Source organism: Pseudomonas karstica, from assembly GCF_009707515.1.
GTDB lineage: Bacteria > Pseudomonadota > Gammaproteobacteria > Pseudomonadales > Pseudomonadaceae > Aquipseudomonas > Aquipseudomonas karstica.
In genome coordinates this window covers 1-56850 of record NZ_WLYI01000027.1, presented here as the reverse complement: position 1 = coordinate 56850, position 56850 = coordinate 1, and the positions used below count along the sequence as shown (strand labels likewise).

The following is a 56850-nucleotide window of genomic DNA, read 5'->3' as shown; positions in this document are numbered from 1 at the left end:
TCGGCCAGGCGCGAAATAAGCTTGTCCTGCGGGATGTGCAGCGCGCCGACAATGTGACCGACGGCAAAATCCTTGGCCGGGCGGATATCGACGACAACGGCCTGGTCCTTGTTGACCAGGGCGGTCAGCTCGGCGGTACTGAGGCTGCGGCCACCGCGGCTCATCTCATGAACGATCAGCAGCGCCAGCAGTACGACGAAGGCGCCGACGAGCAAATAGTGGGAAGTGGCAAATGCAATCAGGTGATCAACCATCAGGAGGTTCCAGGGCGTTAAAATGGCGGTAAGTATACACAGCCGTCATGGCCGGCCAACCCCCGTAAAGCGGTGACGTCATCGGAACTTCGCTTTAAACTGCCACTCCCTTTTCAATCCCCTTCTTCAATTACCGCCGCGAGAGGATCTATGACTACCACGCCTAAACCTTTGGTCCTGATAATTCTCGATGGCTTTGGACACAGTGAAAGCCAGCACGACAACGCCGTGTACTCGGCCAACAAGCCCGTACTGGACCGCCTGAGCGCTACCGTGCCCAACGGCCTGATCTCGGGTTCTGGCATGGACGTGGGCCTGCCGGACGGCCAGATGGGCAACTCGGAAGTCGGCCATATGAACCTGGGCGCCGGACGAGTGGTATACCAGGACTTCACTCGCGTGACCAAATCCATCCGCGACGGGGAGTTCTTCGAGAATCCGACCATCTGTGCTGCGGTGGATAAAGCCGTGGCCGCCGGCAAGGCCGTGCATTTTATGGGCCTGCTGTCCGATGGCGGCGTGCATAGCCATCAGGACCATCTGGTCGCCATGGCCGAACTGGCCAGCAAGCGCGGCGCTGAAAAGATCTACCTGCACGCCTTTCTCGACGGCCGCGATACCCCACCGAAAAGTGCGCAATCGTCCATCGAACTACTGGATGCCACCTTCGCCGCATTGGGCAAGGGCCGCATCGCCAGCCTGGTGGGCCGCTACTTCGCCATGGATCGTGACAACCGCTGGGATCGCGTTTCCCAGGCCTACAACCTGATCGTCGATGGCAACGCCCAATTCAATGCAGCCACTGCCCAGGAAGGCCTCGACGCCGCGTATGCCCGTGGCGAGAGTGATGAATTCGTCAAAGCCACCACCATTGGCGAGCCGGTGAAAGTGCAAGACGGCGACGCCGTAGTGTTCATGAACTTCCGCGCCGACCGTGCCCGTGAACTGAGCCGCGTGTTTGTCGAAGACGATTTCAAAGAGTTTGAGCGCGCTCGCCAGCCAAAAGTCAGCTACGTGGGCCTGACCCAATACGCCGCCAGCATCCCGGCCCCCGCCGCCTTTGCCCCGGGCAGCCTGGAAAACGTGCTGGGTGATTACCTGGCAAAAAACAGCAAGACACAACTGCGCATCGCCGAAACCGAAAAATACGCCCACGTGACCTTCTTCTTTTCCGGCGGTCGTGAAGAACCCTTCCCGGGCGAAGAGCGGATCCTCATCCCGTCGCCCAAAGTCGCCACCTACGACTTGCAGCCGGAAATGAGCGCACCGCAAGTCACCGACAAGATCGTCGACGCCATCGAGCACCAACGTTACGACGTGATTGTGGTCAACTACGCCAACGGTGACATGGTCGGCCACAGCGGCAACCTGGCAGCTGCGGTCAAAGCCGTGGAATGCCTGGACCTGTGCGTGGGCCGCATCGTCGACGCCCTGGAAAAAGTCGGCGGCGAAGCGCTGATCACCGCCGACCACGGCAACTGCGAGCAAATGTCCGACGAATCCACCGGCCAGGCCCACACCGCCCACACCACCGAGCCAGTGCCGTTCATCTATGTCGGCAAGCGCGACCTGAAAGTACGCGAAGGTGGCGTACTGGCAGACGTGGCCCCGACCATGTTGAAGCTGATGGGGTTGGAGAAGCCTGCCGAGATGACTGGCACTTCGATATTGGTTTAACGGCAAAATCGACCAATTAAATCGCCATAAATGGCTTTTTATGACGAACGCCTCAAAGCAGTTGGCTTTGAGGCGTTTTTTTTGCAGCGCTTGGCGGGCATACTAGGCCGTCCCTTTCCCTGGTGTCGCCCGCCTCTATGCTTCGCGCCTTGATTACCCTCGCTATTGTCTGCCTGCTTCAACCGGCGTTTGCCGATGAGCGCGCACAAACCCAACAACAGTTGGACGCTACGCGTCAGGACATTACCGAGCTGAAGAAACTGCTCGGCAAACTCCAGGAAGAGAAATCCGGAGTACAAAAAGACCTGCGCGGTACAGAAACCGAGATGGGCAAGCTGGAGAAACAGGTCCAGGAGCTACAAAAAGAACTAAAGAAGAGCGAGTCGGAACTGGAGCGACTCGACGCTGAGAAAAAAAAACTCCAGAGCGCACGCGTTGAACAGCAACGCCTGATCGCGATCCAGGCTCGGGCCGCCTACCAGAACGGGCGCCAGGAATACCTCAAGCTGCTGCTCAACCAGCAGAACCCGGAAAGATTCGCCCGTACCCTCACTTATTACGACTACCTGAGCAAAGCCCGCCTGGAGCAGTTGAAAAGCTTCAACGAGACCCTGCGCCAGTTGGCCAACGTCGAGCAGGAAATATCTCAGCAACAGGCGCAGTTGCTGGAACAAAAAAGCAGCCTCGACACTCAGCGCAGTGAACTGGACAAGGTCCGCAAGGAGCGTCAGCAGGCGCTGGCCACGCTCAATAAAGACGTGAAAGCCCGCGACACCAAGCTCAAGGCCCGCCAGCAGGACCAGGCCGACCTGGCCAAGGTGCTGAAAACCATCGAGGAAACCCTGGCCCGCCAAGCCCGCGAGGCCGAACAAGCGCGACAAAAAGCGCTGATCGCCCAACAGGAAGCACAAAAGAAGCGCCAGAGTGAAACCGATGCCCCGCGCACACCAGCGCCTGGCCCACTGGTTTCCAGCGCTGGCGTGTCCTACGGTGGGCCTTTCGCTTCGTCCCGAGGCAAACTTCCATGGCCTGTTGATGGTCGATTGCTTGCACGCTTTGGTCAAACCCGTGGCGACGACACCCGCGCCAAGTGGGATGGCGTGATGATCAGCGCCGCCGCCGGCAGCCAGGTACATGCTGTTCATGGTGGCCGCGTGGTGTTTGCCGATTGGTTGCGAGGCGCCGGTTTGCTGGTGATTCTTGACCACGGCAATGGCTACTTGAGCCTTTACGGCCACAATCAGACGTTGCTCAAAGCGGCAGGTGATGTTGTAAAAGCCGGTGAATCCATCTCCACTGTCGGTAACAGTGGCGGCCAGGGCTCCCCGGCGCTGTACTTCGCTATTCGTCAGCAGGGTCGCCCGAGCGATCCCGCCAAATGGTGTCGCACCCAAGGATAAGGGGCGCATCTAACTAGGAGTTCGTTCGACATGCTGCATTTGTCCCGCCTCACTTCGCTGGCCCTGACGATCGCCCTGGTGATCGGCGCGCCTTTGGCATTTGCCGACCAGACCGCCCCGCCAGCCGTTGCAGCGACCACCAAGGCGCCACTGCCCCTGGACGAGTTGCGTACCTTTGCCGAGGTCATGGACCGGATCAAGGCCGCTTATGTCGAACCTGTGGACGACAAGGCCCTGCTGGAAAATGCCATCAAGGGCATGCTCAGCAACCTCGACCCGCACTCTGCCTACCTCGGGCCTGAAGATTTCGCCGAGCTGCAGGAAAGCACCAGCGGCGAATTTGGTGGCCTGGGCATTGAAGTGGGCAGCGAAGACGGCATGATCAAAGTGGTCTCGCCAATCGACGACACCCCCGCGTCCAAAGCCGGGATCCAGGCCGGCGACCTGATCGTCAAGATCAACGGCCAGCCGACCCGTGGCCAGACCATGACCGAAGCCGTGGACAAGATGCGCGGCAAGGTCGGCCAGAAAATCACCCTGACCCTGGTGCGCGACGGCGGCGCCCCGTTTGACGTGACCCTGACGCGGGCCACCATTACGGTCAAGAGCGTGAAGAGCCAGTTGCTCGAATCAGGTTACGGCTACATCCGTATTACCCAGTTCCAGGTCAAGACCGGTGAAGAAGTGGCCAAGGCCCTGGCCAAGCTGCGCAAGGACAATGGCAAGAAACTCAACGGTATCGTCCTCGACCTGCGTAACAACCCGGGCGGCGTACTGCAGTCGGCAGTAGAGGTCGTGGACCACTTCATCACCAAGGGCCTGATCGTCTACACCAAGGGCCGTATTGCCAACTCTGAGCTGCGCTTCTCCGCCACCGGCAACGACCTTAGCGAAAATGTGCCACTGGCCGTGCTGATCAACGGCGGCAGTGCCTCGGCCTCGGAAATCGTTGCCGGCGCCCTGCAGGACCAAAAACGCGGCGTGCTGATGGGCACCACCAGCTTTGGCAAAGGCTCGGTGCAAACCGTGCTGCCGCTCAACAACGAGCGAGCGCTGAAGATCACCACGGCGCTGTATTACACGCCCAATGGCCGCTCGATCCAGGCCCAAGGCATCGTGCCGGATATTGAAGTGCGCCAGGCCAAGATTACCAACGAAGCGGACAACGAGTACTTCAAGGAAGCAGACCTGCAAGGCCACCTGGGCAATGGCAATGGCGGCGCCGACCAGCCCACCGGCAGCAGCAAAAAAGCCAAGCCGATGCCTCAGGACGACGATTACCAGTTGGCCCAGGCGCTGAGCCTGCTCAAGGGCCTGAGCATTACGCGTAACCGTTGATATGCATTATGGACTGATCATCACGTTGCTATGCTGTCTGGCCGGGGTTGCCCAAGGCGCCCCGATCAGCGGCGAGTCCACGCCCCACAAGGCCTACCTGAGCTTGATCATCGACGACCTCGGCCAGAACCTGCCCCGTGATCGTCGCGTGCTGGCCTTGCCCGGCCCGGTCACCACGGCGATCATGCCCGACACCCCGCATGCTGCCGAGTTTGCCCGCGAGGCTCATCGCGCCGGCAAAATTGTCATCCTGCACATGCCCATGGACCCTGCCACTGGCCCGTTTGCCTGGCATCCCGAGCTGTCCATCGAAGAACTTGGCAAACGCCTGGACGCAGCCTTCAAGGCCGTGCCCTACGCCAGTGGCACCAACAACCACATGGGCAGTCGCATGACCGCACAGCCTGAAGCCATGGCCTGGCTGATGGGCGAATTGCAACGGCGCCACAAGTTCTTCCTCGACAGCCGCACCAGCGCCAAGACCGTGGCCGCTGCCCAAGCGCAGAAAATCGGCCTGGCCAGCGTTTCGCGGGATGTATTTCTCGATGACGAACGCAACGAGGCGGCCATCACCCAGCAACTGCAGACCGCCATCAAGCTGGCCCACAAACAGGGTTCGGCGGTGATGATCGGCCACCCCTATCCACAGACCCTGGCAGTGCTGGAGCGCGAGTTGCCCAAACTCAAGGCCCAGGGCGTCGAGTGGATCAATATCAAGTTGATGATCAGTGTGCGCAGTAACCAAGCCATGGCGGGGCATGGCAAAGACGGTAAATACCGCTAGCGCTTCGTTGCGTTAATAGCTACACCTGCGCCGACCCTGAACGGTTACCGAGCCCCATGGCAAGCCCAGGCCGTGCCATGGGGCCCAGTGACGTTTAGCGTACGACGATGCCGCGCGCGGCCATGTAGGCCTTGGCCTCGGGAACGGTGTATTCGCCGAAATGGAAAATGCTCGCAGCCAGTACCGCACTGGCATGGCCTTCGATCACACCATCGGCAAGATGCTGCAGGTTGCCGACACCACCGGAAGCGATCACGGGAATGCCCAGGGCATCGCTGATGGCACGGGTCACACCCAGGTCGAAGCCGTTTTTCATGCCGTCCTGGTCCATGCTGGTCAGCAGGATTTCCCCGGCACCCAGGCTTTCCATCTTCATCGCCCACTCCACCGCGTCCAGCCCGGTAGGCTTGCGCCCGCCGTGGGTGAAAATCTCCCAGCGCGGGGTTTCGCCCGGCCCGGAAACCTTCTTGGCATCGATGGCAACGACGATGCATTGTGAACCGAAATGCTGCGCGGCTTCGCCAACGAACTCTGGATTGAACACCGCGGCGGTGTTAATCGAGACCTTGTCGGCCCCTGCATTGAGCAGGTTGCGAATATCTTGCACGGTGCGCACGCCACCGCCGACGGTCAGTGGGATAAACACCTGGCTGGCCATGCGCTCGACGGTATGCAGCGTGGTGTCACGACCATCAACGCTGGCGGTGATGTCTAGAAAGGTAATCTCATCAGCACCTTGCTCGTCGTAACGACGGGCGATTTCCACCGGGTCGCCGGCGTCACGGATGTTCTCGAACTTGACGCCCTTGACCACGCGACCATTGTCGACATCCAGGCAAGGGATGATGCGCTTGGCTAACGCCATGGACTTATCTCCGATAAGAATTGCAAGCTACAAGCTACACGCTGCAAGTAGAAGCAGATCGGCTTCTACTTGCAGCTTACGGCTTAGAACTTGGAGCTGGCCGCGTAGCCATCACAGAAAGCTTGAGCCTCTGCCACATCCAGAGTGCCTTCATAAATCGCACGACCTGTGATAGCACCGATGATCCCCGGGGCCTTGGCGTCCAGCAGCGACTTGATATCGCCCAAGTTGTGGATACCACCGGAAGCGATCACGGGAATTTTTGTTGCAGCAGCCAGCGCAGCGGTGAACGGTACGTTGCAGCCCTGCATCATGCCGTCTTTGGCGATGTCGGTGTAAACGATGGCGGATACGCCGTCAGCTTCGAATTGCCTGGCCAGGTCGATCACTTGCACGGTGCTGATTTCAGCCCAACCGTCAGTGGCGACGAAACCGTCCTTGGCGTCCAGGCCAACGATGACCTTGCCCGGGAACGCACGGCAAGCTTCAGCCACGAACGCCGGATCTTTCACGGCCTTGGTGCCAATGATCACGTAGCTCACGCCCGCTTTCACGTAGTGCTCGATGGTTTCCAGGGAGCGAATCCCACCGCCGATCTGGATCGGCAGGTTCGGATAGCGCTTGGCGATCGCAGTGACCACTTCACCGTTTACTGGCTGACCTTCGAACGCACCGTTCAAGTCCACCAGGTGCAGGCGACGGCAGCCGCCTTCCACCCACTTGGCGGCCATGCTCACCGGGTCATCGGAGAACACCGTGGAGTCTTCCATGCGGCCCTGGCGCAGACGTACGCAAGCGCCGTCCTTGAGATCGATAGCGGGAATAATGAGCATGCTTTTCCTTCGTCAAAGAGCTGCAAGCTGCGAGCGATAAGCTGCAAGCAAGCACGCGTTTCAATTCTTGCAGCTTTAAGCGTGGAGCTTGCAGCTGCTTCAATTCTTTTCAAGCGCCCACAAATCACTTTCGATGCTTTCGAACCTTTCTTTAAGGTGCGCCTGCACATCGAAAATCGCCCGGTTGTAATAGTGCGGAGCAATTTCGGTGGTGAACAGCTCGAGGATCTCAGCCACCTCGAACGAGCCCAGCTTGAGCTCGAAGCGATCCTCCATGAATCGCTTGATCTTGTCGGTCGCCTCACTCTCCTGCTGGGGAGTGAGGGTCAAGATCGGCGGCTTGACCTTCCTGGCCATTACCAGCGCCCGTCCCAGGCGGCGAAGTTCTGCAGCAATTGCAGGCCATGGGTATGGCTCTTCTCCGGATGGAACTGCACGGCAAAGCGCGAACCATCAGCCAGGGCCGCGGCGAAGTCGACGCCGTAATGCCCACCACCCACCACCTGGCCCGGATTACCGGCGGCGATGTAATAGCTGTGGACGAAGTAGAAACGCGCCAGGTCCGGGACCTCGTGCCACAGTGGGTGATCCACGGTCTGACGAACTTCGTTCCAGCCCATGTGCGGGACTTTCAGGTGCTCGCCGTCTTCATGCAGGTCCTTGCCGAAGAATTTCACCTGGCCAGGGAACAGGCCGATGCAGTCGACGCCGCCGTTCTCTTCACTGTTGTCGAGCAAGGCTTGCATGCCCACGCAGATACCGAGAAACGGCCGGTCCTGGCTGACTTCGCGCACCAGGCTGTCGAAGCCCAGGCGGCGAATCTCGGCCATGCAGTCGCGAATCGCGCCTACCCCCGGGAATACCACCCGGTCGGCTTCTCGAATCACATCGGCATCGCTGGTGATCAATACCTTGCCGGCACCTACGTGCTCAAGGGCCTTGGCCACCGAGTGCAGGTTACCCATGCCGTAGTCGATAACCGCGACCGTCTGCATTACAGGACGCCCTTGGTCGACGGCATTTGCCCAGCCATACGCTCGTCCAGCTCCACGGCCATGCGCAGGGCGCGACCGAAGGCCTTGAAGACGGTCTCGATCTGGTGGTGGGTGTTGGTGCCGCGCAGGTTGTCGATGTGCAGGCTGACGTTGGCGTGGTTGACGAAGCCCTGGAAAAATTCCTGGAACAGGTCAACGTCAAAACCGCCCACGGTGGCACGGGTATACGGCACGTGCATCTGCAGGCCAGGACGGCCGGAGAAGTCGATGACCACCCGCGACAGCGCTTCATCCAGCGGCACATAGGCGTGGCCGTAACGACGGATGCCTTTTTTATCGCCGATGGCCTTGGCAAAAGCCTGGCCGAGGGTGATACCGACATCCTCCACGGTGTGGTGGTCGTCGATATGCAGGTCGCCCTTGCTGACGATATCCAGGTCGATCAGCCCATGACGGGCAATTTGGTCCAGCATGTGCTCAAGAAAAGGTACACCGATATCAAATCGGGCCTTTCCGGTGCCATCCAGGTTGATCGAGGCTTTGATCTGGGTTTCCAGGGTATCGCGCTCGACAGACGCCTTACGTTCGGCCATCACCAGCTCCGCAAAATCATTGGGCGAAAAAGGCAGCCATTATAGGGGCGCGGGCGCTAAACAGAAACATCGGAGGGGATAAGACTGATGGAGCGTCGGAAATAGACATGTGCGTACATGTGGAAGCAAGCGGGCTTTTGATTGATGATCGCTCCCACGCAAAGCATGGGAACGATCAGCTATAGCGGTGTTAGTGGAACAGTACCGCCGTCTTCTGCAGGGTCACCCACACACCCCACGCCAACGGAATACCCACCGCCAACCAGGCCGCAATGGCCATCGGCACGGTGCTTGGGTTGGCTTTCCACTCCAGCACGGTGGTCGCATCAGCACCTTTGTCATGACCCAGCGCCTGTTCGGCCGCCAGTTCCTCGTCGGTCATGAAGTACTTGTCGGCAACCGGTCGTACCAGCAGGTTGCAGATAAAGCCCAGCACCAGCAGCCCCGCGAGGATGTACAAGGTGATGTCGTAAGCAGCAGCGCGTTCCACGCCAATGCTCAACTGATACTCACGCAGGTAGTTCACCAACACCGGGCCCAACACACCAGCCGCCGCCCATGCCGTCAGCAGACGACCATGGATCGCACCGACCATTTGCGTGCCGAACAGGTCCGCCAGGTAGGCCGGGACCGTCGAAAAACCACCGCCGTACATCGACAGAATGACGCAGAACGCCGCCACGAACAGCGCCACGCTGCCCAGATGCCCAAGGTTCGGGATCAGCGCATACAGGGCAAAGCCCAGGGCGAAAAACACGAAGTAGGTGTTTTTGCGGCCAAGGTAATCCGAGAACGAAGCCCAGAAGAACCGGCCACCAATGTTGAACAGGCTCAGCAGGCCGGTGAAGCCGGCCGCGATGGCCGCGATGGAAGCCAGTTGGCCAGCATCCAGTTGACCGAACGGCACATCAACGCCCAGCAACTTGCCACCAAACACTTCCTGCAGCAGTGGCGAGGCCATGCCGAGGATGCCAATACCGGCGGATACGTTCAGGCACAGCACCAACCACACCAGGCGGAACTGTGGAGTTTTCCAGGCCACGTTAACGTGCACGTGACGGTGAGTGATCATCGCGCTGCTGGCTTTTTTCACCGGCGCAGACCAGCCTTCAGGCTTCCAGCCGGTCGGCGGAACGCGGTAGGACAAAGCGCCGCCGATCATGAATACGAAGTAGATCGCGGCCATCACCAGGAAGCTCTGCCACACGCCAACACTGGTAGGCGAAGCAAAGTGCCCCATCAGCGCCGCCGCCAGGGGAGCCCCGACCATCGCGCCGCCACCAAAGCCCATGATTGCCATGCCAGTGGCCATGCCGCGCTTGTCCGGGAACCACTTGATCAAGGTTGAGACCGGTGAGATGTAGCCCAGGCCCAGACCGATGCCACCAATGACCCCGGAGCCGATCCACATCAGCCATATCTGGTGGGTATAAATCCCCAACGCAGAGATCAACAGGCCGCCACACCAGCACAATGCCGAAACAACGCCCGCCTTACGTGGCCCGGCATGTTCCAGCCAGCCACCCCAGATCGCTGCCGAGCAGCCCAGGAAGATGAAGAACAGGGTGTAGATCCAGCCCAGCATGGAGATGGGCCAGTCGCATTGGGACGAAAAGACTTGAGCGATAAAGCTCATGTCCGGCGCGCAAGCCACGGGAGTGGTAATGCCCAGGGCCTTGGACAGTGGCAGCCAGAATACCGAGAAGCCATAAGCCATGCCGATGCACAGGTGGATGGCCAGGGCGGCCGGTGGTACCAGCCAACGGTTGAAGCCAGGTTTGGCGATGATGCGCTCCTTGGACAGGAACGCAGGCTGTGCGGCAGTGATACCTGCCGCAGTGCTAGTGGTCATTGGTGTTTCCCCCAGTTATTAGTATGCGTCCGTCAGGCACTCTTCCCCTCGGCCTTTGCACGCAAGGCGTGGCCGTTTTGTTGAGTAAAGCTCCCTGTAAGCGCGACGTTTAGTCGCAGAAGGCGGACGAACGCGCAGAGATTAGCATCTGTGGGTGACAGAAAAACCAAACTGACATCACCTTTTTCAGTGATATCTGTTTTGTTTGACTCCATGTAACGATCCATAAACAGCCGCACGCCTGCGGGCGTTATACTCTTTGGCTAATTTTTGAAATCGACATACAAGGACTCGCCCATGAAAGCGTTCGGCAAAATCCTGGGTCTGGTGCTCCTCGGGCTGTTGCTGATCATTGTGGCTCTAGGCTTTGCCCTGACCCATCTCTTCGATCCCAACGACTATAAAGACGAGATCCGCCAGATAGCCCGCGACAAGGCCCACATCGAGCTGACGCTCAATGGCGACATCGGCTGGAGCCTGTTCCCCTGGCTGGGCCTGGAATTGCACGAAGCCAGCGTCGCGACCCTGGCCAACCCGACCCAACCGTTCGCCGACCTGCAAATGCTCGGCCTGTCGGTGCGCGTGTTGCCCCTGTTGCGCCGCGAAGTGCAGATGAGCGACGTACGTGTCGAAGGCCTGAACCTGCGCCTGAACCGTGACAAGCAAGGCCACGGCAACTGGGAAGACATCGGCAAGGCTACTCCGCTCGCCTCTGCCACTGATGCCCCGGCCACACCCGATGCCGCGCCAGCTGCGCAGAAGCCCTCGCAGCCAATCCGCCTGGACATCGACAGCCTGACGGTCAACAACGCTCGCATCGAATACCACGACGAACAGACCGGCAAGCAGTTCAGCGCCGAAAGCATCCAGTTGAGCACCGGAGCCGTGCATGAAGGCACGAGCATCCCGGTCAAGCTGACAGCCTTTTTCGGCAGCAACCAGCCGGTCATGCGGGTCAAGAGTGAGCTCAGCGGTGAACTGCGCTTTGATCGCGCGCTCAAGCGCTATCAGTTTGAAGACATGAAGTTTTCCGGTGAAGCCACCGGCGAGCCGCTGCAAGACAAGACCTTGAGCTTCGCGACCCAAGGCCAGTTGTTGGTAGACATGTCGGCCAATATTGCCGAATGGACCAGCCTGAAACTCTCGGCCAACCAACTGCGGGCCTTGGGCGAACTGAAGGTCAACGACCTGGACAAGACACCGCAGATCAGCGGCGCCCTGTCGATCGCCCAGTTCGACCTGGCCAAGTTCCTCGATAGCGTCGGCCACACCCTGCCGGCCATGGCCCCAGGCAGCCTGAGCAAGGTCGAACTGGTCAGCCGCCTCAAGGGCACGCCTACCAGCCTGGCCCTGGAAGACCTCAACCTGAAACTCGACGCCAGCACCTTCACCGGTCGCATCGCCGTGGACGATTTCGCCAAGCAATCCTTGCGCCTCCAGCTCAAGGCAGACACCTTCAACGCCGACAACTACCTGCCAGCCAAGTCCGAGGCGGCCAACAGTGCCGCCGCCGCCCGCCAGGCCGAAGTCCAGAGTAGCGAAGCCGGCGCCATGGCCACAGGTGGCAACTCACCGCTGCCCGACGCTCCGACCAAAGGCGCCTGGAGCACCGACAAACTGTTGCCGCTGACTCGCCTGCGCACCCTGGACGTGGATGCTGACCTTGCATTCGGCCAACTGACCCTGAGCCAGCTGCCGATCCAGAACGCAGCACTCAAAGCCTCCGGCCTGGGCGGCCAGCTCAAGCTCGACACCCTGAGCGGTGGCCTCTACAACGGCACCTTCCAAGCCAACGGCAACCTCGACGTACGCCAGGATGTACCGGTGCTTGCCCTGCAAACCCACATCAAGCAAGTGCCGGTGGAGCAGATCCTGCAAGCCCAAGGGAAAAAACCGCCGATCAAGGGCCAAGTCACCCTCGACAGCAACCTGAGCGGCCGTGGCAACAGCCAGAAAGCCTTGATCGACAGCCTCAACGGCACCGCCAGCTTCGTGATCACCAACGGCGTGTTGCTCAATGCCAATATCGAACAGCAGTTGTGCACCGGCATCGCCTTGCTCAACCGCAAAACCCTCAGCAGCGAACCACGGGGCAAGGACACACCTTTCCAGGAGCTCAAGGGCAACCTGACCTTCCGTAACGGCGTGGCCAGCAATCCGGACCTGAAAGTGCGCATTCCCGGCCTGACCGTCAACGGCAACGGTGACGTCGACCTGCGCGTGCTGGGCATGGACTACCGTGTAGGCATCATCGTCGAAGGCGACAAGCGTGATATGCCGGACCCTGCTTGCCAGGTGGGTTCGAACTTCCGGGGCATCGAAGTCCCCCTGCGCTGCCGCGGCCCGCTGGAGTTGGGCGCCAAGGCTTGCCGCCTGGACAAGGACGGCCTGAGCCAGGTCGCCATCAAGGCGGCCGGCAACAAGCTCGGCGAGAAACTTGAAGAGAAGCTCGACAAGGTAAACCCCAAGCTCAAAGACGCCCTGAAAGGCTTGTTCAATCGATGAGAAACGAGCAATTTTCAACGGCGGTGCTGGATTGGTATGACCATCACGGTCGCCACGACCTGCCCTGGCAACAGGGCATCACACCTTACCGGGTATGGGTCTCGGAAATCATGTTGCAGCAGACCCAGGTCAGCACCGTGCTGAATTACTTCGACCGCTTCATGGCATCGCTGCCAACGGTCGAAGCGTTGGCAGCGGCGCCGGAAGACGAAGTACTGCACCTGTGGACCGGGCTGGGTTACTACACCCGGGCACGCAACCTGCAAAAGACCGCAAAAATCGTCGTCGCGCAATACGCTGGCGAGTTTCCTCGCGACGTCGAAAAACTCACTGACTTGCCGGGTATCGGCCTGTCCACCGCCGGTGCCATTGCCAGCCTGAGCATGGGCTTGCGGGCACCGATCCTCGATGGCAACGTCAAGCGGGTGCTGGCGCGCTTTACGGCGCAAGAGGGTTATCCGGGCGAGCCCAAGGTTGCCAAGCAGTTGTGGGCCACCGCAGAGCGCTTCACACCCCAGTCCCGCGTCAATGCCTACACCCAGGCCATGATGGACATGGGCGCCACCCTTTGTACCCGCAGCAAGCCCAGTTGCCTGCTGTGCCCGCTGGAAAAAGACTGCGAAGCCCACATGCTGGGCCTGGAGACCCGCTACCCGATACCCAAGCCACGCAAAACCGTGCCGCAAAAGCGTACGCTGATGCCACTGCTGGCCAACGGAGAGGGCGCGATCCTGCTTTACCGTCGCCCTTCCACGGGCCTGTGGGGCGGCCTCTGGAGCTTGCCGGAACTGGATGACCTGGGCGACCTGGAACACCTGGCGCTCCAGCACTCGCTGGAACTGGGCAAGCATCAGGAGCTGCCGAGCCTGATTCACACCTTCAGCCACTTCCAACTGGCTATCGAACCCTGGCTGGTCCAGGTCCAGGAGTCGGCCCATCACGTGGCCGAGGCCGACTGGCTCTGGTATAACCTCGCCACCCCGCCGCGCCTGGGCCTCGCCGCCCCGGTGAAAAAACTGCTGAAGCGCGCGGCTGACGTATTGAACGCAGGAGTTTCGTCATGACCCGCATCGTAATGTGCCGCAAGTACAAAGAAGAACTGCCAGGCCTGGAGCGCCCTCCTTATCCTGGCGCCAAGGGCCAGGACGTGTATGACAACGTTTCCGCCCAGGCCTGGGGCGATTGGCAGAAACACCAGACCCTGCTGATCAACGAAAAACGCCTGAACATGATGAACGCCGAAGACCGCAAATACCTTCAAGGCGAGATGGACAAGTTTTTTTCCGGCGAGGATTATGCCAAGGCCGACGGCTACGTGCCGCCTGCCGAATAATTGATCAAAATCGGGGGTTGGAACGTAAGCGACGGTAATAGTTAAATATTTTTTGAAAACTTGCTTGACGACCCCCTGAAAAACCCGTTTAATGCGCCCCGTTGCCCAGATAGCTCAGTCGGTAGAGCAGGGGATTGAAAATCCCCGTGTCGGCGGTTCGATTCCGTCTCTGGGCACCACTAATACCGAAAAACCCCAAGCGAAGATAATTCCTTGGGGTTTTTTATTGCCTGGAATTTGACGATGAAAGGCAAAGCAAACGCGCCTCTCCTGAACATTCTTGATCTATCCTGAGAAACGTAGTGGCCGCCACACAGCTTCTTCGGCGCCAGGAACGAGGATCCCCGCATGACGACCTCAACCCCCCCACTGCCCGAGATCGTCTCGGCGCAAGAATGGGATACCGCCCTCAGCCAACTGCTGATCAAAGAAAAAGCCCTGACCCGCGCGCAGGACGCTCTCAACGCCGAGCGTCGCCGGTTGCCGATGGTCGAGATCAAGAATGACTACCGCTTCGACGGCAACACCGGCCAGGTGAGTCTGTTGGATCTGTTCGAAGGTCGTCGTCAACTCATCGTCTACCACTTCATGTTCGCGCCGGATTGGTCCCAAGGTTGCTCTGGATGCTCCTGGGTTGTGGAGGCAATGCCTCACCTCGCTCACTTGCATGCACGCAATACATCGCTGGTGCTGGTGTCCAGGGCACCTTTGAAGCAGCTTGAAGCCTATAAGAAACGCATGGGTTGGGACCTGCCCTGGTATTCATCTTTGGGCAGCGACTTCAATGCCGACTTCGGCGCGACCACCCGCCAAGGCGAAAAGCACGGCGTCAGTGTCCTGCTACGCGACGGCGACAACCTCTACCGCACGTACTTCACCGGCGCCCGTGGCGTTGAACATCTGGGTAGCCACTGGACTTACCTGGACCTGACACCCTGGGGACGCCAGGAAACCTGGGAGGACTCACCGAAAGGCTGGCCGCAGACCGAGCCCTACAGCTGGCTGCGTCGACACGATGAATACGGCGACTGATCACTCTTCACCAGGAGAACCAGCAACGCATTGTCATTGAGCTGCCTACCTGCCTACGGGCCTCACCCATGCAGGGATCAGGCGAATGTAGGCCAACTCCCCTACCAGCTCGACCAACGTCTGGGTAATGACCACCGCAGCGGCCAGCCCGCGAACACCTTCCGGCAGCGCCAGGGCCAAGGGCAGCACCACCAGCGAGTTGCGTGTCGAAGCGCTGAACGTGACCGCCCGAGCTGCCGTGGCTGGCAATTTGAACAGCCGGGAAGCCAGCGCCCCCATCAACGGCGCCAATAACAGGAAGCCGATATACACCGGAATCACCGGCGCCAGCAGCTCGATATCGCGCACCACCGAGATGATTTGCGAGCCGATCACCACCAGCAATACCAGCGCCATGGCCGGGACTGGCAACCAGGCCCAGGCGTCATTCCATCGACTGATGACTGTTGATCGGTGCGACAAGGCTGTTGTCAGCACCGCCAGGATCATCGGCGCGACAATCAGCAACATAAAGGCCTCGACAAAAGGCCCCACCGAAACGACCACCCCCGATTGCGCCCCCAACATGAACCCCAGGTACACCGGTAGCAGCGCCAACTGCAGCAGCAGCAGAACCGGCGTTGCCGCCAGCATCAACCGCGAATCGCCCTTGCCGATGTGGGTAAACACCACTACATAGTCGATACACGGTGTCAGCAACACCAGCAAGGCGCCCACCAGAATGGCCGGGTGATCCACCAGCCCGCGGGTCAGCAACCACACCAGTAGCGGGATCAGAATGAAGTTGGCCAGCAGCAGCGCCGCCATGAAGCGCTTGTTACTCACGCCTTGGCGCAGATCCAGAAACGGGATTTGCAGAAACATGGCGTACATCAGTACGGCAATGGCGGGCGTGACCAGGGCTCCCAGGCCTTGAGCCAGTGAAGGCACCAGCAGGCCAAGGGCGACGGCCAGCAGTACCGTCACGAAGTACACCGGGATCTGGTTTTGCTCGAGTGTGTCGCGGGTCATGACCGGACTCTTGATGGATCGAAAGGCCATAAGCCTATGCATCTGCGAGGCCAAGGTCGAGCAGCGGAAAATTCTCCAAGCCTTTAGTGGGTGAAATTTGTTAGCGTCGACCTCCTATAAAACTGCGCACGGGCCTCTGAGCCCCAACGAAAGCGCAAGAACCGAGCCCCGCCCATGAACCTACCCACCCGGCCTCAACCCGAGGCCTTCAGCGAGCCCGCCGCCGACGGCTACCCGATTGGCGGCTTCACCTGGCGACATATACGCACCGATATCGAGCGCCCGGTGGTGATCATCAATGCCGCCACCTCAGTGCGCTGCCGTCACTATTCACGCTTTGCCGATTACCTGTTTGCCAATGGTTTCGACGTCATCACCTACGACTACCGTGGGATCGGTGAATCGCGTAGCGGCTCGCTGCGCGGGTTCAAGGCCTCGTGGTCGGATTGGGGCGTGCTGGATTTCGAGGCGATACTGCAGCGGGCGCAACGGGAGTTTGCCGGGCAGCCGATTGATGTCGTGGGGCACAGCTTTGGCGGTTGCGCGGCGGGATTGGGGAAATCCGGCGCGGTAATTCGTCGACTGGTCACCGTGGGCGCGCAGTTTGCGTACTGGCGTGACTACGAGGCGAGCGGGCGCTGGCGGATGCTTGGCAAGTGGCATGTGGTTATGCCGTTGGTGACCGCAGTGTGTGGATACTTTCCGGGCAAACGCATGGGTTGGCTGGAAGATACACCGACGGGCGTGGTTCGGGACTGGATGATGCCAACGCCGACTTACGAGACGCGACCCAGCGGGCGGGCCTTGGGTGAATTGCCATTCGCTCGGGTAAAGGCACAGGTCCTGGCAATCAGCATTACCGATGATCCGTTCGGCACGGTGCCGGCCATCGAGCGTTTGCTGAACTATTTCAAGGCCAGTGAAAGAACACACCTACGCATCGCACCCGAAGATATAGGCGAAAAAGAAGTCGGGCATTTTGCGTTTTTTCGCAGGCAGTATCAGGACCGATTGTGGCCGATTGCACTTTATTGGCTCCAAAATGGCGAGCTGGGCGCTGATACGCCAGGTCAACAGATCATGCGGTAAAAGAGCCACCGAAAGGCTCTGCATTTCCTACTGTCGCGCGCGCAAGAGGAACTTCACGCAGTGACGCTGCGCACGATGGAAGCTGATCTATCACACAAACCCTTGGGATTTTCCAAGAGCTGCGCTTCAATAGCCCATCCAGATCCTGAACCAAGGACGAAAGCCCCATGGCCTCGCCGAACAAGCAACAAAAACGTGCCCACCGGGCAAAAGCCAAGGCCAAGCAGAATCGCACCCAGCGGGCAGTTGCGCCAAAAAAGGATGCCTTTGAGGGCGATGACAGCCGTATCGATCTTGAGTCGGTGGATTTAACCGAACTGTTTGTAGAGATGCGCAACGCTGGAGAAACCAGCCAACAGGCGCTGTGCTCAGTGTTCCTGGCACACCCGCTGCTGGCGCTGGTGTTGGAGCAGGAAGGCGAAGAAGAAGCGACGGATTTTATCCTGGCGGCGCTGATTGAGTATCGGCAGTGGTCCACGGATACCGATGATGAAGCAGCGGCATTGGCGTGGATTGAATCGCCGGAATTTCAGGCCGATTACGTGGCGGCGTCCCAGGCGCTGGCCAGCTCACAAGACTGACACCAAACAAAATGTGTGCGGGCTTTCCCGTTGTAGCCGCTGCCGAGGTACGAGGCTGCGATGCGTGTCCGCAGGACCGCCCTTGGGGCTGTTACGCAGCCCATCACAGCCCCACTCCTTGGCAGCGTCTACAACCCCTTCAGCTCATCAATTGAGCACTGCAGCACCGACCTTCTGGCCCTTGCGCCGGCTCGCCACAATCAACCCCGCCACAACCACCAGCAAACTCAGAACCCCAGTGGCGATAATCTCCACCCGATGTGCTTCCTGGAACAGCATGATGGTCAGCGTGCCGACGATAAACACGATCACCGCATAGGTCAGGCCCGGGAATAGCCACATCTTGAAGTCAATCTTCTCCCCGGCCGTCGCACGTTTCTGCCGCATCCGCAGCTGCGATACCGCAATCACCAGGTACACCAGCAGCGCGATAGCACCGGAACTGGCCAGCAGGAACTCAAACACCGCCGCCGGGGCCATGTAGTTGGCAAATACCGCCAGGAATGCCGCGCCGGTGGACAGCAACACGGCCCAGTAAGGCGTGCCGCTCTTGTTGGTGCGCTTGGCCACGGCCGGCGCATCACCACGACGCCCCAGGGAGAACAGCATGCGCGAGGCGGTGTACAGCGCCGAGTTCAGGCAACTGGTCACGGCAACCAGCACCACCAGGTCAACAACCAGCTTGGCATTTGGAATGCCCATGCGGTCCAGCACGGTTTGGTAGGAACCTACAGCCGCCAGGCTCGGATCATTCCAGGGCACCAGCGCGACAACGATGAAGATCGACAGCAGGTAGAACAAGCCAATCCGCCAGATCACCGAGTTGGTCGCCTTGGTGATTTGCTGGCTCGGGTTCTTCGATTCAGCAGCCGCAATGGTGACAATCTCGGTGCCCATGAAGGAAAACATGGTGGTCAGAATCGCCGCCAACACCGCGCCCATGCCGTTGGGCAGGAAGCCTTGGGTGTCGAACAGGTGCGACACGCCGCTGACCTGGCTACCCGGCAGGAAACCGAAAATCGCCAGCAGCCCGAGAATCACAAAACCGATGATCGCCACCACTTTGATCAGGGCAAACCAGAACTCGAACTCGCCGTAGTTCTTCACGCTGCACAGATTGGTGGCGGTCAGCAGCAAAGTGATGATCAGGGTAAACGCCCAGATGGCCACGTCAGGGAACCAGGCATGAAGGATGGTCGCAGCGGCATTGGCCTCCAAGGGAATGACCAATACCCAGAACCACCAGTACAACCAGCCGATGGTGAAACCGGCCCAGTGACCGATTGCCCGGTCGGCATAGGTGGAAAACGAACCGGTATCCGGTGACGCCACGGCCATCTCGGCCAGCATGCGCATCACCAACACCACCAGCGTACCGGCAGCCGCGTAGGCCAGCAGTACCGCCGGGCCTGCCGCGGCAATCGCGTGGCCGGAGCCAACAAACAGGCCGGCGCCGATGACGCCGGCAATCGACAGCATGGTGACGTGACGCGGTTTGAGCCCCTGTTCGAGGTCATTGGAGCTTTGCATACTACTCATTGACACACCTTTGCGAGGATTTACGAATGCGGTCCGCTCGGTCTACACACCTTCTCGTGAAAATAATCCAACAGAGCGTTCTTTATTTTTTACGCAAGAATTACGCCAAAATGTTACAAGCCCGCGGTTAACGCCGTCTCCAGAGGTTCGCCTCACGCTTCGCAAGTCATTGAGATTAATGGCAATTCGCCAGATCGTTACCCGGTGACTCACTTTTCAAAAGAATGAGCGCACCAAAAACACACACACAAAGTACGGGATGCCTCATAAAAGAGCCGATGTGAACCGTTTGCCCGGTTAACCCTTCCAACACCCGGCCAAAGCTGGCACCATCGCGCCCTTTTTTAGCTGAAGCCCACGGAATTTCAGGTTAAAACGGATGTTCGGTTGTTGATGGCGCGACACGCTGCTGTATCGATGCGACAACCTGCCACATGCCACCTGATTACCCCCCGTACCGCTGTTGGCTGTCATCCAGACGCTATGCTAGCTTGGCGCCTCGCCAGGAAGGCGAGCCAACAGCAGGAGCGCAATGAACACAATGAGGACCGCACATGGCTGAGGCCACGCCCGCGCTTGAAATCCGCAACTTGCATAAACGCTACGGTGAGCTGGAGGTACTTAAAGGTATCTCGCTGACCGCCCGCGACGGCGATGTGATCTCGATCCTGGGTTCCTCCGGTTCCGGCAAGTCCACGTTCCTGCGCTGCATCAACCTGCTGGAAAACCCACACCAGGGTCAGATCCTGGTAGCCGGCGAAGAACTCAAGCTCAAAGCCGCGAAAAACGGCGAGTTGATGGCCGCTGATGGTAAGCAGATCAATCGCCTGCGCAGCGAAATCGGTTTTGTGTTTCAAAATTTTAACCTGTGGCCGCACATGAGCATCCTCGACAACATCATCGAGGCACCGCGCCGGGTGCTTGGCCAAAGCAAGGCCGAGGCCATCGAAGTGGCCGAAGCCCTGCTGGCCAAGGTCGGCATCAGCGACAAGCGCCACGCCTACCCGGCGCAATTGTCCGGCGGCCAACAACAACGCGCCGCAATTGCCCGTACCCTGGCGATGCAGCCCAAAGTCATTCTGTTCGATGAGCCCACCTCGGCCCTTGACCCGGAAATGGTTCAGGAAGTACTTAATGTGATCCGCGCACTGGCCGAAGAAGGCCGCACCATGCTGCTGGTCACCCATGAAATGGGCTTTGCCCGTCAGGTGTCCAGTGAAGTGGTGTTCCTCCACCAAGGCCTGGTCGAAGAGCAAGGATCGCCACAGCAGGTGTTTGAAAACCCGCTTTCGGCGCGCTGCAAACAATTCATGTCCAGCAACCGCTAACGGAGCAACATGCATGCAGAACTATAAAAAAATCCTTCTGGCTGCCGCCGTCACCATGGCGTTCAGCGCCACGGCCATGGCCGAGACATTGAAAATGGGGATCGAGGCAGCCTACCCACCCTTCAACAATAAAGACGCCAGCGGCAACGTAGTGGGTTTTGACAAGGACATCGGCGACGCCCTGTGCACCAAGATGAAAGTCGAGAAGTGCGAAGTGTACGTTTCAGACTGGGACGGCATCATTCCGGCCCTGAACGCCAAGAAGTTCGACTTCCTCGTCTCCTCGCTCTCCATCACCGATGAACGCAAGCAGGCCGTCGACTTCACCGACCCGTACTACTCCAACAAGCTGCAGTTCATCGCACCTAAAGCCACGACCGACTTCAAGACCGACAAGGCTTACCTCAAAGGCAAAGTCATCGGCTCCCAGCGAGCGACCCTGGCCGGCACCTGGCTGGATGACCGCAACGTGGAAGACGACTATGGCGTGGATATCAAGCTCTACGACACCCAGGAAAACGCCTACCTCGACCTGACCTCCGGCCGCGTTGACGCCATCCTGGCGGACAAGTACGTGCAATACGAGTGGCTCAAGAGCGATGCCGGCAAAGCCTACGAATTCAAAGGCGAGCCTGTGGTAGAGAGCGACAAGATCGGTATCGCGGTACGTAAAGGCGACCCGCTTCGCGAGCGTCTGAACAAGGCACTGGCTGAAATCAAGGCCGACGGCACCTACAAGAAGATCAACGACAAGTACTTCCCTTTCAGCATCGAATGATCCTGAATTGCCTGTCCGGCGCACTCACTTGAGTGCGCCGGTCTTGAGCCTTGCCTTGCGAAACGACTAAACCATGAATTTCGATCTCTACGGATTCGGCCCCGCACTCGCTGCCGGCGCGCTGATGACCGTCAAACTCGCCCTCGCGGCCCTGTGCCTGGGGCTGGTGTTGGGCCTTGCCGGCGCCTTGGCCAAGACGTCCCCGTACAAGCTGCTGCAATGGCTTGGCGGCACCTATTCGACTCTGGTTCGCGGTATTCCGGAACTGCTGTGGGTACTGTTGATTTACTTCGGCACGGTCAACCTGATGCGTGCCCTCGGGGAGTGGTTCGGCAACCCCGACCTGTCTCTCAGCGCCTTCGCCGCCGGGGTTATCGCCCTGGGCCTGTGCTTTGGCGCCTATGCCACGGAAGTATTTCGCGGCGCGATCCTGGCCATCCCCAAGGGCCATCGTGAAGCGGGTGTTGCACTGGGCTTGTCGAAGTTTCGTATCTTCACCCGGTTGATCATGCCGCAAATGTGGCGCATCGCCCTGCCGGGCCTGGGCAACCTGTTCATGATCCTGATGAAGGACACCGCCCTGGTCTCGGTGATCGGCCTGGAAGAAATCATGCGCCATGCGCAAATCGGCGTGACCGTCACCAAGCAACCCTTCACCTTCTTCATGGTTGCAGCCTTCATGTACCTGGGCCTGACCGTCTTGGCCATGACCGGCATGTACTTCCTGGAAAAACGCGCCGCTCGCGGCTTTGCGAGGAGCACGCAATGAATGGGGACTACAGCTGGCTGTCGCATTTCGACCTCGGCCTGAACTGGGCCGTGATCATCAAGTGGCTGCCGAGACTTGCCCAGGGCGCCACCCTGACCCTGGAACTGGTAGCCATTGCAGTCATCGCCGGCCTGGTGCTGGCGATTCCGCTGGGCATCGCGCGCTCCTCGCGCCTGTGGTACGTACGCACCCTGCCCTACTGCTACATCTTCTTCTTCCGGGGTACACCGCTGCTGGTGCAGCTGTTTCTGGTCTACTACGGCCTGGCGCAGTTCGATGCCGTGCGCGAAAGCGCCCTGTGGCCCTACCTGCGGGACCCGTTCTGGTGCGCCACCGCCACCATGACCCTGCACACTGCCGCTTACATTGCCGAAATCCTGCGGGGCGCGATCCAGGCCATTCCGCCTGGCGAAATCGAAGCGGCACGGGCCCTGGGCATGTCCAAACCCAAGACACTGTTCTACATCATCCTGCCGCGTGCAACGCGGATCGGCCTGCCGGCCTACAGCAACGAAGTGATCCTGATGCTCAAGGCCAGCGCCCTGGCCAGCACCGTGACCTTGCTGGAGCTGACCGGCATGGCCAGAACCATCATTGCCCGAACCTACCTGCCAGTGGAGATCTTCTTCGCCGCCGGGATGTTCTACCTGCTGATGGCTTATGTACTGGTGCGCGGCTTCAAGCTGCTGGAACGCTGGTTACGGGTCGATGCCTGCCAGGGGCGCTGAACACTTGGCGGGTGAGCACCTGCTCGCCCGCTTCCAGGCGCTGGATGCATTCCTGACCGAACACCAGGGGCTGTGGCGACCACGGCCCTTTACGCATCTGCAATTGCCGTGGGAAGCACACCATCCCGACATGGCCCAGTGGTTACGTCAGCGCTCGCTGGCTGATGCAGAAAGCAGTCATAACCAGCCCCACGCGCTATCGGCGCCAGCGCCTTTCCCTCAACTGGCCGAGCAAGCCGTTCGCCTCAGTGCTGTGGATAAGTTACCGACCCAGCCCCTTCATGCCGCCCGCCATCGCTTGAACGTCGACGTGCCGGGCCGTAAATGGCAGCAGATCGAAGCCTTCGGCAGCGCCCTGCAATTTACCGAAACACCCAGCCATTGGCTGGACTGGTGCTCCGGCAAGGGCCACCTCGGCCGCCGCCTGTTGCAACCGGGGCAACAGCTGACCTGCCTGGAATACGACCCGGCCCTCATCGCCTCGGGCCAGGCCCTGAGCGACCACCACCGATTGACGGTCACTCACCGCCAGCAGAATGTAATGGCGGCCGATGCCGCCTTGCAGCTCAGCCGCGACCACTCCCCCGTCGCCCTGCATGCCTGCGGCGACCTGCATGTGCGCCTGATGCAACTGGCCAGTGCAGCCGGCTGCAAGCAATTGGCGGTAGCGCCCTGCTGCTATAACCGCATCAACACCGACCACTACCAGACGCTGTCAGCGGCGGCCGGGGCTTCTGCCTTGTGTTTGTCGGTGGAGGATCTCGGCCTGCCCCTGAGCGAAACAGTCACCGCCGGCACCCGTGTACGCCATCAGCGGGATACATCCATGGCCAGGCGCCTGGGGTTTGATCTGCTGCAACGGCAACTGCGCGGGCGCGATGAATACTTGCCGACGCCATCGCTGCCCAATCGCTGGCTGGGCCAACCCTTCGCTGACTACTGCCAGGAACTGGCAGCGCTCAAAGGGTTATCCCCAGGCGAACAGGATTGGCAGGCACTGGAAACCCAAGGCTGGAAGCGCCTGGCCGAAGTGCGGAACCTGGAACTGCTGCGAGGCCTGTTCCGGCGCCCGCTGGAAATGTGGCTGGTGTTGGACCGAGCACTGTTTCTTGCGGAAAAAGGCTACAAGGTGCAACTGGGCAGCTTCTGCGAAACACAGCTGACCCCGCGCAACTTGATGGTGCTGGCCGAGCGCGATTAGAGGGCAGGCTGTCGTGCCCGCGCCCTGTGGATAACTCTGTTGATGGATTCTTTGGCAAGGCCGTAAAAACAAGCGCTACAGGGTAAAAGGCCCGCTGTACATTTTTTGTTCATAAAATAAAACGCACGAAAAACAGGCAGTTGCAGCGCAATGAGAACGGCTCCACAAAATGGCTATTTCATGACATGCGTGACCAACGGATTGTGCATAAGCATCCGTCGCCAAGAGCATAAGCCGGTCTATTCGGGCCCTCTCGACAAGCCAATCAGCGAAAACAACAGGCGGCCATGGCGGTAGTTTTGAAAGCTTCCGAACCCACCGTGGAAACCACCTGCACTCGGCCCGAAAGCGCTTGGACGCGGCATCTGCAGCCCATGCAGTGGCAGGGGCGATGAGCTTGGGAGATATCGAAATCTGGGGGCTGGCAGGAAAAAAGCCGGGGCTACGAAAAATAGTCAGAATTCAGGGGTTTACAGAAGCTTTCCAATCGCTATAATCGTCGCCCTAACACGCCGGTATAGCTCAGTTGGTAGAGCAACTGACTTGTAATCAGTAGGTCCCGGGTTCGACTCCTGGTGCCGGCACCATACAAAACAAAGCCCTCGCAGAAATGCGGGGGCTTTGTTGTTTCTGGAACGTTCACTTTTCGTCCACACACTGGAGCCCGTGGGAGCGAGCCTGCGCGCGATGAAACCGTCATACCCACCGACAATCTGCCGTTCAAAACCAAGGGCTTCCTTTCCCAAAACACCACGAACGGAGCAGCCTCAACCAAACAGCATCCTTTGCCAATGATCCTCACCCACAATGGCAATCGAAGCGCCCGCCTCCCGCAACTCCACGGCCTTTATGATCTTCGTACCATAAGTACTGTGCCGCCACTGCTCATTACCCACGCTACCTACCACCAGGTAATGCACCTTCTTACTCACGCCGCCCCCAATCAATCCACCCCGTTCTTCGACCAACGCCTGACACTCCTTACGTGGCCCAAAGGCCATGACTCCCGTAAACACAAACATCCGGCCATCCCACATCAAATCAGGGGCTGGTGAGTTGAACGGAAGATCAGTAGGAGCAACAGCGCCGATGACCTTCGGCCTCTCAATGTTCACTCCAGAAAAACCACGCAGCATGTTAAGTAGCTCTAGGGACTCATCCTTGTCTAGAGCATCGTCCTGAAGCATGCATGCCAAACGCGAATACAACAGATTGATCACTGGGTCATTCAGATGCGCGAGATTATTTTCCAACCATTGCTTTAGAAAAACCGCTTCGGTGGCATTCACAACACCGTCCGCCGTAATCCCAGCGGCCAACCCCACCAAGGCATCGGCGGCGCGTCGATCGATACGAGCGCGGTGGAAGAATTTGCTGTTCTCGAACTCGTTGTGTAGGTCCATTACGGGTTTTCCTTGAGATGAGTGTTGGCTCGATACTGAAGCATTACCGGGTTAGCAAATGTTGTATTCAAACCTAGCACCACTACGCGCAGACACCCCATTTTTGATAAGAAAATAAATCCGTCCCCTTTTTCTTACGTCGGTCAGCAAGGGCAGATGTCAGGAAAAATGGGCACGCTAAACATGTTAAGTAAGTGCCATTCAAATCCGTCCCCTTTTTCGCCTCAACTAGCCTGCATATTTCCGACAACGGCCAATTGCTTTAAAGCCACAGACCTATTGAGGCTCTAGCATTATCCATGCGAACGGCGCTGTTCGAATCATCATGTTCGCCAGCAGAAAAAGCCGCCCCTTCAATATGGTAGACCCTCGGTTCCTCCGAAAAATATTCCTCCAAGCCCATCATGAACATTCGATGGTCTTCACTCTCTTCGAAGCCCGGCGTGTGATCTTCGAGTGATTGCCACCTTACTATCAGGTTGAACATCTCTGGGCTTTCGATCCCTTTCGCGAGTAGGTGGCCGCCGTAACCTTTTGCGCGGGTGAGCAAAGGAGCGACCTCGGCAAATGCAAGTCTGAACATTTCAATGCGTTCTTTGTGGACGGGGAGCAGAGCGATTTCATAAATCATGGCGTTCCTCTGATATGACTTAAACGGTTAAAAGTACGCACCTACGAGATGAGCGATGGTTCGACTGCAATCGCGATTTTTCCTTGAATGCCGTTGTTGGAGCTCTCCAACCGGGCATGGGCGAGCGCAAGGTCGGCAAGCGAATAGACAGCGCCAACGTGCGGCCGAAGCTGGCCGCGCGCTACCAATGCGCTCAGTTCATCAAGCTTGCCGCGGTTCTGTCTTGTGAAAACGAAGTGATAACTCGCGTTTTTTCCCCAGGCCTGAACGACGTTTTGTGGCTGTGCAATGTCCACAATCGTGACCACGCGGCCAAGTTGTGCGAGCACGTCGGGGCTACGCGACAGTGTGTTGCCGCCGATGGTGTCGAACACGACATCGACTCCGCGGCCACCCGTTTCTCGGATGATGGCGTCGACGTAATCCTCCTTTTCGTAGTCGATGACCACATCGGCACCTAAACTTCGTGCGAACTCGGAGTTTGCCTCACGCACGGTCGTGTACACCCTTGCACCCATGGCTTTTGCCAGCTGGATCGCCACATGACCGACTCCCCCCGCGCCGCCGTGTATGAGGATGCTTTCCCCCACTCTGAGCGCTGCACGCACGACCAGTGCTTCCCACGCCGTCCCGCCAACCAGGGTCAGACTTGCCGCCTCAAGATGGCTCAGTGATGGCGGTTTCTTCCCGATAATGCTTTCGGCCGCTACGTGGTACTCGGCATAACTTCCTGGCCCGTCAAATATTTGCGGGGTGTACCAGACTTCGTCCCCCGGAGCGAAGGTCGTCACACCCGGCCCAACCTCTTCGACAACGCCCGATACGTCGTGTCCGGTAATGGCCGGCAGTTGCACCAAGTCGGGATAATCGCCACGTCGAACCTGATAATCCAAGGGGTTGATGGAGGTTGCGTGTACCCGCACCAGGACTTGTCCCGCACGCGGCACTGGCTTGGGCACGTCGCAGAGTTCGAACGATTCCGGGCCGCCAAATGATTTAAGCATCATCGCTTTCATTAAAACTCCTCGCATCTATAAAAAGGGATATCGAGATATCTCAATATGATGCAGTAAAAAATTACAAACTTTTCCCTATGATCTCGGCAAGCGCACTGATGGTTGCTTCATTGCGCTTGTAGTAGGTCCACTGGCCGATGCGCCTGACTTCGACCAAGCCCACTCGTTGCAGAGTTGCAAGATAGCCAGACACCGTTGACTGCGACAGCCCGATACCTTCTTGAATACTACTGACGCAGACCCCCACCGTAAGAACGTCACCTTCATCCTGCGGAGGGAAATTCTTTACGGGGTCCTTCAAGCCCTTCAAGATTTCAAGGCGTGTAGGATTTGAGAGGGCTTTGAATATTTCAAGTAATTCCATGAGCAGAGGATATCGAGATTTACAGATATGTCAATGCGAGAGCCAACAGAGGACCAAATACGCATGGTAGTGATTTTCCCCCGGGGGCTTTATGGCGATAGGTTGAAGGCGCCGGCCGCCGATCCGACTGACCGCTTCTGGCCGATTCTGTTGAAAAAGTCGGCCATGGTTTCCACGGTAGAAAAGTATGCGTTTGAGGTTGAAATCTGTACTTTAATCGGCGGATTCGGGGCTCAGATTTCGCGTAGCGACGCGCAATAAAGACGTTTTCAGCGGTCAGTATTGGGGCAGTCTGGACGAACCGACTTTTTCAACAGAATCGGCCGTCTGCTGCCTGTCGCCACGGCAGCTTTTGGCGGATTCCTACCTATTCTCGACGGAGGGGATGATCAACAACGTTAGAATTCGGGAGGTTTACCATTCCGTATGCGGCTCTGAATTACTTGCAGACCGACAACGTGCTGACATCTAAAAAATCCCGAATTCGATTCCACCGAACGCCATAACCAGCTGATTTATTTATAGTTACTAGTTGGGGTACGCCAAATTTTCCACCAAATTCCAGAGCCGCAGAAAACCTAGCCCCGCCAACAGCTACCGTTCGTCTGGTGCCGCACCACATTCAAAGCCCCACAATGCAGGGCTTTATCGTTTCTGGGTTTTATGAAAAGTGGGAAAAAGGACTGGAGCCCTCCTACCCAGCAAGATACTCACTCAACGCATTCCCCAGTGCCCCAAACGTTCGAGCAATACGACCAACGTTGCGCAGGTCGTTGTGCATGGCAATCCACACGTCGACCTCGAAGCTGAAGCTGTCCGGCAGAATGTGGATCAGGCCATGGGCCGCGGCGATGGTCGCGGGGCACAAGCCGAAGCCCAGCCCGGCCTTGAGCGCGGCGAGTTGGGCAAGGTGGTTGTCGGTAGCAATCACGAAGCGCTGGCCTGCTTCACACAGTCCCACTTCGACGAGCCGGCGCAGGTCGGCAGAACGCCGGTCGGGGCCAATCAATGGGCCTCGTCGCAAGGCTTCGAGGCTCGTGGGTTTACCGTAGCGGTCAATACATTCGGCGCTGGCATATATACCGACACGCAAGGCACCGGCGCGTCGCACAACGATGCCGGCTTCGCTCGGGCGCAGCAGGCGCACGGCGATATCCGATTCCTGGCGGGAGATATCCTCCAACGAATCATTGATGCTCAGCTCCAGGTTCAACCCCGGGTGGCTGTGGTGGAACCCACGTAGTAACTCGGGCAATACCTCGACTCCCAGCAAGTCGCTGCTGGCCAGCCTGACCGTGCCCTGGGCCACGTCCGTGTCGGCGCTGGCCATGCGGTTGAATGCCTCGGCAGCGATAGCCATTGACTCGGCATGGTGCGTCAGCCCCCGTGCCGAAGCGGTGGGCGTCAGGCCTGTGGGGGTACGGGTGAACAAGCTTACGCCCAGGCTGGCCTCAAGGTTTTCCAGTCGCCGACGCGCCGTGGCCTGGGCGATACCCAACAGCCGCGCCGCACCGGACAGGCTGCCGCTACGCAGCACTGCGAGAAATACCCGCTGGCTTTCCCATTCCAGGCCGCTCATACATTCTTTACCAACGGTTGCTTCATTTGCTGCCTTCTACCCAGGGCGAGGAACGTGGATTATGCGCCTCACCTATCGTTGCAGTGAGCCATTATCAGGAGTGACACCATGGGCTTTACAGGTCAGTGCCGGTGCGGACTAGTCCGTCTGCAGTTGCAAGTCGATACCCCCGCGCCCCTATACGCATGCCATTGCCTGAACTGCCAGCGCTGGAGCGGCAGTGCGTTCGCCCTGCACATGCTGTGTGTCGCGCAGGCGGTGGAGGTGTCTGGAGGCATGAGCACTTACAGCTATGAGCATGAGGGGCAGACTTCAACCCAGTATGCCTGCGGTAGCTGTTTCACCAGGTTGTTCAACGAAACCACTGCTGCCCCGGGCATGCGGGTGGTGCGCGCGGGCGTGCTTGAGGGCGCCGGGCAATTGGCACCCATGGCGCATATCTGGGTTAAGTGCAAACAGCCGTGGTTTGTCCTGCCAGAAGGGGTTGCCCAGTGGCCGGAAAGCCCAACACCTGAAGCCTTTATGAGTGCCCTGAATGGTTGAAGGCTAGCGAGTGAAGTAGGCCGAACGCCTCGACAAGCGCAGCCCGCCGCGCAAGCCTGGCATCGACCACCATGTCATGAGCAATTCGCCTACAAGGTAGGCACCGCTTACAGCCTTCAAACCGTTGTATGGGGCAGGTGGGTCGATCAAGCCAACGACCCACTTATTTTCTCCAACAACGCCCACGGTTTCTCCCCAAACGTTTCGCGCCACTGGGAGTAGTAGCCCGCATCACGCAGCTTCTGGCGGAAAGCCTCGGGGGCGACGTTACTCAAGATCAGTCCCTTGCTGGTCAGCACCTCGATGACGTCCAACTGCATCGTTCGCAGATCGGCGCGCATGTTCACCCCGGCCTCGTTGATATGCTTCGTCACAAGGGCCTGCACCGGCTCGGGCAGCGCGGCAAACTTCGATTGATTGCCAAGAATCCAGAAGCCATCCCACATGTGGTTGGTCATCGAGCAATATTTCTGCACTTCATACAACTTGGCGGAAGCGAGCAATGTCAGCGGGTTTTCCTGACCTTCAACAATACGGGTCTGCAAAGCGGAATAAACCTCGGAGAAGTTGATGCTCGCCGGTGCGGCCTCGAAGCTGCGGAACATCGACATGATGATCGGGCTTGGCGGGACCCGTAGTTTCATGCCCATCAAGTCAGCGGGTGTCGCAATTGGCCGGCTACTGGTGGTCGTGACTCGAAAGCCGTTGTCCCAGATTTTTTCGAAGGCAAATAACACCTCGCTCTTGGCAATCTCGGTGCGGATATGCGCGCCCAGTTCGCCGTCCATCGCCGCCCATACCTGGTCGTAATCCTTGAACGCGAAACCCACTGCGCTGATCTGTGCGGAAGGTATCAGGGTGCCCAAAATGACCGGTGGGCCTGCATAGAAGTCGATGGCCCCGGAACGCGCCTGGGCGAGCATGTCGGTGTCGCCGCCCAATTGGCTGCTGGGAAAGACTTGCAGCGCGACACTGCCTTGGGACTCCTCGGCAATACGCTTGGCGGCCTCGCGGGCACGGACATTCATGGGGTGGTTCAGGGGCAAGTTGTTGGCGAACTTCAGCCGAAACTCTGCAGCACGACTGTTTTCGCTGTACAGGCCCGATCCGGCGGCCAGCAAGGCGGCTGAGGCAAGGGACAGGGTTTGGACAAATCGACGACGTGAGATGCCGGTCATGATGACTCTCCACTTGATATTTTTATGGATAAAAGAGTGCATTGACAGCATAGCGATAGATTTGTAGTCTGTATACAGAACACGAAAACAGGGAAGCATCATGCAAAAGCTCAATACCCCGGCGCACCTGATCGAACAAGTCTACGACGCCATTCTGGACGCCATTTGCGAGGGGACGCTGCAGCCTAATGAGCGCGTGACGCAGGAAGGCCTGGCTGCACAACTGGGGGTTTCACGCCAGCCGATCCTTCAGGCTTTCCAGATCCTCAAGCGCGAAGGCTTTATTGAAGACCACGGCCGCAAAGGGGTGATCGTCACGCCACTCGACCCGCAAAAGCTGGTGCAGCTGTATCAAGTGCGCGCCGCCCTGGACGCACTCGCGGCACGCAGCGCCGCACGACTTGTCCGGCAAAACACTGCAGAAAAACTCAAGCTCATCGCCGACAAACTGGTCAGTCAGGGCCGGGCAGCTGCCACTGCCAATGACACTAGCGCGCTGGTGCGCCTCGACATGGCATTCCACCAGTTCATCTATGAAATGTCCGGCAACCCGGTGATCGCCCAGACCACCGCCCTGCACTGGCACCACATCCGCCGGACCATGAGTTCGATTCTTCAGAACGACGTACGCACGTTCGAGGGCGTATGGGATGAACACGAAGCCATCCTTGGTGCCATTTTCGATGGCAATGAAGAACTGGCCGGGCGGCTTGCCCAACAGCACGCCGAAACGGCTGCAGAACATCTGGCGCGGATTCTGGAGGGCTCGGAACACGCGACAAAACTAAAGCAGGCCTGACCTGCGGACTTACCCCTGGAGGCATTCATGAAGCTGACACAAGAACAAATCAAGGCTTATGACGAAGAAGGCTACATCCTGCTGCCGAGCCTGTTTTCACAACAGGAAGCAGCACTGATGAAATCCCGTCTTCCAGCGCTGTACCAGATGAACCGTGACGAAGTGGTCAAGGAAAAAAGTGGCGCGGTACGCACCGTGTTCGCCGCTCATACCTTCGACGAAGTCTTCGCCCGGGTGGCCAGCCATCCACGCTTGATCGATCCGGCGCGGCAATTGCTGAACAGCGAGGTGTACATGCACCAGTTCAAGATCAATGCCAAAGCTGCGTTCAATGGCGATATCTGGCAATGGCACCAGGATTTCGGCACCTGGCACCAGGATGATGGCATGCCCGAGGCTCGGGCAATGAACGTGGCGATATTCCTCGACGACGTCAACGAGTTCAACGGGCCGCTGATGTTCATTCCCCGCTCACACAAGGAAGGCCGCCTGGATGCCAGCCACGACTTGACCACGACAAGCTATCCCTTGTGGACCCTGGACAATGCCAAGGTGTCGGATTTGGTTGAGCAGGGAGGGATCGTCGCGCCCAAAGGCGTCGCCGGTACGGTGTTGATTTTCCAGAGCACGCTGGTGCATGCGTCGTCGCCGAACCTGTCGCCATGGGACCGCAACACACTGTACGTCACCACCAACTCGGTAGAGAACGCGATCCGCAAATTCCAGCGCCCGGACTACATCGCTCATCGCGACTTCACACCGATCCAGACCCTCGACGACACCTGTCTCGACGAGTTTCAACGAGCCGTCGCCTGAGCCCCGCTGCCCGCCGAGCCGTGTTCGGCGGGCAGCCATCGCCATAAAAAGGACAACCACGATGAACGATTCCATGCGCGATAAAGTTGTAATCGTCACGGGCGCTGGCGCCATCGCCGAGGGCTGGAGTAATGGTCGGGCGGCGGCGGTGTTGTATGCACGCGAAGGCGCCAGGCTACTGGCGGTGGACCGTGACCTGCAATCGGCCGAAGCCACTTGCGCCATTATTCGCGAAGAAGGCGGCACCTGCGAAGTATTCACCGGCGATGTTTCCAACTCAGCCGACATGCGCCGTATGGTCGAGGCTGCGCAGGATCATTTCGGTCGCCTGGACGTGCTGCACAACAACGTTGGTATCGCCGAAACCGGCGGCCCGGTGGAGGCCAGCGAAGAGAGCTGGAACCGCTTGTTGGCCGTCAACCAGACCAGCCTGTTTCTGACTTGCAAGTACGCCCTGCCGGTGATGGAGGCACAGAAACGCGGCGCCATCGTCAACATCGCCTCGATTGCCGCAACCCATTGGCTGGGCTTCCCCTATGTCGGCTATTCAGCGACCAAGGCGGCGATGATTGCCTTCACCCAGAACATTGCGGTTCAGTACGCGCCACTGGGCATCCGCGCCAACTGCGTGTCGCCCGGGTTCATGAACACACCGATGGTCAGCGCATCGCTGACCAAGGCCTACGGCGGTGAGGTTCAAGCCATGCTCGACACCCGTCACGCGCAATGCCCCATGGGTTTTATGGGCGATGCCTGGGACGTGGCTCACGCCGCGCTATTTTTGGCCTCCGATGCCGCGCGTTACATCACCGGTACCAACCTGGTGGTTGATGGCGGCCTGACCCTGCGCTGCGCCTGAATCCGGACGCGCCAGCTTTTTCTCTTCGCTATCTGCCGTGGCTCACCGCGGCGGTAAGGACACGTGCGGCGATGCTCGCCATCTTCAATGTTGCCTTTCCAGTATTCAGTCTGATTTTTGTCGGCTTCTTCTGCCGCCGACGCGGCATCCTTGGGCCCAATGCGTCCACCGAGCTCAACCGCTTTGTCATTTATCTCGGGTTGCCAGCCCTGCTGTTTGAGTCGATGTCTCGACTGGCCTCGGTGCAGGCACTCAACCTGCGTTTCGTCGCCGCTTTCGCCCTGGGCATGGCTGTAGTGTTCCTGGTGACTTTGTGGCTGCGGCTGCGCAAGAAGGCGCACTTCATCGACGCCACTATCGATGCGTTGGGCGCCGCCTATCCCAACTCCGGGTTCCTGGGCATTCCGCTGTGCCTGCTGACGTTCGGTGAGGCGGGTATCGCGCCAGCCGTGATCGGTACCTTGATGACCGCCTGCCTGCTGTTCGCCCTGGCGATTGTGATGATCGAGATGTTTCGCCAGAGCGAAAAACATTTGGGCCGAACGCTGGCCAAGGTCGGCGGTTCGCTGCTGCGCAACCCGATCATGGTGGCGCCGGTACTGGGTTGCCTGGTGGCGTGGAGCGGTGTGGTGCTGCCCACCGGCGTGCAGCAGTTGTTCCAGTTTCTCGGCGCAGCAGCGGGCCCCTGCGCACTGGTCTCCATTGGTTTATTCCTGGCCGCCACCCACTCACACAAGGTCAACGGCCAGACCCTGGGCATGCTGGTCACAATGAAGTTATTGGTACAGCCAGCGGTGACTGGGGCCTTGGTGTTCTGGGTGTTCGAATTGCCGCCAATGTGGGCCTGGGCGGCTCTGCTGCTAAGCGCATTACCGGTGGGCAACGGGCCCTTTATGCTGGCGGAATTGTTTGGCCGGGAGGCGAACACCATGTCGCGCACAATCCTGATTTCGACATTATGTTCGTTGCTAACGGTGTCAGTGATCCTGGCGTGGATACCGCATCAATAAAGTACCTCGCTACAGGGTTTCGATGATCCTGCAGCGGGCGCGCCCTACCCTCGGTAACCGCTTAATCGCGCATGTACCCACCGTCCACGTCCATGATTTCCCCGGTCACGAAACTCGCCGCATCCGATGCCAGGAAACAAACAGCAGCGGCGATATCTCGTGGTGTCCCAGCACGTCCCAACGGCATGTCCACCAACACCCGAGCCCGCGCCTCGGCACTCAGGGTGCTGGTCATTTCAGTATCGGTCAGCGCCGGCGATACCGCATTGGCGGTGATGTTGAACGGCCCGGCTTCCCGCGCCAGCCCTTTGGTCAAGGCAATCACACCGCCTTTGGCGGCGGCATAACAGCTGTTGCCCAGCAGGCCACCACCGCGTTTCCCAGCGACCGAGGCGATATTGATAATCCGCCCCGAGCGGCGGGCCATCATGCCGGGCAGTACCGCCTTGGCGCAGTAGAAAACACTGTTCAGGTCGATCGCCATGACACGCTTCCATTCGGCCGCGCTCACCTCTAATAGCGGTGCGGTCGACACGATGCCGGCGTTGTTGACCAGAATATCGATGCTCCCCAGCGCACGCCCGACCTGGCTCACCATCGCATCCACCTGTTGCTCATCGGCAACATCCACTCCCAGGCCAATGGCATGGATACCCAACTCGCCCAACTGTGCCGCCGCGCGTTCGGCGGCGTCATGGTCGAGATCACAGATAGCGACCCGTGCACCGCATTGCCCCAGGGCGACGGCGATGGCGTAGCCGATCCCGCGGGCAGCACCGGTGACGAGCGCGTTACGGCCCTCGAGGGAAAAACTGATCGGCGCAAAATTGGCAGAGGCACTCATTATTGTTATCCCTTGATCTGGACGCAGGTCGGCCTTCCCGATAAACGGGAAACGGCCGGTTTTTCAATGAAAATCAGACGTTGGAAACAGTCAGGAAGGGGCGTAGCGGCCCAGCGCCAACTGGTTCTTGAGCGGCGCAATGTCCAGCCGCCGCAGTACGCGATACAGCGATGGCCGACAGATGCCCAGCGCACGGGCAGCGGCGGTCATGTTCCAGCGGCAATCGATGAGCACACCCAGTACGTCCTCGCGCTCATCCACAGGTGCCGTGGCGGGTTTGCCCTGGCGAATCGGCGTGACGTTCTGCACGTTTGTGCGGGCTGGCTGCAAAGGCTGACCACCTGCTTGTGCGAGGAAATCAGCGGGCAGGTCACAGCGCTGGATTCGCGCACCTTCCTTCACCGCACAGGCATAACGGATGACCGCCCGCATCTGCCGCAGATTGCCCGGCCACGAGTGTCCTAGCAGCAAGGGCCAGGCATCGGCAGCGATCACCTGGCGTGGATCGCAACCGGGCAATTCGGTGGCGACCATGCTGCACACCAATTCGGCACGGTCAGTGCGTTCACGCAGCGCCGGCAATTGCACTACGCCGGTGGCAATGCGGTAGAACAGATCTTCGCGAAAGCTGCCGTTTTCCACCAGATGCGTGAGGGATTGGTGGGTCGCACAGATCAGCGCGAAGTTCACCGGCACGCTGCGCTCGGCACCTAGCGGGGTGATCTCACGCTCGGCGATCACGCGTAACAGGCGGGTTTGCTGCTCGAATGGCATGTCGCCGATTTCATCGAGGAACAAGGTGCCGCCATCGGCCTGCGCCACTTTGCCCTTCTTGCCAGTGGGCAGGGCACCGGAAAACGCACCGCGGGAATAGCCGAACAGCTCGCTTTCGATCAGGGTTTCGGGGATGGATGCGCAATTGAGGGCGACCAAGGGTGCACCATGGCGCTGACTGTGCTCGTGCAGCGCACGAGCCAACACCTCTTTGCCCGTGCCCGTCTCACCCTGGATGAGTACGGCGATGCCGCGCTCCATCAAGCGCAACGCGCGGCGAAACGCCTGGCGCACTTGCGGGTCAGTGTCGTGGGCAATATCGCATTCTGGGTAAACGGAGGTTGCGTGGGCTCGAGCAAACGAAGGGTGTTCGTGTACGGAAGGCATCAGCGTCACCTTTTATTATTGTATAGCTCGTGACTATGTCGACTCACCGCACTTGTGATGCAGCCGTCGATATGGCGTTGAATGACAATAAACCAGGCGTACTTATATTTTCCAATCCATAATAAATCATCTATTGATACCTTTGAGAGCATCATGATCGAGCTCCGCCATTTGCAATATTTCCGCACACTGGCAGAAACACTGCACTTCGGTCGTGCCGCTGAGCGCTTGCATATCTCCCAGCCGCCGCTGTCGCGACAGATCGCATTGTTGGAGGAAGAGCTGGGGGTCAAGCTGTTCGATCGTTCACGCCGACGGGTAGAGCTGACCGAGGCCGGGCAGCGCTTTTACCTGGATACCGGCACCGTATTTGCCGCGTTCGAGCAGGCCAAGCGCAACGCCCTGGCTGCAGCGCGGGGGGCGGCGGGCGAACTCTCGGTGGGTTTCATGATGTCGACGGCTTACAGCGTGACCCCGGCGATTACCCGGCGCTACGCTGCGCAGTTTCCGCAGGTGAGCCTCAAGCTGACCGAGACCTTGCCGCTGGACCTGGCCCAGGACATCAGCAGCGGCAGCAAGGACGTGGCAATCATGTACCGCCCACAGGACTGCTCCGGGCTCGAAACCGTGACCCTCTTTCGAGAAGAAATGACCGTGGTGCTGCCACCGGGTCATCGGTTGCTCGCACAATCGGTGATCGACCCACGCGAACTGGCCGGGGAAACCTTCATCATCGTGCCACGGCGGATCGCTCCGGCGCTGCACGACATAATCTTCAACTACTGCCTGCAGCACGGTGTGACCCCGAACATCGGACTGGAAATCAACATGCAGCAAACCATCGTCAACCTGGTGGGCGAAGGCTTGGGGATTGCGATCGTGCCGCGCTCGATGTGCAACATGCGCCTGGCCACCACCACGTTTAAACCGTTACGCGATGCGCCAGTTATCGAAGTGGTGGCGGTGTGGAAGGAAGACAATCACAACCCCTGCATCGCGACGTTCATCGAGAGTGCACAACAGGCCAGCGCGCAAGCCTCTCGCGAGCAACAAACGGCCTGAAGGGGCATTTGATCATGGCGTAACCCCCAGCGCCCGCTACTCGCATCAATCCTGCCAAAGCACCTCGCCAAGAACACTCATCTGAAGCGACAGGTGTCTCCCATAGTGTCTCCCTCTGATTCCCAGGTGACATCTGCCTGGGCATCGTGTGTTTCCCGAAAACGCCCGCGCCATAAGGCCTGCGTCCTCCTCGCCAATCCTTGGCACCGCTCTTGCTATCGCCCTTGTAAACAACATTCACGCAAGGACCCCCTTATGCGATCGCCCGTTATTACTGGCTGGTATCACTCGCCATTCGGCAAATTCGACCAACTCGACCCAGAACTGATGATGGCCGAGGCTGCCCTTGGCGCCTTGACGCATGCCGACATCGCGCCGGAACAGATCGATTCCGTCCACGTTGGCCACTTCAACGCCGGCTTTTTGTATCAGGACTTTCCTTCGGCCCTGCTGGCCAACCATATTCCGCAATTGCGCTTCACACCCTCGGTTCGCGTGGAAAATGCCTGTTCCACCGGCTCCGCCGCGATCCACTCGGCGCTGCAAGCCGTGCTCAGCGGCCAGAGTAAGCACGCGCTGGTGGTGGGCTTCGAGAAGATGAATACCCTGCCCACCGTCGAAGTCGGCAAGATCCTGCTCAAGTGCTGCTACGCCAAGGAAGAAGCCGACATCGAGGGGGGCTTTGCCGGGGTGTTCGGCAATATTGCACAAAGCTATTTCGAGCGTTACGGCGACCAATCCGATGCGCTGGCGATGATTGCCGCAAAGAACCACGCCAACGGAGTCCTGAACCCGTACGCCCATATGCGACGGGATTTCGGTTATGACTTCTGCCGTAATCCATCAGAAAAAAATCCTTTCGTGGCCGGGCCACTGAAGCGTACCGATTGCTCGCTGATCACCGATGGATCGGCCGCCCTGGTGATCAGTCGCGCCGACCTGATGGGCGATCGCCGTCATGCCGTGCGCTTGCGTGCCGCCGTGCAGGTCAACGATTACATGCCGCTGTCCAAGCGCGACCCAACGTACTTCGAAGGCGCCGCCCGCGCCTGGCAACAGGCCCTGCAGACCGCCGAGCTGAGCCTGGCCGATCTGTCGCTGGTCGAGACCCACGACTGCTTCACCATCGCCGAGTTGCTGGAATACGAAGCCATGGGCCTGGCCGAACGTGGCCAGGGCGCACGCGTCATCGCCGACGGCATCAGCCGCAAGGACGGCCGCCTGCCGATCAACCCTTCGGGCGGCCTCAAGTCCAAGGGCCACCCCATCGGTGCCACCGGTGTGTCGATGCACGTGATGGCGGCCATGCAGCTCACCGGCCAGGCCGGCGACATGCAACTGCCCAAGGCTGATCGCGCCGGGGTGTTCAACATGGGCGGCGCAGCAGTAACCAACTACGTGAGCATCCTGGAGGCCGTGCAATGATGGGCATCGACAACGTCATGAACCTGGGGGAGATGCTCAACCAGATTGCACGTCGCTATCCGGATGCACCGGGCTTCATTCGCAGCGGTCGGGAACACTCCTGGAAAGAAATTTCCATGCGGGTCGACAGCGTCGCTGCAGCCTTGCGTGAACGCGGCATCCGTAAAGGTGACAAGCTGTTGGTGCATTCGCGCAACAATTTGCCGCTGTTCGAAAGTGCCTGGGTCGCGTTCCGCCTCGGCGCCGTGTGGGTCCCGACCAACGTGCGTATCACCCCGACGGAGGCGGCCTACCTGGGCAGCTCCAGCGGCGCGGTGGCGATGCTGTATGACGAAGGCCTCGATCATTACGTCGACGCCGTGCGCGAGGCATCGCCGAGCCTGCAAACGGTCATCGCCATCAGTCAGCCCCGCAAAGGTGAACTGAGCTACGACCAATTGCTCGATGAGGGCCGCGCGCTGCACAACGCCTTCCGCCCGGCCGAAGTGACGTATCACGACCCGCTATGGTTTTTCTACACCTCGGGCACCACCGGCCAGCCCAAGGCCGGGGTGCTGACCCACGGCCAGATGGCGTTTGTGATCACCAACCATATAGCCGACCTGATGCCTGGCTTGAGCCAGCATTCGCGATCGCTGGTGCTCGCCCCGCTGTCCCATGGTGCCGGTATCCATGCCTTGGTCAATGTCGCCCGGGGCGCCGCCTGCATCCTGCCGGCCAGCGACAAACTGGACTGCGACGAAGCCTGGCGCCTGGTGCAGGAGTACCGCGTGGACAACCTGTTCACCGTGCCGACCATCGTCAAGATGCTCACCGAAAGCGACGCCGTCGACCGCTACGACCACAGCAGCCTGCGCCACTTGATTTACGCTGGCGCGCCGATGTATCGCGCCGACCAGCGCCATGCCCTGAACAAGCTGGGCAAGGTCCTGGTGCAGTATTACGGCCTGGGCGAAGTGACCGGCAACATCACCGTGCTGCCCGCCGATTGCCACGAAAGCGAGGACTCGCCGAACGCCAAGGTCGGCAGCTGCGGCTACCCTCGGACCGGCATGCAAGTGGCGATTCTCGATGACGCCGGCAACCAACTGGATACCGGTATCGACGGTGAAATCTGCGTGCGCGGGCCGGCGGTATTCAGCGGCTACTACAACAACCCCAAGGCCAACGAAAGCTGTTTCAAGTTCGGCTGGTTCCACACCGGCGACCTCGGCCACCTGGACGAGCACGGTTACCTGTTCATCACCGGCCGGGCTTCGGACATGTACATTTCCGGGGGCTCCAACGTGTATCCACGGGAGATCGAAGAGGTCCTGCTCAGCCATCCGGCGGTGACCGAAGCTGCCGTGCTGGGCATGCCCGACGCAAAATGGGGTGAGTCCGGTTATGCCGTGATCGTCACCACCGCCGAGGTCAGCGACGAACAACTGCTGGCGTACCTGGAGCCGCGTATCGCCCGCTACAAATGGCCCAAGCGTTTTGTGCGCTGGGACGAGATGCCCAAGTCGGGCTACGGCAAGATCGTCAAGAAACAGATCCGCGCGCTGCTCGAAGAACGCCAGGAGGTGGCCTGATGACTCCTCATTTCGCCGAGCGTGCCGGCGTGCGCACGTTTATTCACCAAGGCCCGCCCCTGTCACCGCGACGGTTGGACCTGGAAGTGCCCTATAGCGAAGAACTGCGCATCGTCCTGCCGTTGGCGAGTAACGTCGCGGCAGGCGTGCTCAAGGCGCTGGAAGGTCGACGCTACGGCAGCGCGGTGGGCCGCATTCTGTGTGGCGGCGCCGCACACCTGAGCTATCACCGCATGATCGTCACCGACAAGCTCGAACGCCCTTATGACTACGGCCAGCCCGTAGCTCTGGACGGCTACATCACGTTTATCAGCGGCGCCATCACCGTGGGCCGCGATGCCCAAGGCGCGCCGTTGTTGCACTGCCATGCCGGCTTTCTGGACCGTGATGGCGAGCAGCACGGCGGGCACCTGGTGCTGGACAAACTGATTGTCGGCAGCGAGCCCCTGGTGATTCGCCTGTGCCTGTTCGAGCAGGTTGCCTACCAGGTCCTGCCTGACGCGGAAACCCACTTCAACCTGCTGCATCCCGTTCTCCAGGAGGTGTCATGAACGCCGCCGTAACCGAAGAGTCCCTGGTCCAGGGCGGCCGACTGGGCCGCCTGGTGATCGCCCGTCTCAAGCCCAACGAAGACATCATCGACAGCGCCGAAGCCCTGTGCCGAGACCACGGCATCCATTTGGCCGTGGTTCGCGGTGGATTGGGCAGCCTGGTTGATGGCCAGCTCAGCTATCTGGGTCGCCAGGGCATGATCCAGATCCATGTCGAAGGCCCGGGGGTCGAAATCCTCAGCGTCAGCGGCGAAGTTCTCAACGGTGCCAGTCGCCTGCAGGCCGTGGTTGCCGATGCCGATGGCAAGCTTTACGCCGGCCGCCTGGAGCGCGGCAAAAACCTCACCTTCATCACGGTCGAGTTGACGCTGCAGGAGTGGCTGCCCGACTGACCTCTTCACCCACCACCCCCATAACAAGAAAATCGAAGCCATGTGCAAAGAGCTGTCTCGCAGCCCCGCGCCCCTGGACTTTCGATCGTATTGCCTCGCCCATCAGGAAAACAACAATGAAAAAAATTCCTTTCGTTCAACTGTCGTTGCTCGCCACCACAGGGGTCGCCCTGTCACCGATGGCGCACGCTGACTTCGTCAAGGACAGCAAGGCCACCCTGGGTTTTCGCAACTACTACTTCAACAACGACTACCGCGACCGTGCCGGTCCCGCCGGGCAAAGCAAGACAGCCGAATGGGCGCAGGGATTCTTCCTCGATTACAAATCCGGCTTTACCGATGGCACCGTCGGCGTTGGTGTGGACGCACTCGGCCTGCTGGGGGTGCGCCTGGACGGCGGCAAAGGCAACCACCGCGCCAGCTCGATGATTCCTGATGACAGCGATGGCAGCGCCGTGGACCAATGGGGCCGCCTGGGGCTGACCGGCAAGATGCGTTTTTCCCAGACCGAGGCCCGCTACGGGACGCTCCAACCCAAGCTACCGATCCTGGTGGCCAACGATGGTCGCGTCCTGCCGCAGACCTTCGAAGGCGGCATGATCACCTCCAAGGACGTGGAGAACCTGACCCTGGTCGGCGGGCGCCTGGAACACGCTACTGGCCGGGGCTCGACCAACCGCTCCGGGCTCGCAGTCGCCGGCGGCACCCAGCAAAGCAATGAATTCCTGTTTGCCGGTGCCGACTACAAACTGAGCAAACAACTCACGCTGCAGTACTACGTGGCCCAGTTGGAAGACTATTACGTGCAGCACTTCGGCGGCCTGGTGCATGTGCTGCCATTGGGTGACGGCCAGTCGCTGACCACCGACCTGCGTTATTTCAAAACCGACGCCGATGGCCGTAACGACTCTGCCTCAGGCCGTGCCGCGGGCTATCAGGTGAGTGGCCTGGGCGATACCCTCGGCAAGATCGACAACGACACCTGGAGCGCGATGTTTACCTATGCGCTTGGAGGCAACTCTTTCCTGCTCGGCTACCAGAGCGTGTCCGATAGCGGCAACTTCGTGCAGCTCAACCAGGGCAACACCAACGAAGGTGCGGCAGGCAGCAGCATTTACCTGTTCACCGACCGCCTGGTCACCAGCTTCACCCGGGCAGGCGAGCGCACGGTATTCGGTCAATACGGCTACAACTTCGCCGCACTAGGTGTGCCAGGGCTGGTGGCATCTGTCACCTACCTCAAGGGCACCAACATCCGCATGGCTACCGGTGGAGACGAGAAAGAATGGGAACGCGACATCGCGCTGGATTACGTGGTGCAAAGCGGCACCTTCAAGGGCGTCGGGTTCAGCTGGCGTAACGGCACATTGCGCAGCGGCTTGCCCAGCGAATATGCCCAGGACCAGAACCGCGTAGCGCTCAGTTATACCCTGGCACTGTTCTGATCGAGAGGGGGTCTGATCAAGAGGGGTTCTGATCAAGGGGCTCAGTTGTCTAGAGTCCCTTGCTCCCATGGTTGATCAACGTTAAACCACAAGCGGCGTGCTCTGGATAGTCACGCCGTTTTTTGGTCTGGGCGGTTCAGGCCTCACCCTGCCAATGCCGACATTTGGAGGTCTTTCCTACGCCGGGATTGAAGCTGTTGCATGGGTCCAACTGCTGATAGAACGCCTTCAATTCGGCCTTCGCCGGGTACAGGTGACCAACGTTATGCTCGGCCGGATACTCGGCCCCTCGATCATCCAGCAGCGCCCACATTTCATGCTCCACCGCCAAGCAATCGCGGCCCTTGCGCACGATGTAGTCCTGGTGAAAGACGTGACAGAAAAAGTGCCCGTAATACAGCTTCAGGATCAGTTGCTGCTCGAGGGCATCCGGCAGTTTTTCGAACCACTCCCGATCATTGCGCGCCAGGGCGATATCCAGTGCGACAATATCCTCGACCGTATCATCATGGATCGCCCGATACCGCACCGCAGCCCCGGCCGCCGCGAACCGATGCAGGAACGCCTTGCTGCCCTCCTCGGCCGTACAACGGAAAAAATCCCCCTCGCGCCCTTCAAACAATTCGCCCAGATACGCCTCGGTCGACGCCACCGACGTGGCCGACACCTTGAGCATCAAGTAATGCTCATAACGCTGGCGGTAGTCGGCCATCCGCTTGGGCAAGTGCTCAGGAAAGCAGCGTGCGACCAGTTGCAACACACGGTCTGAGAGGTGCGAACGCAGCCAGGTAAACCGGCCGAGAACGTTGTCCACCCGGCTTTTCAGGGCGAACATTTTCGGTAAGCGCTGGGTGCCCAGGTGATGGATCATCAGGAAGGTATCTTTGCCGTACTGCGCCGCCACGTCATAGGCGCCACGGTGCATGTACTCGCCGGCAATCGGTAGCTCGGCGAAGTGTTCGAGCATGTGGCGGCGGATGCAAGTCAGGTCGGCGGTGTCATTGCTGCCTATGTAGAACACTGCGGTGTCGCGCTCGGCAACGAACGTGTCCAGGCGCACCGCGAATACCGCCAGCTTGCCGGCGCTGCCACTGGCTTCGTGCAGGCGCTGCGTGTCGGCATTGAACCGGGCTGGCGTGGCCGCATCGACATCACGTACATGTGCTGCGTAATCGTGATCGGAGCCGCGTCCGGCGTCGGCCTGGACGTCGCTTTCGCGGTAACAGCCAGCGTCCAGGTTGCCGAGGATCTGCTCCGGCGTGTCGCCCAGGTGAACCCCCAAATGGTTCACCAAGTGCAGTTCGCCCTGGGCGTCGAGCTGTGCATACAGCGACATTTCGGTGTAGGCCGGCCCGCGTCGGATCAACGAACCACCGGAGTTATTGCAGACACCACCAAACACCGAGGCACCAATGCATGAAGAGCCAATGACCGAATGCGGTTCGCGGCCCAGGGGCTTGAGCACTTTTTCCAGCTGATCCAGGGTCGAGCCGGGAAAGCAGATCACCTGCCGTCCCTGCTCGATCAGTTGCACGGTACGCATGCGCAAGGTGCTGACGATCACCACCTCGCGATCGTAGCCGCCGTCCGGCGTTGAGCCACCGGTCAGGCCGGTATTGGCCGCCTGCATGATGACGATCATGTCGGCGGCCACACACGCTTTGATCACCTGCCATTGCTCGAGCAGCGAGCCAGGGCGCACCACCGCGACGGCACTGCCCTTGCCAAATCGAAAGCCCTGGCGAAAGCGCACGGTGTCGCAGGCTTCGGTCAGCACATGGTGCTCACCGACGATGGTTTTAAGGTTGGCGATGAGTTCGGGTACAAGAGGTTGATGCAGAGGGGCGGCAATGGCGTTCATCGGTATTTCCGCAGGTAGAGGCGCGATCGGGGAAGGGCCGTGGTCACCCGGCGGCGAAGGTCTCGCCCCGGGTGACATACATGACAGGTTGGATGGCTTTGCGCAGGACACTCACACGAGAGGTTCGTTTGAGCGATGACGTTGCGCTCGCTCAGATTTCCAGGATGCCCGACGCCATGAATCCACCATCCACCGGAATCACATGGCCGCTGATATATGACGAATCGTCGGAAGCCAGAAAGGCCACTGCACCTGCCATTTCCGCGGGTGTTCCATAACGCCGCATCGGCACGGCCCTGGCGTAGGAATCCCGGGTCGCGGCCGAGTGCAGCATTTGGGTCAAGGGTGTGTCCACCGGGCCGGGCGCTATGCCGTTTACGGTAATGCCGTATTCGGCAAGCTCGACCGCCATCTGCCGAGTCAACCCGATGATCGCCGCCTTGGATGTGCCATAAGCCGTACGGCCCATGCTCGCACGCATACCGCTGATGGAGGCAACGTTAATGATCCGCCCCCAACCATTGGCGCTCATCAGGCGCGCCGCGTGTTGGCCGCAGAGCAGCGAGCCCGTCAGGTTGATGTTCAGCACGCGCTGCCAGTCGCCGAGGTCGCAGTCCAGAAATGCCTGGGTCTTGGCAATGCCGGCATTGTTGACCAGCACATCACAGCGGCCAAAGCGCTCTTGCAGATAGGCAAATGCTGCCGCGATGGAGCCTGCGTCGCCAACGTCGATTTCCAGCGCCAGTGCTTCAATGCCTTGGGCATTGAGCCCGGCGACCATTTCTTCGGCGGCCGCCAGGTTGATGTCGGCCACCACCACGGTATGCCCATCGTGCCCCAGGCGTTCGGCGATCGCTGCGCCGATGCCCATGGCGGCTCCGGTGACCAGGGCCACACGCCCCAGGCCCGAGGCGACCGGAGCTGGCTTGTTCGCTAATTGGCTCATGACAAATGCTCTCTTAAAGGAAACCGATGGAGATCCATGGGAAACAGGCGACGATAACCAGCGCCACGATCAGTGCGCCGAGGTAGCCCCAGACGCGGCGAATAACGTGGTCGGACGAGACCTTGCTGATCGCGCAGGCAGCATAGAAGCCGACACCCAGTGGCGGTGCAAACAGGCCGATGCCCATCGCCAGGATCACCACCATGGCGTAGTGCACCGGGTGAATGCCGAGCATCTCGGCCAGCGGGAACATCAACGGGCCGAACAGCACGATCGCCGGGATACCTTCCAGCACGCTACCCAGAACCACGAAGGTGACGATGGTCACGACCATGAAGCCAATGGCGCCACCGGGAATTTCACTGATCAAGTCCACCAACGACGCCGAGAAACCCGACTGCGTCAATGCCCATGCCATGGCCGAGGCCATGCCAATGATCAACAGGATGGCACCGGACAACGCCGCCGCCTCGAGCATCATTGGGTACACCCGTTTGAACTCGATGTGGCGCATGAACAGGTGCATCACCAGCCCGACCATCACCACGTAAGCCACACCGATCGTAGAGACCTCGGTGGCCGTGGCGGCGCCTTCAAGCACCGCCACCCGAATCAGCAAGGGCAGCGCCAGGGCCGGCAAGGCGATCATGAACGTGCGCGCGATCACCGACAGCGGCGCACGCTTGACATCCGGCATGGCTTCTTTGCGCGAACGCCACCAGCACACCAGCGCGATGACCACGGTGGCGACCACTGCCGGCATCAAACCGCCAATGAACAACGCCGTAATGGACACACTGCAGACCGCGCCGATGGTAATCAGCACCAGGCTCGGCGGAATGGTCTCGGTCATCGCGCCGGTTGCCGCCAGCAAGGCCGCCAGCTCTTCGGGTTCGGAGCCGCGTTTTTTCATTTCCGGGAACAGCGCCGGAGCCACTGCCGCCATATCGGCGACCTTGGAACCGGAGATCCCCGACACCAGAAACATCGCGCCCAGCAAGACGTACTGCAGGCCTCCGCGCACATGGCCGAGCAAGGAGGCCATGAAGTCGATCAGGGTGCGCGCCATGCCAGACAACTGCAGCACCACGCCGAGCATCACGAACAGCGGTACCGCCAGCAGCACCATGTGCGACATGCCCTCATCCATGCGGCTGACCACAATCGACAACGGCGCATGGGTGGCCAGCGCCAGGTAGGCAATGGTTGCAGTGCCAAAGGCGAACGCGATAGGAATGCCACCAAACACACAGGCACCCAGCAGCACCAGAAAGAACACGATCAGGTTGTAGTTACCCAGGCCCGCCAGCAGGGGCTGGCTTAACCACAATACAGCGGCCACGACCGCCACCACGACGATTCCAGCCATGAACTGGCGCACCGTGGAAAACCGCGCCATGCGCGACACAGCCGCCAGCAGCATCAACACCGCACCGACCGGCAAGGCCGCCGCACGCAAGCCGTCGGGGATACCCAACGCTGGGGTGGTGATCCACATCTGCTCATGGGAATGCTGCATGGCTGGCGCGATGATCATCACCACGAACAGGCACACCACCAGCGCCGACAGGGTTTCGCAGAACCCGCGCCAGGCCTCCGGCAGCTTGTTGACCAGCGCGGACATGCGCATGTGTTCCCCGCGATCGAGTGCCAGCACCGCACCGAACATGGCCATCCAGATGAACAGGGAAGACGCCAGTTCATCGGTCCAGATCAGCGGGTTGTGCATCACATAACGAGAAATAACCCCCGCCAGCAACACGCAGGTTTCGATCACCATCAAGGCAACAGTGATCGCTCCGACTACACGCATCACCCATGTATTCAGACAAACAAGCGCCCGGGCCGGCAGGCGCATGGAAGACGTGGAGGCCAGTGCCGCTGGCGCGCCCATCATGCGAGTTTCCCGGCGTATTTCTCGAGGATTGCCCAAGCCGCGTCACCAAACTTCTCGTGCCAATCGCCATAGTAATTGGCGCTTTGCAGCCGCTGACGGAAGGGTTCTGGGGGCGATTCCACCAGTTCAAGGCCTTTCTCCTTGAGCGTGTCGCGGATGGTGCCCTGCAACGTGGCCAGGTCATCACGCTGAGCAACCACTGCAGCGTTGATGTGTTTGCTGACCACCGCCTGCATGTCTTGGGGCAGGCGATTGAATGACGCGCTGTTACCCAACATCCAGAAGCCATCCCAGACGTGGTTGGTCAGGGAGCAGTATTTCTGTACTTCGTAGAGTTTCGCCGAAGAGACCAGGGTGAGTGGGTTCTCCTGGCCTTCGACGATACGGGTCTGGAGTGCCGAATACACTTCAGAAAAGTTGATGCTGGTCGGCGCGGCTTCAAAGGCGCGGAAGATGGACATAATGATCGGGCTCGGAGGCACTCGCAGCTTCATGCTCTTCAGGTCATCGGGCGTGACGATCGGACGGGTGCTGGTAGTGGTCACACGAAAACCGTTGTCCCAGATTTTGTCGAACGCAAACAGTGTTTCGGTCTTGGCAATCTCGGCGCGCACATGAGCGCCCAAGTCACCGTCCATGGCGCTCCACACCTGCTCATAATCTTTGAAGGCAAACCCGACCGCGCTGATCTGCACCGACGGCACCAGCGTTCCGAGGATCACTGGCGACAGGGCGAACATGTCGACGGCACCAGAGCGAACCTGCGCCAGGGTATCGGTATCGCTGCCGAGTTGGCTGCTAGGGAAAATCTGAATCTGTACCGCACCGTCGGTTTCTTCACGAATAGCCTTGGCCATCTCCCGGGCACGCACGTTCATCGAATGGGTGATGGGCATGTTGTTGGCAAACTTCAACTTGAACTCGGCGGCCTGACTCTTGCCGCTGTATAGACCGAGCCCGGCGGCCGCGACAGCAGCAGAGGCGAGTGAGGCCGTTTTGAGAAAGTTGCGGCGAGTAAAGTCGCTCATTGGGTTCTCCTGAATTTATTGTTTTTATTGATCAATGGCCTTGGGGCCAGCGACTGGATGCAAGTGATAAAGCAATTCAGGTGCCATTCGCTGAAAAAAGCATTGGCCATGCTGAAGAGGTTGATAATTTTTTAACTAACCTTCTGTATTTAATACAAAAATAGTATTTTTTCTAAATGTATCAGCTTCTTGTTTTTTGGATTTAGACTTGCTGATGTAACAGGTGTCTCCCATCAGACTGTCGCCCTCTCTCTCACAAGCGACACTTGTACGTTCCTACAGCTTTGCGCCGCTGGGTCAAGCCGGGCCCTGACCTGTACAACCATCTCGCACATCAACGAAAGCAATGTGGCCCTTAGCCACATTTATGATTGACACCCCCTCCCCGGTCCTTTAAAACCCACGCACTCGCATGTATGCCTGTCGGCTTAGGCGCCAGCTTTCCTGCGCCCACAGAGCCCCGTTTTCCTTGATTGAGACATGGATGTTGAATAAACCCCCTCTTTTCACCCGCCGCCGCTATTACCTCGCGGCGCTGATCGTCTTGTTGGCGATCCTTGATCCTTTCGGCCTGGCCAGTTCCAGCGACAAGGCGTCCGCACAGTGGTTTAACCGCATGCTTTCCGGCGGCTATCCCAACACCGGCCAGCAGCAAGTGGCGGTGGTGCTGGTCGACGATGCCTACCTGATGCGCAATAACACCTCGTGGCCGATGCCTTACGACGAGCAAAGCAAGTTGTTCAAGCGTTTGCTGGCGTACAAGCCCAAGGCGGTGTTTGTGGATTTGTTGTACAGCCACGATCACTCCTTAGGCGATCCGGCACGAGGCAGTCAGTTGTTGGCGAATGTGTTCGAGCGGTATCAGCGTCAGGGTATTGCGCTGTTTGTGGCCAATACCGGTGTGACGCGGGGTGAGGATGGGCAGGCCAATACCTTGGCGCCTTTTACCGGGATCAGCCAACCGGCGCTGGTGCTGTGGGACGGGGTGGATGATCGCTATCCGTTGGCGCTCAAGACGTCTCAGGGCGTGCTGGAGACGCCAGCCATGGCGCTCTATCGCGAGTACTGCAAGACGCAAACCTGCCAGCGGTTGCCCGAGAATGCGCAGGCCACCGTGGCCTCAGCACCGCTGGTGGTGCAGTGGGGGCTCAAGTTGGCGCCGCAACAGGCGCGCATCAAGGACCTTAGCGATTGCGCATCACCGTCTCATTTTCTGCCGGACTGGCTGAGGCAGTTGGCCCAGGCGGTGTTCTGGAGGTTCGACGACTCGGCCCAGGCGCGCTGTGCGTATAGCCTGACCCTGTCGGCCAGTGATCTTGAGGTCAGCGCTCCCGAGGATCAGGCGTTGATTGCGCAGTTGTTGGGTGATCGCCTGGTGATGGTCGGGGCGAAGATTACCTCCACCGGCGACTTAGTGCAGTCCCCAGTCCATGGGCTGATCCCCGGGGTTTATCTGCATGCCATGGCCCTGGATAACCTGATGACCAAAGGCATGGACTACGACCGCGAGCCGGGCAGCCTGCCGCTCTTCAATATCAGTTGGCTGGATGTGCTGGAGCTTGGGCTGCTGGCGTTGATCGCCCTGTTCAAGGCGCTGCATGCCAGGCAGTTGGCCAAGCAGCCTGCATGGACCCGTTGGCCATCCTGGGAGAGGCGCCTTTTTTCGTCACCGTATCCTGCCTGGGGGCTGGTCCTGATGGTGCTGGCGGCGGTGTGCATTGTGCTACGAAACAACCACTACACAGCCGTCAACGTGCTGGGCATTACGTTGCTATCGTTGGTGCTGCTCAGCGATCGGTTCGAAGCCTTCTTCGACCGGGGCCGCTGACAGTGCCGCTCTCTCGTCTCACTCAAGGAACTCAAGGATGAACAGAACCCTTTTCGTGTTGCTCGCCGCGCTCTTCAGCCAGCCCGCCTGGGCGGAAACGCACAGCATCAAGGCGTTCCTCGCCGACCCGGTGGCGGTGCTGGATGAACAAGGCAAGCAGCAACGCGACCTGCCGCGCAAAGACGCACCGACACAGCCGGTACCGGTGCTGCAGTACAACCAGGCACTGGATCTGGTGCAGGTGGAGCTAGCCGGGCAGAAGGTCTGGCTGGACACCATGGACTTGCGCATCGAACCGCCGCTGAATGTGGTCGAGCTGCCGTGCGACAAGCTGCCCAAGAGCCAGGCCAAGGACAGCCACAACAAGTCCACCATCGGTTTTGGTGCGGGCTGCAATCAATAAAAGGAGCGTTGCGGTGAAGGGATATCTTTTGGCGGCCAGCCTCCTGGCCAGTGCACTGCTCAGCGGGTGCGCCACCTTGAAGGGTGCTGACCAGGCGTTTCTGAATCTGGTGGGGCCGTCGACACAGTCGCGGGTCAAGGGCCATTACGTCGACAATACCGACGTGCGCCAGTACTACAAGCTCGATCCGCAACGCCAAAGCCAACAACGCTTGAGCTATGACGGCCGGGCGGTACCGGCCGCCGAAGCGCGCCAGCAAAACCTGGTGGATATCCCGATGTTGCAGGTGTACTTGCAGGGCATTGTCACGCGCCTGTCCAAGGGCTGGCCGGGGACGTTGCCAACCTTACAGGTGAAGCTCACCGACAGTCGCAGCTTCGGGCCCTCGGCAGACCCGTACGGCAACATATTCGTACCGCTGGGCATGCTCGATAACGTTGGCAGCGAAGACGAAATCGCCGCGATGCTCGGCCATGAGATGAGCCATGTGCTGCTGCATCACCATGACCGCATGGCAGCCTTCCAGCAGCAGAAGCAAATGTTCACCACGCTGGCCTCCACGGTGGCGCTGGCAGCGATGGCCGCCAACACCGGTGTGGATCGCAGCTCCGGCACCATGAAACTGTTCAGCAAAGACCCGGCCGGCACCCAGAAAACCATCGGCAACACCGTGCTGTATACCTCGCTGGCCAATACGTTTTCCGATCATGTCTGGAGCACCGCCTGGGGCCGAACCCAGGAAGACCAGGCCGACTTGCTGGGCACCGACCTGATGATCCGCGCCGGTTATGCGCCCCGTGGAGCCACACATAGCCTGGAGCGGCTCAGCGACTTTCAGGGCAAGCAAAAGCCCTTGCTCACAGGCTTTCTCACCGCCCGTAAAAACGCCATGCAGGACTCGTTGCAACAATTCAACCTCAACCGGTTTACCAAAGAGCTGGACGTGTTGCTCAAGGACGGTTTGACCACCGGCATCACCGCCACCACCCAATATTTCACTCGTTCCCACATGTCGACCCTGGACCGTGACAAGGAACTGCGTGAGTACCTGCAACGGGAATACCGCCAGGAACGTCGCGCCCGGGTCGACACTCAGGGCTGGCCGAAAGTACGCAACGCACAGCAAGTGGCCAAGGCCATCCAGGGCTACAGGGACGCCTACTTCGCCACCGATGCCCTGGCGCAGAAAAAACTGCCCGAGGCCGACACGTTTATCCGCCGCGCGTTGAGTTCCCCGGTCAACAGTCAGCCGGGTATTCGCAGCGTCGCCTATGCCGTGCGCCTGGCCCAGGGTAAAGGCCGCGAGGCATTGAAAGAGCTGCAGGCAATCAAGGACTGGTCCCTGGCTGGGCCTGCGACCTACGACTTGATGATCAGCTATCACCTCAAGCGCGGCGATGGCAACGCGGCACTGGCGATGATCGATAAAGCCGAGCGCCACCTGGGGTCGGAAGAGTTGTTCATCACCGAGAAGTTGCTGGCCAACCAGCAGTTGAAGAATACGCAACAGGTGCAAACCGTACTGCGCAAGTGCGAGCAATATCCGACCCGCAAGGAAAACTGCAAGAAGCTGGCCCCGCTGAAGGCCTGAGGCTTAGTACCCCGCGCTTTGACGCGGCTTTTCTATGGCAAAAAAAACGCCCCGGGGCCAAGGCCACGGGGCGTTTTTTTTCAACCTGATATCAGGCCAGTGCGTAACGCTCGATCAATTAGAAAACGTTGATCGGGTAGTCCGCGAACAGACGGATTTCGTTACCGCCAACGTTGTAGTTGCTGGCGTTGTTGGAAACGCGCAACCAGGACGCACGGGCACGCAGGCTCAAGTCTTTGGCCGCGCCGCTCTGTACCACGTACTTGAACTGGTTGAAGATTTCACGCTCGGTGCCATCGCCGCGGCCGCTGCCGTCGTCAATGTTGGTGCCGCGCACGTAAGCGATGTTGTACGTCAGGCCAGGTACGCCGAAGGCGCTGAAGTCCAGGCCGTAGCCTGCCTGCCAGGAGCGCTCGTCCTTGCCGTTGAAGTCGGACCAGTAGGAGTTGGCCAGCAGGACGGTGCTGCCACCGTCGCCAATACCGCCAGCGTTGCGGTAGCCGCCGTACAGGTAGCCGGTGTCACCGGTGCTGCGCTGGTGTGCCAGGGTCAGGCTGTGTGGACCGAAGGCCCAAGTGGCACCCAGGCTCCAGATCTTGTTGTCGCGGGCGTCGGCATCACCTTGGTTTTGCAAGGCGAAACTGCGATCCAGCTTGGTTTTGTAGCCGTTGAAGTCAAAGGTCAGCGATTGTTTCTCTGGCAGGGCCAGTACGTAGTTGACGTTGACGTATTGCTTCTTCAGCACGTCTTCCATATCGGAAGCGTACAGCGCGGCCGACAGGCTTTCGGTGAATTTGTAGCTACCGCCAATGTAGTTGATGCTTTTCAGGCCACCGCTGTCGGTGCCCTCGGCGCTCTTGCGAGATTCCTTGGTAAAGTGACCGGCGTCCAGTTGCAGGCCGGCGATCTCTTTGGAAACGATCGAGGTACCGGTGTAGGTTTCCGACAACAAGCGGGTGTTGTCGTACTGCAGGACCGGCACGGCTGGCATCTGCTCACCGTACTTGAGCACGGTGTTGGAGACGCGGAACTTGACGGCTGCACCGCCCTTGGCCAGGTCATTGGCTGCTGAACCGCTATCGCCTTGCTTGAAGAAGTCGATACCGCCAGCGCCGCTGCGGCCTTTACCGCCATCCAGGCGAATAGCGTATTGGCCAATCACGTCCACACCCACACCGACGGTGCCTTGGGTGAAGCCGGACTCGAACTTGCCGATGAAACCTTGGCCCCATTCGGCTTTGTCTTGCTGGTGGTTCTTGTAGTCGCGGCTGATGTAGGCGTTACGTACACCGATGTTCAGGTGGCTGTCTTCAACAAAACCCTTGGATTCGGCTTGGTCGTTGGCATGGGCTGTCGTCGCGCTCAAAATCCCCAGAGCAATCAGACTCATCCGTTTATTCAACATTTTCTTATTCCTTATTACTGGTTGAGTACGCCCTGCGACACCAGGCCCCTACAATCTTTCTGGTGCTGGCTGCCCCGAAATAAAGAAAAACCCGCGGACGATTGAACATGTCGCGGGCCTTTTTTATTGAACATCATGGCGGTCAGCCACGGGCGTTGGAGCGAATCCTAGCCGTGCCTTCAACAGTGTGTCAATTTCATGAATCGTCTGTATTTAGGCTAAAAAAGTCTAAAAAATATTAAATAGCCATTATTTTCCGCGAAACGTTTGCTTTCATCGGTGTTTTGACACAAAAAAGCCCAAGCCCCTTGCGGGCATGGGCTTGTTGGATGCGCTAAACCAATGCCTCGCTACAGCCGTCTCATCCAGCGTGCAGCGGTTACAACTGCACTCAGTTTTTGTGCGGTGCCGGTTGTTGTTGGGTCAGGCAATGAATATTACCGCCGCCCAGTAACAACTCGCGACCAGGCACCATCACCACCTCATGTTGTGGAAATAGCCCCTGAAGGATTTCCTTGGCGCGGCTGTCCAGCGGGTCGTCGAAACTTGGCGCGATGATGCCGCCATTGACGATCAGGAAGTTGACGTACGAACCCGCCAACCGCACGGTCGGGTTGCGTTCCTGGGTACCGTCCACCGGATCGACACCGGCACATTCGTCTTCGCTGGCATACAGCGGCCCCGGGATCGGCATTTTATGTACTACAAGCGAGCGCCCCTTGGCATCGGTGTTGTTTTGCAACACATCCAGCGCGGCATGGCAGCGTGCGTAGTTGGGGTCTTGCGGGTCGTCGGTCCAGGCCAGCAACACTTCTCCGGGGCGTACGTAGCAGCAGAAGTTATCCACATGACCGTCGGTTTCGTCGTTGAACAGGCCATCCGGCAGCCAGATGATCTTATCCACAGCCAGGTTGGCGCTGAGTACCGCTTCGATTTCCTCACGCCCCAGGTGCGGATTGCGGTTGCGGTTAAGCAGACACTCTTCGGTGGTGATCAGAGTGCCTTCGCCGTCGACGTGAATCGAACCGCCTTCCAGCACAAAACCTTCAGTACGATAACCCGGGCTGCGCTCGATCTCGAGGATCTTGCCAGCCACCTGGGAGTCGCGATTCCACGGCGAATACAGGCCACCGTCAAAACCGCCCCAGGCATTGAAATCCCAGTGCACACCGCGGACTTCACCGCGGTTATTGATCACGAAGGTCGGCCCGGTGTCCCGCACCCACGCATCGTCGCTGGACATCTCCACTACGCGAATATTCGGCACGTCCAGGCGGGCACGAGCATTTTCGTACTGTGCGGCCGAGACCGCCACTGTCACCGGCTCGAAACGCGCGATGGCCTTGGCCACTGCCACGTGAGCGGCCTGTGCCGGCTTGCCACCCAGGCGCCAGTTGTCCGGGCGTTCGGGCCAGACCATCCAGGCCTGGGTTTGTGGGGCCCATTCGGCCGGCATGTAGAAGCCATCGAGGCGAGGCGTGCTGTGCAAGGTGGTCATGATCAAGACTCCAGGGAACCGTCGAGGGTTTTCAGCGCACCGTACAGGTTAGGGCGCCGATCACGGAACGTCCCCCAGGCGCTGCGAATGTGTTCCAGTTCGTCGAGGTCGAAGCTGTGCACCAGAATGCCTTCTTCGGTTTCATTGAGCTCTTCAACTTTCTCGCCGAACGGGTTGGCGATGAACGACGAACCGTAAAAGTCGATATCGTAACCGTCTTGCTCTTCGTTGCCGATACGGTTGCTGGCAACCAGTGGCATCAGGTTGGCGCCGGCATGGCCTTGTTGCACGCGCTGCCAATGGTCACGGGACGAGATGCTCTTGTCGTGAGGCTCGTTGCCGATAGCGGTCGGGTAGAACAGGATTTCTGCGCCTTGCAACGCCATGCTACGGGCGCATTCCGGGAACCACTGATCCCAGCAGATGCCCACGCCGATTTTCGCGTAGCGGGTGTTCCACACTTTGAAACCGGTGTCGCCGGGGTTGAAGTAGTACTTTTCGTGGTAGCCGGGACCGTCCGGGATGTGGCTTTTACGATAAATCCCGAGGTTGGAACCATCGGCATCGATGATCGCGATGCTGTTGAAGCGCGCGCGGCCAGCCAGCTCGAAAAAGCTGATAGGCAGGACCACCTGCAATTCCTTGGCGACTTTCTGAAAGTGCTTGATGGCGACATTGTCTGCAACCGACGAAGCCAGTTGCAGATAATCCGGGTTTGGCTTCTGGCAAAAGTACGGGCTCTCGAACAGTTCCTGGATCAGGATGATCTGCGCACCTTTGGCGGCAGCCTCGCGGACCAGCTTTTCAGCGGTCTCGATATTGGCTTCGAGGTCCCAGGAACAAGCCATCTGGGTAGCGGCGACGGTAACGATACGGCTCATGGATCATCTCCTGGGCGGGCTCGGCGGTCAGGATAGCCGTGACCGATGACAGAAAAGGGAACAGACGCAGGGGTGTGGGAGATCTTATAATGGATAAAAATCGATATTTAAAGGAGTTAAAAATAAAAATATCTAAAAAAAAGCAAATATTATCGATATTAATCGAATAAAAATAACGACGGTTTTCTTGTGAAAACCCGAGAGCACCGTTGTGGGCCAGGTTTATCGCCCCGGTTCACCCCATACGACGGAGTACACTTTTCTCGGAGTCATCGCCAAGTGGGCCCCGTTCCTCCCGTCCGCCATCTGACCGCCGCCTCTTGTACCGTACCCCGCAAGCCAGCAAGCTATGCAGCGTTCGCTCAATGTCCGTCC

54 protein-coding genes and 2 tRNA genes (1 of these 56 only partly in view) are annotated in these 56850 nt (G+C 59.3%); 32 read left to right on the top strand and 24 right to left on the bottom strand.

Features of this window, described 5'->3' with window-relative positions; genetic code table 11:
* Window positions 1-254: the 5' portion of a rhodanese-like domain-containing protein gene (locus GIR22_RS19090; RefSeq protein ID WP_154744824.1), read on the bottom strand. The gene continues 160 nt to the left of window position 1, outside the view; only the first 254 of its 414 coding nucleotides appear in the window; its start codon is at window positions 252-254; the stop codon falls past the left edge of the window.
* Between the two features lie 150 nt (window positions 255-404).
* On the opposite strand from GIR22_RS19090, the gene gpmI reads away from it, so the two are divergent.
* The 4 genes from gpmI (at window position 405) to GIR22_RS19070 (ending at window position 5453) form a co-directional block, all read left to right on the top strand.
* On the top strand, window positions 405-1931 hold the full coding sequence (gene gpmI / locus GIR22_RS19085) for a 2,3-bisphosphoglycerate-independent phosphoglycerate mutase (protein ID WP_154744823.1): 1527 nt from the start codon (window positions 405-407) through the stop codon (window positions 1929-1931).
* A 137-nt stretch (window positions 1932-2068) separates the two neighbouring features.
* Complete coding sequence (locus tag GIR22_RS19080) at window positions 2069-3331, top strand: murein hydrolase activator EnvC family protein (RefSeq protein ID WP_154744822.1); 1263 nt, start codon at window positions 2069-2071, stop codon at window positions 3329-3331.
* 30 nt (window positions 3332-3361) lie between these two features.
* Window positions 3362-4669: a S41 family peptidase gene (locus GIR22_RS19075; RefSeq protein WP_154744821.1), complete on the top strand. Its 1308-nt coding sequence runs from the start codon at window positions 3362-3364 to the stop codon at window positions 4667-4669.
* A 1-nt stretch (window position 4670) separates the two neighbouring features.
* On the top strand, window positions 4671-5453 hold the full coding sequence (locus tag GIR22_RS19070; protein ID WP_154744820.1) for a divergent polysaccharide deacetylase family protein: 783 nt from the start codon (window positions 4671-4673) through the stop codon (window positions 5451-5453).
* Window positions 5454-5547: 94 nt separating this feature from the next.
* Here GIR22_RS19070 and hisF read toward each other — a convergent pair whose 3' ends face one another.
* From hisF to GIR22_RS19040, 6 genes are all read right to left on the bottom strand, one after another.
* Window positions 5548-6318: an imidazole glycerol phosphate synthase subunit HisF gene (hisF, locus tag GIR22_RS19065; RefSeq protein ID WP_154744819.1), complete on the bottom strand. Its 771-nt coding sequence runs from the start codon at window positions 6316-6318 to the stop codon at window positions 5548-5550.
* An 83-nt stretch (window positions 6319-6401) separates the two neighbouring features.
* Window positions 6402-7151, bottom strand: a complete 750-nt coding sequence (gene hisA / locus GIR22_RS19060; RefSeq protein WP_154744818.1) for a 1-(5-phosphoribosyl)-5-[(5-phosphoribosylamino)methylideneamino]imidazole-4-carboxamide isomerase — start codon at window positions 7149-7151, stop codon at window positions 6402-6404.
* Between the two features lie 99 nt (window positions 7152-7250).
* Window positions 7251-7508: a DUF2164 domain-containing protein gene (locus tag GIR22_RS19055; RefSeq protein ID WP_154744817.1), complete on the bottom strand. Its 258-nt coding sequence runs from the start codon at window positions 7506-7508 to the stop codon at window positions 7251-7253.
* Window positions 7508-8146: an imidazole glycerol phosphate synthase subunit HisH gene (gene hisH, locus GIR22_RS19050; RefSeq protein WP_154744816.1), complete on the bottom strand. Its 639-nt coding sequence runs from the start codon at window positions 8144-8146 to the stop codon at window positions 7508-7510. Before hisH ends, GIR22_RS19055 begins: the two co-directional genes overlap by 1 nt.
* Window positions 8146-8739 carry an imidazoleglycerol-phosphate dehydratase HisB gene (gene hisB / locus GIR22_RS19045; RefSeq protein ID WP_154744815.1) on the bottom strand — a complete coding sequence of 198 codons (594 nt, stop codon included), beginning with the start codon at window positions 8737-8739 and terminating at the stop codon, window positions 8146-8148. The genes hisH and hisB overlap by 1 nt, the downstream gene beginning before the upstream one ends.
* A 190-nt stretch (window positions 8740-8929) precedes the next feature.
* Window positions 8930-10591 carry an OFA family MFS transporter gene (locus GIR22_RS19040; protein WP_154744814.1) on the bottom strand — a complete coding sequence of 554 codons (1662 nt, stop codon included), beginning with the start codon at window positions 10589-10591 and terminating at the stop codon, window positions 8930-8932.
* 297 nt (window positions 10592-10888) lie between these two features.
* On the opposite strand from GIR22_RS19040, the gene GIR22_RS19035 reads away from it, so the two are divergent.
* From GIR22_RS19035 to GIR22_RS19015, 5 genes are all read left to right on the top strand, one after another.
* The gene (locus GIR22_RS19035) at window positions 10889-13096 is read left to right on the top strand and encodes an AsmA family protein (RefSeq protein ID WP_154744813.1); all 2208 of its coding nucleotides are present in this window, start codon (window positions 10889-10891) and stop codon (window positions 13094-13096) included.
* Entirely contained in the window at window positions 13093-14160 is a 1068-nt protein-coding gene (gene mutY, locus GIR22_RS19030; protein WP_154744812.1) for an A/G-specific adenine glycosylase, read from the top strand. Before GIR22_RS19035 ends, mutY begins: the two co-directional genes overlap by 4 nt.
* A complete protein-coding gene (locus tag GIR22_RS19025; protein ID WP_154744811.1) occupies window positions 14157-14429 on the top strand; it encodes an oxidative damage protection protein in 273 nt (90 codons plus the stop codon). The genes mutY and GIR22_RS19025 overlap by 4 nt, the downstream gene beginning before the upstream one ends.
* Before the next feature lie 103 nt (window positions 14430-14532).
* Window positions 14533-14608: transfer RNA gene (locus GIR22_RS19020), tRNA-Phe, on the top strand.
* A gap of 169 nt (window positions 14609-14777) precedes the next feature.
* Window positions 14778-15461, top strand: a complete 684-nt coding sequence (locus tag GIR22_RS19015) for a DUF899 domain-containing protein (protein ID WP_154744810.1) — start codon at window positions 14778-14780, stop codon at window positions 15459-15461.
* 45 nt (window positions 15462-15506) lie between these two features.
* On the opposite strand, the gene GIR22_RS19010 is transcribed toward GIR22_RS19015, so the two are convergent.
* On the bottom strand, window positions 15507-16472 hold the full coding sequence (locus GIR22_RS19010; RefSeq protein WP_154744809.1) for an arsenic resistance protein: 966 nt from the start codon (window positions 16470-16472) through the stop codon (window positions 15507-15509).
* Between the two features lie 174 nt (window positions 16473-16646).
* On the opposite strand from GIR22_RS19010, the gene GIR22_RS19005 reads away from it, so the two are divergent.
* Both GIR22_RS19005 and GIR22_RS19000 read left to right on the top strand, forming a co-directional pair.
* Window positions 16647-17561, top strand: a complete 915-nt coding sequence (locus GIR22_RS19005) for an alpha/beta hydrolase family protein (protein ID WP_154744808.1) — start codon at window positions 16647-16649, stop codon at window positions 17559-17561.
* Between the two features lie 167 nt (window positions 17562-17728).
* Window positions 17729-18142, top strand: coding sequence for a hypothetical protein (locus tag GIR22_RS19000; protein ID WP_154744807.1), 414 nt, complete (start codon window positions 17729-17731; stop codon window positions 18140-18142).
* 147 nt (window positions 18143-18289) lie between these two features.
* Here GIR22_RS19000 and gabP read toward each other — a convergent pair whose 3' ends face one another.
* Window positions 18290-19681 (bottom strand): GABA permease, encoded by a 1392-nt coding sequence (gabP, locus tag GIR22_RS18995; RefSeq protein ID WP_154744806.1) that lies wholly within the window; start codon window positions 19679-19681, stop codon window positions 18290-18292.
* A gap of 554 nt (window positions 19682-20235) precedes the next feature.
* Between gabP and GIR22_RS18990 the strand changes: the two genes are divergently transcribed.
* The 6 genes from GIR22_RS18990 (at window position 20236) to GIR22_RS18965 (ending at window position 25072) form a co-directional block, all read left to right on the top strand.
* Complete coding sequence (locus GIR22_RS18990; protein WP_017738342.1) at window positions 20236-21009, top strand: ABC transporter ATP-binding protein; 774 nt, start codon at window positions 20236-20238, stop codon at window positions 21007-21009.
* Between the two features lie 13 nt (window positions 21010-21022).
* Window positions 21023-21787, top strand: coding sequence for a transporter substrate-binding domain-containing protein (locus tag GIR22_RS18985; RefSeq protein WP_154744805.1), 765 nt, complete (start codon window positions 21023-21025; stop codon window positions 21785-21787).
* A gap of 73 nt (window positions 21788-21860) precedes the next feature.
* Window positions 21861-22556 carry an ABC transporter permease gene (locus GIR22_RS18980; RefSeq protein ID WP_154744804.1) on the top strand — a complete coding sequence of 232 codons (696 nt, stop codon included), beginning with the start codon at window positions 21861-21863 and terminating at the stop codon, window positions 22554-22556.
* Window positions 22557-22594: 38 nt separating this feature from the next.
* Window positions 22595-23284 (top strand): ABC transporter permease, encoded by a 690-nt coding sequence (locus GIR22_RS18975; protein WP_154744853.1) that lies wholly within the window; start codon window positions 22595-22597, stop codon window positions 23282-23284.
* Complete coding sequence (locus GIR22_RS18970) at window positions 23265-24485, top strand: methyltransferase (protein WP_154744803.1); 1221 nt, start codon at window positions 23265-23267, stop codon at window positions 24483-24485. Before GIR22_RS18975 ends, GIR22_RS18970 begins: the two co-directional genes overlap by 20 nt.
* A gap of 511 nt (window positions 24486-24996) precedes the next feature.
* Window positions 24997-25072 (top strand) — tRNA-Thr (locus GIR22_RS18965).
* A gap of 180 nt (window positions 25073-25252) precedes the next feature.
* Here GIR22_RS18965 and GIR22_RS18960 read toward each other — a convergent pair.
* The 4 genes from GIR22_RS18960 to GIR22_RS18945 form a co-directional block, all read right to left on the bottom strand.
* Window positions 25253-25888 (bottom strand): BRCT domain-containing protein, encoded by a 636-nt coding sequence (locus tag GIR22_RS18960; RefSeq protein ID WP_154744802.1) that lies wholly within the window; start codon window positions 25886-25888, stop codon window positions 25253-25255.
* 262 nt (window positions 25889-26150) lie between these two features.
* Window positions 26151-26519 carry an antibiotic biosynthesis monooxygenase family protein gene (locus GIR22_RS18955; protein WP_154744801.1) on the bottom strand — a complete coding sequence of 123 codons (369 nt, stop codon included), beginning with the start codon at window positions 26517-26519 and terminating at the stop codon, window positions 26151-26153.
* A gap of 41 nt (window positions 26520-26560) precedes the next feature.
* Window positions 26561-27535 carry a zinc-dependent alcohol dehydrogenase family protein gene (locus tag GIR22_RS18950; RefSeq protein WP_154744800.1) on the bottom strand — a complete coding sequence of 325 codons (975 nt, stop codon included), beginning with the start codon at window positions 27533-27535 and terminating at the stop codon, window positions 26561-26563.
* A gap of 61 nt (window positions 27536-27596) precedes the next feature.
* Window positions 27597-27899, bottom strand: a complete 303-nt coding sequence (locus tag GIR22_RS18945; protein WP_154744799.1) for an ArsR/SmtB family transcription factor — start codon at window positions 27897-27899, stop codon at window positions 27597-27599.
* Between the two features lie 63 nt (window positions 27900-27962).
* On the opposite strand from GIR22_RS18945, the gene GIR22_RS18940 reads away from it, so the two are divergent.
* Window positions 27963-28160, top strand: a complete 198-nt coding sequence (locus GIR22_RS18940) for a hypothetical protein (RefSeq protein ID WP_178122352.1) — start codon at window positions 27963-27965, stop codon at window positions 28158-28160.
* 433 nt (window positions 28161-28593) lie between these two features.
* Here GIR22_RS18940 and GIR22_RS18935 read toward each other — a convergent pair whose 3' ends face one another.
* Complete coding sequence (locus GIR22_RS18935) at window positions 28594-29478, bottom strand: LysR family transcriptional regulator (protein WP_154744798.1); 885 nt, start codon at window positions 29476-29478, stop codon at window positions 28594-28596.
* Window positions 29479-29586: 108 nt separating this feature from the next.
* Here GIR22_RS18935 and GIR22_RS18930 point away from each other — a divergent pair, with 108 nt between their 5' ends.
* Window positions 29587-30021: a GFA family protein gene (locus GIR22_RS18930; protein WP_154744797.1), complete on the top strand. Its 435-nt coding sequence runs from the start codon at window positions 29587-29589 to the stop codon at window positions 30019-30021.
* A 146-nt stretch (window positions 30022-30167) separates the two neighbouring features.
* Here GIR22_RS18930 and GIR22_RS18925 read toward each other — a convergent pair whose 3' ends face one another.
* The gene (locus tag GIR22_RS18925) at window positions 30168-31199 is read right to left on the bottom strand and encodes a TRAP transporter substrate-binding protein (RefSeq protein WP_154744796.1); all 1032 of its coding nucleotides are present in this window, start codon (window positions 31197-31199) and stop codon (window positions 30168-30170) included.
* A 100-nt stretch (window positions 31200-31299) separates the two neighbouring features.
* Here GIR22_RS18925 and GIR22_RS18920 point away from each other — a divergent pair, with 100 nt between their 5' ends.
* From GIR22_RS18920 to GIR22_RS18905, 4 genes are all read left to right on the top strand, one after another.
* On the top strand, window positions 31300-31998 hold the full coding sequence (locus GIR22_RS18920; RefSeq protein ID WP_154744795.1) for a GntR family transcriptional regulator: 699 nt from the start codon (window positions 31300-31302) through the stop codon (window positions 31996-31998).
* Window positions 31999-32025: 27 nt separating this feature from the next.
* A complete protein-coding gene (locus GIR22_RS18915; RefSeq protein ID WP_154744794.1) occupies window positions 32026-32814 on the top strand; it encodes a phytanoyl-CoA dioxygenase family protein in 789 nt (262 codons plus the stop codon).
* Window positions 32815-32875: 61 nt separating this feature from the next.
* A complete protein-coding gene (locus GIR22_RS18910) occupies window positions 32876-33673 on the top strand; it encodes an SDR family NAD(P)-dependent oxidoreductase (RefSeq protein WP_154744793.1) in 798 nt (265 codons plus the stop codon).
* 71 nt (window positions 33674-33744) lie between these two features.
* Window positions 33745-34683 (top strand): AEC family transporter, encoded by a 939-nt coding sequence (locus tag GIR22_RS18905; protein WP_154744792.1) that lies wholly within the window; start codon window positions 33745-33747, stop codon window positions 34681-34683.
* A gap of 61 nt (window positions 34684-34744) precedes the next feature.
* Here GIR22_RS18905 and GIR22_RS18900 read toward each other — a convergent pair whose 3' ends face one another.
* Together GIR22_RS18900 and GIR22_RS18895 are read right to left on the bottom strand one after the other, a co-directional pair.
* Complete coding sequence (locus GIR22_RS18900) at window positions 34745-35527, bottom strand: SDR family NAD(P)-dependent oxidoreductase (RefSeq protein ID WP_154744791.1); 783 nt, start codon at window positions 35525-35527, stop codon at window positions 34745-34747.
* Window positions 35528-35617: 90 nt separating this feature from the next.
* Complete coding sequence (locus GIR22_RS18895) at window positions 35618-36688, bottom strand: sigma-54-dependent Fis family transcriptional regulator (RefSeq protein ID WP_154744790.1); 1071 nt, start codon at window positions 36686-36688, stop codon at window positions 35618-35620.
* Window positions 36689-36841: 153 nt separating this feature from the next.
* On the opposite strand from GIR22_RS18895, the gene GIR22_RS18890 reads away from it, so the two are divergent.
* The 6 genes from GIR22_RS18890 to GIR22_RS18865 all read left to right on the top strand — a co-directional run bounded on the left by GIR22_RS18890 (window position 36842) and on the right by GIR22_RS18865 (window position 43137).
* Window positions 36842-37750, top strand: a complete 909-nt coding sequence (locus GIR22_RS18890) for a LysR family transcriptional regulator (RefSeq protein ID WP_154744789.1) — start codon at window positions 36842-36844, stop codon at window positions 37748-37750.
* A 255-nt stretch (window positions 37751-38005) separates the two neighbouring features.
* On the top strand, window positions 38006-39175 hold the full coding sequence (locus GIR22_RS18885; protein ID WP_154744788.1) for an acetyl-CoA acetyltransferase: 1170 nt from the start codon (window positions 38006-38008) through the stop codon (window positions 39173-39175).
* On the top strand, window positions 39172-40749 hold the full coding sequence (locus GIR22_RS18880) for an acyl-CoA synthetase (protein ID WP_154744787.1): 1578 nt from the start codon (window positions 39172-39174) through the stop codon (window positions 40747-40749). Before GIR22_RS18885 ends, GIR22_RS18880 begins: the two co-directional genes overlap by 4 nt.
* A complete protein-coding gene (locus GIR22_RS18875; RefSeq protein ID WP_154744786.1) occupies window positions 40749-41300 on the top strand; it encodes a PPC domain-containing DNA-binding protein in 552 nt (183 codons plus the stop codon). The genes GIR22_RS18880 and GIR22_RS18875 overlap by 1 nt, the downstream gene beginning before the upstream one ends.
* Complete coding sequence (locus GIR22_RS18870; RefSeq protein ID WP_154744785.1) at window positions 41297-41692, top strand: PPC domain-containing DNA-binding protein; 396 nt, start codon at window positions 41297-41299, stop codon at window positions 41690-41692. Before GIR22_RS18875 ends, GIR22_RS18870 begins: the two co-directional genes overlap by 4 nt.
* A 116-nt stretch (window positions 41693-41808) precedes the next feature.
* Window positions 41809-43137, top strand: a complete 1329-nt coding sequence (locus GIR22_RS18865; protein ID WP_154744784.1) for an OprD family porin — start codon at window positions 41809-41811, stop codon at window positions 43135-43137.
* A gap of 136 nt (window positions 43138-43273) precedes the next feature.
* Here GIR22_RS18865 and dld read toward each other — a convergent pair whose 3' ends face one another.
* From dld to GIR22_RS18845, 4 genes are all read right to left on the bottom strand, one after another.
* Window positions 43274-44998 (bottom strand): D-lactate dehydrogenase, encoded by a 1725-nt coding sequence (gene dld / locus GIR22_RS18860; protein ID WP_154744783.1) that lies wholly within the window; start codon window positions 44996-44998, stop codon window positions 43274-43276.
* A gap of 151 nt (window positions 44999-45149) precedes the next feature.
* Window positions 45150-45944, bottom strand: coding sequence for an SDR family NAD(P)-dependent oxidoreductase (locus tag GIR22_RS18855; RefSeq protein ID WP_154744782.1), 795 nt, complete (start codon window positions 45942-45944; stop codon window positions 45150-45152).
* Window positions 45945-45957: 13 nt separating this feature from the next.
* Window positions 45958-47841: a TRAP transporter large permease gene (locus GIR22_RS18850; RefSeq protein ID WP_154744781.1), complete on the bottom strand. Its 1884-nt coding sequence runs from the start codon at window positions 47839-47841 to the stop codon at window positions 45958-45960.
* Window positions 47838-48869 (bottom strand): TRAP transporter substrate-binding protein, encoded by a 1032-nt coding sequence (locus tag GIR22_RS18845; RefSeq protein WP_154744780.1) that lies wholly within the window; start codon window positions 48867-48869, stop codon window positions 47838-47840. The genes GIR22_RS18850 and GIR22_RS18845 overlap by 4 nt, the downstream gene beginning before the upstream one ends.
* A gap of 484 nt (window positions 48870-49353) precedes the next feature.
* On the opposite strand from GIR22_RS18845, the gene GIR22_RS18840 reads away from it, so the two are divergent.
* Genes GIR22_RS18840 through GIR22_RS18830 form a run of 3 tightly spaced genes read left to right on the top strand, consistent with a single transcriptional unit; the run spans window position 49354 to window position 52691 of the window.
* Entirely contained in the window at window positions 49354-50697 is a 1344-nt protein-coding gene (locus GIR22_RS18840; protein WP_154744779.1) for a CHASE2 domain-containing protein, read from the top strand.
* A gap of 37 nt (window positions 50698-50734) precedes the next feature.
* Entirely contained in the window at window positions 50735-51100 is a 366-nt protein-coding gene (locus tag GIR22_RS18835; protein ID WP_154744778.1) for a hypothetical protein, read from the top strand.
* 13 nt (window positions 51101-51113) lie between these two features.
* Window positions 51114-52691 (top strand): M48 family metalloprotease, encoded by a 1578-nt coding sequence (locus tag GIR22_RS18830; protein WP_178122351.1) that lies wholly within the window; start codon window positions 51114-51116, stop codon window positions 52689-52691.
* Between the two features lie 118 nt (window positions 52692-52809).
* Here GIR22_RS18830 and GIR22_RS18825 read toward each other — a convergent pair whose 3' ends face one another.
* The 3 genes from GIR22_RS18825 to aguB form a co-directional block, all read right to left on the bottom strand.
* Entirely contained in the window at window positions 52810-54096 is a 1287-nt protein-coding gene (locus GIR22_RS18825; protein WP_154744776.1) for an OprD family porin, read from the bottom strand.
* A 391-nt stretch (window positions 54097-54487) separates the two neighbouring features.
* Window positions 54488-55594, bottom strand: coding sequence for an agmatine deiminase (gene aguA / locus GIR22_RS18820; RefSeq protein ID WP_154744775.1), 1107 nt, complete (start codon window positions 55592-55594; stop codon window positions 54488-54490).
* Between the two features lie 2 nt (window positions 55595-55596).
* Entirely contained in the window at window positions 55597-56475 is an 879-nt protein-coding gene (gene aguB / locus GIR22_RS18815; protein ID WP_154744774.1) for an N-carbamoylputrescine amidase, read from the bottom strand.
* Window positions 56476-56850 lie beyond the last annotated feature (375 nt).

Bases quoted from the DNA above. Each gene is read 5' to 3' on its own strand.
- gpmI (WP_154744823.1), top strand. From the start codon at position 405: ATGACTACCACGCCTAAACCTTTGGTCCTGATAATTCTCGATGGCTTT.
- GIR22_RS19080 (WP_154744822.1), top strand. From the start codon at position 2,069: ATGCTTCGCGCCTTGATTACCCTCGCTATTGTCTGCCTGCTTCAACCG.
- GIR22_RS19075 (WP_154744821.1), top strand. From the start codon at position 3,362: ATGCTGCATTTGTCCCGCCTCACTTCGCTGGCCCTGACGATCGCCCTG.
- GIR22_RS19070 (WP_154744820.1), top strand. From the start codon at position 4,671: ATGCATTATGGACTGATCATCACGTTGCTATGCTGTCTGGCCGGGGTT.
- hisF (WP_154744819.1), bottom strand. From the start codon at position 6,318: ATGGCGTTAGCCAAGCGCATCATCCCTTGCCTGGATGTCGACAATGGT.
- hisA (WP_154744818.1), bottom strand. From the start codon at position 7,151: ATGCTCATTATTCCCGCTATCGATCTCAAGGACGGCGCTTGCGTACGT.
- GIR22_RS19055 (WP_154744817.1), bottom strand. From the start codon at position 7,508: ATGGCCAGGAAGGTCAAGCCGCCGATCTTGACCCTCACTCCCCAGCAG.
- hisH (WP_154744816.1), bottom strand. From the start codon at position 8,146: ATGCAGACGGTCGCGGTTATCGACTACGGCATGGGTAACCTGCACTCG.
- hisB (WP_154744815.1), bottom strand. From the start codon at position 8,739: ATGGCCGAACGTAAGGCGTCTGTCGAGCGCGATACCCTGGAAACCCAG.
- GIR22_RS19040 (WP_154744814.1), bottom strand. From the start codon at position 10,591: ATGACCACTAGCACTGCGGCAGGTATCACTGCCGCACAGCCTGCGTTC.
- GIR22_RS19035 (WP_154744813.1), top strand. From the start codon at position 10,889: ATGAAAGCGTTCGGCAAAATCCTGGGTCTGGTGCTCCTCGGGCTGTTG.
- mutY (WP_154744812.1), top strand. From the start codon at position 13,093: ATGAGAAACGAGCAATTTTCAACGGCGGTGCTGGATTGGTATGACCAT.
- GIR22_RS19025 (WP_154744811.1), top strand. From the start codon at position 14,157: ATGACCCGCATCGTAATGTGCCGCAAGTACAAAGAAGAACTGCCAGGC.
- GIR22_RS19015 (WP_154744810.1), top strand. From the start codon at position 14,778: ATGACGACCTCAACCCCCCCACTGCCCGAGATCGTCTCGGCGCAAGAA.
- GIR22_RS19010 (WP_154744809.1), bottom strand. From the start codon at position 16,472: ATGACCCGCGACACACTCGAGCAAAACCAGATCCCGGTGTACTTCGTG.
- GIR22_RS19005 (WP_154744808.1), top strand. From the start codon at position 16,647: ATGAACCTACCCACCCGGCCTCAACCCGAGGCCTTCAGCGAGCCCGCC.
- GIR22_RS19000 (WP_154744807.1), top strand. From the start codon at position 17,729: ATGGCCTCGCCGAACAAGCAACAAAAACGTGCCCACCGGGCAAAAGCC.
- gabP (WP_154744806.1), bottom strand. From the start codon at position 19,681: ATGAGTAGTATGCAAAGCTCCAATGACCTCGAACAGGGGCTCAAACCG.
- GIR22_RS18990 (WP_017738342.1), top strand. From the start codon at position 20,236: ATGGCTGAGGCCACGCCCGCGCTTGAAATCCGCAACTTGCATAAACGC.
- GIR22_RS18985 (WP_154744805.1), top strand. From the start codon at position 21,023: ATGCAGAACTATAAAAAAATCCTTCTGGCTGCCGCCGTCACCATGGCG.
- GIR22_RS18980 (WP_154744804.1), top strand. From the start codon at position 21,861: ATGAATTTCGATCTCTACGGATTCGGCCCCGCACTCGCTGCCGGCGCG.
- GIR22_RS18970 (WP_154744803.1), top strand. From the start codon at position 23,265: ATGCCTGCCAGGGGCGCTGAACACTTGGCGGGTGAGCACCTGCTCGCC.
- GIR22_RS18960 (WP_154744802.1), bottom strand. From the start codon at position 25,888: ATGGACCTACACAACGAGTTCGAGAACAGCAAATTCTTCCACCGCGCT.
- GIR22_RS18955 (WP_154744801.1), bottom strand. From the start codon at position 26,519: ATGATTTATGAAATCGCTCTGCTCCCCGTCCACAAAGAACGCATTGAA.
- GIR22_RS18950 (WP_154744800.1), bottom strand. From the start codon at position 27,535: ATGAAAGCGATGATGCTTAAATCATTTGGCGGCCCGGAATCGTTCGAA.
- GIR22_RS18945 (WP_154744799.1), bottom strand. From the start codon at position 27,899: ATGGAATTACTTGAAATATTCAAAGCCCTCTCAAATCCTACACGCCTT.
- GIR22_RS18940 (WP_178122352.1), top strand. From the start codon at position 27,963: ATGGTAGTGATTTTCCCCCGGGGGCTTTATGGCGATAGGTTGAAGGCG.
- GIR22_RS18935 (WP_154744798.1), bottom strand. From the start codon at position 29,478: ATGAGCGGCCTGGAATGGGAAAGCCAGCGGGTATTTCTCGCAGTGCTG.
- GIR22_RS18930 (WP_154744797.1), top strand. From the start codon at position 29,587: ATGGGCTTTACAGGTCAGTGCCGGTGCGGACTAGTCCGTCTGCAGTTG.
- GIR22_RS18925 (WP_154744796.1), bottom strand. From the start codon at position 31,199: ATGACCGGCATCTCACGTCGTCGATTTGTCCAAACCCTGTCCCTTGCC.
- GIR22_RS18920 (WP_154744795.1), top strand. From the start codon at position 31,300: ATGCAAAAGCTCAATACCCCGGCGCACCTGATCGAACAAGTCTACGAC.
- GIR22_RS18915 (WP_154744794.1), top strand. From the start codon at position 32,026: ATGAAGCTGACACAAGAACAAATCAAGGCTTATGACGAAGAAGGCTAC.
- GIR22_RS18910 (WP_154744793.1), top strand. From the start codon at position 32,876: ATGAACGATTCCATGCGCGATAAAGTTGTAATCGTCACGGGCGCTGGC.
- GIR22_RS18905 (WP_154744792.1), top strand. From the start codon at position 33,745: ATGCTCGCCATCTTCAATGTTGCCTTTCCAGTATTCAGTCTGATTTTT.
- GIR22_RS18900 (WP_154744791.1), bottom strand. From the start codon at position 35,527: ATGAGTGCCTCTGCCAATTTTGCGCCGATCAGTTTTTCCCTCGAGGGC.
- GIR22_RS18895 (WP_154744790.1), bottom strand. From the start codon at position 36,688: ATGCCTTCCGTACACGAACACCCTTCGTTTGCTCGAGCCCACGCAACC.
- GIR22_RS18890 (WP_154744789.1), top strand. From the start codon at position 36,842: ATGATCGAGCTCCGCCATTTGCAATATTTCCGCACACTGGCAGAAACA.
- GIR22_RS18885 (WP_154744788.1), top strand. From the start codon at position 38,006: ATGCGATCGCCCGTTATTACTGGCTGGTATCACTCGCCATTCGGCAAA.
- GIR22_RS18880 (WP_154744787.1), top strand. From the start codon at position 39,172: ATGATGGGCATCGACAACGTCATGAACCTGGGGGAGATGCTCAACCAG.
- GIR22_RS18875 (WP_154744786.1), top strand. From the start codon at position 40,749: ATGACTCCTCATTTCGCCGAGCGTGCCGGCGTGCGCACGTTTATTCAC.
- GIR22_RS18870 (WP_154744785.1), top strand. From the start codon at position 41,297: ATGAACGCCGCCGTAACCGAAGAGTCCCTGGTCCAGGGCGGCCGACTG.
- GIR22_RS18865 (WP_154744784.1), top strand. From the start codon at position 41,809: ATGAAAAAAATTCCTTTCGTTCAACTGTCGTTGCTCGCCACCACAGGG.
- dld (WP_154744783.1), bottom strand. From the start codon at position 44,998: ATGAACGCCATTGCCGCCCCTCTGCATCAACCTCTTGTACCCGAACTC.
- GIR22_RS18855 (WP_154744782.1), bottom strand. From the start codon at position 45,944: ATGAGCCAATTAGCGAACAAGCCAGCTCCGGTCGCCTCGGGCCTGGGG.
- GIR22_RS18850 (WP_154744781.1), bottom strand. From the start codon at position 47,841: ATGATGGGCGCGCCAGCGGCACTGGCCTCCACGTCTTCCATGCGCCTG.
- GIR22_RS18845 (WP_154744780.1), bottom strand. From the start codon at position 48,869: ATGAGCGACTTTACTCGCCGCAACTTTCTCAAAACGGCCTCACTCGCC.
- GIR22_RS18840 (WP_154744779.1), top strand. From the start codon at position 49,354: ATGTTGAATAAACCCCCTCTTTTCACCCGCCGCCGCTATTACCTCGCG.
- GIR22_RS18835 (WP_154744778.1), top strand. From the start codon at position 50,735: ATGAACAGAACCCTTTTCGTGTTGCTCGCCGCGCTCTTCAGCCAGCCC.
- GIR22_RS18825 (WP_154744776.1), bottom strand. From the start codon at position 54,096: ATGTTGAATAAACGGATGAGTCTGATTGCTCTGGGGATTTTGAGCGCG.
- aguA (WP_154744775.1), bottom strand. From the start codon at position 55,594: ATGACCACCTTGCACAGCACGCCTCGCCTCGATGGCTTCTACATGCCG.
- aguB (WP_154744774.1), bottom strand. From the start codon at position 56,475: ATGAGCCGTATCGTTACCGTCGCCGCTACCCAGATGGCTTGTTCCTGG.